The organism is Dyella sp. 2RAB6 (genome assembly GCF_052115385.1).
Lineage (GTDB): Bacteria > Pseudomonadota > Gammaproteobacteria > Xanthomonadales > Rhodanobacteraceae > Dyella_D.
This window is the reverse complement of record NZ_JBFRGP010000015.1, coordinates 56,662-111,314: the sequence shown is the minus strand read 5'-3', so window position 1 is coordinate 111,314 and position 54,653 is coordinate 56,662. Positions and strand designations below refer to the sequence as shown.

The window sequence follows — 54,653 nt, the reverse complement described above, 5'->3', positions numbered from 1 at the left end:
CCGGCCCCGGGACCGAACCGTTGCACCACGCGGCGATCCAGGCGCTCACCGCAATGCTCCAGGGCCTTCTTCAGTTCCTTGCCTACCATGCGCACCGAAATGCGGAAACGGTCGGCGATCTCCTGCTGCGGCAGGTCGTCCACCCGCGCGGCGAGCAGGATCTCGCGCTGGCGCACGGTGAGCTCGCCCAGGGCGTGTTCCAGCGCAGCGATCTCGATGCGGGCATGGGCGATGCGCGCCGGGTCCAGCGCCTCGTCGGCGATATGCAGCAGGTCCTGCACTTCCTCGCCGGTGAGATAGCGCGAATCGGCCTGGCGCTGGTCGGCGGCCACATTCAGCGCCATGCGGAACAGATAGCCGGCCGGGTTGTGCGACACCGGCGAGCTGTCGCCCAGGCGCTCGACCCGCAGATAGGTTTCCTGCAACACGTCGTTGACCAGGTCGTCCGAGCCCAGCCGCCGGCGCAGCCGCTTGCGCAGCTCCGGTTGCCATTCCAGGAACAGGCCCATCAGCGACAGCGAGGACGACATCGCCGACTCAGCAGTGCGCCGGACGCGAGGCGTCGGCGGGCAGCAAGAGCAAGGTCAGCGGCTGGGCCAGCCCCGGCGGCGGCGGATCCACGCGCAGGCCGCCGAGCACCGATTCGACCGCCTTGTCGCGCTCGGCGCTGCCGGTGCTGCCGAGCAGGCGCAGGCGATGCAGTTCGCCCGAGCCATCGATCCACACCTGCAAGGCCAGGCGATATTCCCCGGGATGCGTCAGCGGCGTGCGGCACAGCGCGGCTTCCACTGCGCTCTGCAAGGCGGCGCCGTAACTCGCGACCACGGTGTCACCCGTATCGGCGGACGACGCGGCCGGCACCATGCTGGCCACGCCGATGTCGGTGTCCACCGAAGGCATCAGCGTGAACGCCTTGTCCGAGGTGTAGCGCTCGCGCAGCCCCGTTCCCGCCAGCAAGCGACGCAAGGCGTCCTCCGGCGTAAATTCACCACGCGCGCCGGGGGACACACGCCCCACCAGCAGGCGCTCATCAACCAGCAAGGCCTGTCCCGTCACGTCGCTGAATGCCCTCACCGCGGTACTCAAAGGCTGCGGCTCGATGTCGAAAGACAAGCGCCCGCGTGCATCGTCGGCCGGACCCACCTGTGCCACTTGCTGCTCCATGGCATGGCCCGCCCCCCCACAAAACCCACACGCTGCCATCAGCGCCCACCTGGCGTACTTCATAGACCGATCTCCGGATCGCCGGTCGGCCCGACCACGCGCCGGGTGACGCTTTATACATCGGCTACACGTTTGGGAGGCTAGCAGTGGGTTGTGTCAGTTCTGTAACTGTCGCGTAAGGTAAGACCCGGGTGGGGGCTCACGGCGGCGGTGTGCGCTTCAGCGCAGCTTCGATCGAAGTAGGGAAACCGCCGCTGCCGGACAGCAGCGCCGCTATGGCGGCCAACATGCACAGCCTGTTCGTCCTGCGCATCGCCTCGCCTCCCTTGCGAACGGACCGCTCACAGCGCGTGGCGCGGAATGCCTTCGCGCTTAGTGCTTGCCCCCGGCAAGGCTATCCGCATCCAGCAGCCTCAGCACTTCATACGCAAACTCCACCCGCGCCTCAGTCGGATGGCTGCGATTGGCAAGAATCACCAGGCCCAATTTCTTCGCCGGCACGAAGGCGATATAGGCGCCGAAGCCATTGGTGGAGCCGGTCTTGTTGACGAGTACGGCATCGGTGGGCGGATGCGGCGGTTGCAGCGCGGTAACCGGCTGGTCCTGGCGGATCATCTGGCTGGCGTTGCCGCGCAGCAGGTCGTCGTGGCTGACCGGCCAAGGGTATTGCTCCCAGGCTAGGTCCTGGGTCATGGGGCCGCTCTGGTAATACGCGATGCGCGTATCGGCGATGGCACGCCGGGTGAGCGCATCCACCGGCGCTTCGCCGAGTTGCACGTGGAGGTAATGCAGCAGGTCTTTCGCGCTGGAGATCACGCCGTAGGCTTCGTCACCCAGCACGCCGGGGTTGACGCGCACGGGCTCGTCGTCGCTGTTGTAACCCTGCGCGTAATCGGCCTTCCTCGCATCCGGCACGCGGATATAAGTGCTGGCGAGTCCAAGCTTGGGCAATAGGGCGTGTTCCACCGCATCGGCGTAGTGCTCGCCCATCCGGTCCGCGGCGATCAGGCCGAGCATGCCGATGCTGGGGTTGGAATAACTGCGCTGGGTGCCTTCCGGATAGCGCGGCTGCCATGCCTTCAACCAGGCAATGAGCTGCTCGTGGTTGCCCACTTCGTCAGGCACCTGCAGCGGGAAGCCACCTGCGGTGTGCGTGCCCAGATCGAACAGCGCCACCTTGCCGAACGGCTTGCCCTGGAATTCGGGCAGGTATTCCTCGACGTGGCGATCGAGCGACAGCTTGCCTTCGGCCTGCGCATACGTAGCGAGTGTCGCGATAAAGGTCTTGCTGATCGAACCCAGCTCGAACAACGTGTCGCTGCCGACCTTGCGCTTGCTCTGCTTCGATACCACGCCGAAGTTGTAGAAGCGTTCCTTGCCGTCGACGGTGATGGCGATGGCCATGCCGGGGATCTGGTGGTCGTGCATGAAGGTATCGGCGGCGCGGCGCAGTTCGCTATCGAAGTCCGCCTTGGGTGCGGCATGGGCGGCGCCTGCGATAAGCAGCAGGCTGGCGGTGCAGAGTTTCCCGAATGAAGGCGGCAAGGTGGTTGCTCCTGGTTGGCCTGAGTGCGGGATGGTAAATGCACTGCTTCCTTGCCGCCGGGCGAAATCCTGGCAATCCGCGGGCGGCGCACGTTGGGGTTTGCGTTTGCCCACCCCAACCCACACGCCACTCTTCGATGTCAGATCAACATGCCACCGGACACCTCAATGCGCTGCGCATTCACCCAACGATTGTCCTCCATCAGCAGCGACGCGATCATCGGCCCGATATCGTCCGGCACGCCCGGGCGGCCGAGCGCCGTCAGCTCGGCCACGCGCCGATTGACCTCCGGGTTGTCGCGCACCATGCCGCCGCTGAAATCGGTTTCCACTGCGCCCGGCGCCACCGTGTTGACGGCGATGCCGCGCGGGCCCAGCTCCTTGGCCAGATAACGCGTCAGCACTTCGACCGCGCCTTTCATCGAGGCATACGGTGCGCTGCCCGGGAACGCGACGCGGGTAAGACCGCTGGAGACGTTGACGATGCGCCCGCCATCGTTGATGAGCGGCAACAGTTTCTGGGTGAGGAAGAACACGCCCTTGAAGTGCACACGGTACAAGCTGTCCATCTCTTCTTCGGTGGTATCCGCGATGGGTGCGTGGTGCGAAGTGCCCGCGTTGTTGACCAGATAATCGAAATGCTCGGCACCCGATGCCGTCAGCGCCTGGCGCACCTCGCCGACAAAGGCGTCGAATTGGGCGGTGTTGCCAGTATCCAACTGCAAGGCGACCGCCTTGCGCCCCGCCTGGGCGGCGAGCTTCGTCACCTCCGCGGCCTCCGCCTGATTGGCGCGATAAGTAAAGATGCTATCGACGCCTCGGCGCGCAAGGCTAAGCACGGTGTTGCGCCCGAGGCCACGGCTTCCGCCGGTGACGATGGCGATCTTCTTTGCAGCGACGATGGTGTTCATGGCAGGCCTTCAATGTGGAGAGAACCGGCGGAAAGCTTAGGCGCCGCTCGCGCCGCACCGAATGCCGGAACCGGCCCTGTTCTTGCCCGATCCTGCTCCACCAGCGACGCGGGCCGCGGGAATGGCGCTAGCATCCGTGGCTTGCATATCGAGGCCCCCGCCATGGCTGAAACACTGGTCGACATCGTCAAACGCCATACCGATGCACAGGGCGGCGAAGGCTTTCATGCGACGCCGATCAAGGGCTTCGCCTTGCTCCGCGCCAATCGCCGGCAACAGCACCCGACGCACCTGGTTTCCCAGCCCGTGCTGTGCGTGGTCGTGCAGGGCGCCAAGTGCAGCGTCTTCGGTAGTAGGCGTTACGACTACCGCGCCGGCCAGGCGCTGGTGGTAAGCGTGGACAAGATGCCGGGGTTGAGCCGCGTGACGCGGGCCAGTCCGTCCGAGCCTTACCTGTGCATCGTGCTGGAATTCGATCCGGCCGGGATGCGCGAGATGCTGGAAAGCATGCCGACGCCGCCAGCGCTGGCCGGCGGCGCGCAGCGCGGCATCTTCGTCACGGATTTCGCGGGCCCCGCCACCGAATGCGTATGGCGCATGGCACGGCTGCTCGATACACCGGAGGCGATCCCCGTACTCGCGCCGATGCTGCGGCGCGAGCTCTATTACTGGTTGCTGGCCGGACCGCATGGCGGCGAGATCGCCCATGTGGTGCTGGGCACCGGACACACGCAGCGGATGATGAAGGCGTTGCACGCGCTGTGCGACCAGTTCCGCGAACCCATGCGCATCGACGACCTGGCCGCCATCGCCCAGCTCAGTCCCTCGGCCTTCCATCGCCAGTTCAAGGCGCTCACCGCGATGACGCCGCTGCAATACCAGAAGCAGTTGCGCTTGCTGGAAGCGCGCCACCTGATGATGGCGGGCGTGGCGAACGCGGAATCGGCGGCGTATCGGGTCGGCTACGAAAGCCCCTCCCAATTCAGTCGCGAATACGCGCGGATGTTCGGTGCGCCGCCGCGGCGGGATGTGGTGGCCTTGAGTGCGGCGGTGGCCTGAGCGCAGGCACGCAAGCGCGCCGCTTTCATGGCTGCCCGGGCTTGGGCATTGCGTTAATTACCCCTTGTGAAAATACAGTGAAATGCCGACCTGCATTCGCTTCTCCCCGGAAGTAGGTGTACCGTCAATCCTTACCGCCCGCGGAGACTGCGATGAACCAGCCCCCCAAAGACATTTCGCTAGCCGAAATCCACTCGGCCTATGCAAGCAAGCCGCTCGACAAGAAAAAGACGCCGACCGGCGAGAAAACCAAGACCTACGCCAAATCGAGCCACTACGACCGCGACCCGAGCCATACCGGCGAGGCGCCGGCCAAGCCGGACGTCAAGCGCCCGGGCTCACGCAAGTAATTCGCTTAACCCTCCGGGACGGTCGAGCTCCCGGAGCTCCCTCCCCCCCCAAGGCGCCGCGGTCCGCTCCCAGGTCCGCCCCAGTCGCCGCATCATCCCCGGGGCCGCCCGATCGCCATAGCGCGCCGCGGCCCCATCGAACGGGGGAAAACCGAACATGCAACCAGGGCCAGGTGCGCAGCGCACCGGCCGGGATGCGTGCGTGCGCGCCGCCACGGGACTTCCGGCACGGGCGGCCCGGTGGCGGAGCCTGGGTAGACTCGCCCACCTTCTCCTGGCGGCCGCGGCGCATGTCGGATACTTCGGTCTTTCTGGCGCATGCGGGTATCGCCGCACTGCTCGCCCTGGGTGTCCTGCTGTTGCCGATCCGCGCGCACGGGCGGCGCGCCTTGATGGCCATCGTCGCGGGTGCCGGCCTGCTGCTCGGCGTGGCCTGGCTGGCCGGCGTGGCGCTGCTGCCGCTGGTTCCCGCCGCGGCCAAAGGGCTGCCGCGCCAGTTGATCGGCGGCACGGTGATGCTGGGTCCATGGCTGGTGGGCGCCGCCGTGGTGGCGACGATCGATGCGATAAGGCAGCGCACCGACGCAAGGCGTACGGCTACCCGGCTTGGCCTGGCTTTGTCGATCTATGTCGCGCTCAACTTCTTCGGCTTCGAGATCGGCAAGGCGCTGCACGATGCGCAGATGCGCCAGTTCTTCCAGGCGTCCGGTTATCCGGTGTGGTCGATGTATGCGGTGATGGCCGTCGAAACGCTGGCCGCGATCGCGCTGCTGATTCCACGCCTGCGCACGATGGCGGCGTGCGTGCTTGGCTTGATGATGCTCGGCGCCATCGCCACGCATGCGCGCAATGGTGATCCGTTTGGCGACTCGCTGGATGCGCTGCGGATGCTGCTGGTCAGTGCGTGCATCCTGTTGCTTGCACGGCGGCTCACAGCACGCGGGCAAAGGCTGGGATAAGCCGCAGTATCGCGGTCGTCAGCCAGCTCAACAGCAGCGTCCCGACAAAGACCAGCAAGGCCTTCTCGATCGCCGGCAGCGGCCGCTCGAGCAGTTTCCACTGCAGCCATGCCACGAACACGTAGTGCACGAGATAGATGCCATACGCGTTGCGCGACAGACTGTTGCCGATCCATCCGCCGCGCCGGAAGAAACGCAGGAATAGCGCCAGGAAGGCCAGGCACGACACGGCGCAGGACGCGACGAAACCCAGGTCCGCGGCGATGCGCCAGATGTCCGTGGCTTCCCCCGCAGCCCGAGCCGTGGCCAGGCCTCTCTGCATCGCCACCAGCACCACGTACACCAGCGGCGCCGCGATCAGCCACTCCCGCCAGCGCTGCGCAAGCGCGCCATCCGGGGTGAGCACGCCCTGCTCGAACGCTTTCGCGCCCATGCCGATGCCCATCACGAAGTACAGCGCATACAGCGGCACCCGCGTGATCTGCACGAAGAACGGCCCGAAACTGAGCCAGGCCATCGGATCCACCGTATGCGTCACCGGCAGATAGACCAGCGCCGAGAGGCCCGCCAGCAAACCGAACAACACGATCGGCCGCTGCCATGCCAGCAGGCGCCCCAGCGCCTGGCCAGCTTTGGGCGCGACCGCATACACCACAGCCGCCAGCACGCCGAACACCAGCAGCACCCATAGAAACCAGGCCGGCCCCGCCGGCCACACCGTCAGCTGCATCCAATCGCGCAGGAACCCGATCACCCCGCCAGCGCCTCCGCTGGTGCGCCAGGCCGGGTAGTACGCCAGCGGCGCTAGCAAGGCGGTGACGTACATAAACGGCACACCGAGGCGCAGCAGGCGCTCTCCCACGAAATCAACGACGCCGCGGCGTGCCAGGGCCGGCCACACGAACAGGCCGGAGACCAGGAACATCAAGGCCATGAAGAACACGTCGTTGAAGCCGACCACCCACTCGGCGCCGGACAGGCGCGCGCTATCCACCACCGGGAAGGCCGTCCACAGCAGCGCGGGCGAGAAGAAGGGAGCGGCCGGCGGTGCGTAGGGGTGATAGGCGAGCAAGCTGTGGTGCAACAGCACCAGCAGCGTGACGAAGGAACGCAGTCGATCCATGGCGACGTTGCGCGGCGTGGCGGTCATGGGGCTCGTGGTGGAGGGCGGTGAAGCGGCAGATTATCGTGTCCCGGCTCCGGCCGTGCGCCGCAACTTGGTAGCCACACCGCCCGTTTCCATCGACGTCGTCCCGGCGCAGGCCGGACGAGCGCGCCTACGGGCCCCACTTCTGCGCTACGCGCCATTCGCTGCGCAGCACGGCGGCATAGATCTCACCGTCCTTCGCCTTGCCACCCGTCGCCTCGAGGATCGCCTGCGTGCGCGCCGCCTGTGCCGCGAGGCCCGGCTTGCGCTGCACTTCGCCCAGCAGTCGCCAATGTCCGGTGGCGGTCTGCTGCAGCACGACGAAACCCGCTGACGCGGGCTGCTGGGGACGTTCGGCCATGGGGCGCTCCTCGGGTTTTCGCGGCATCTGCATGCCGCGTGCTCGGCGGATGGTTCATCATGCCCCTCTACGTTGACAACCCACTCGAGGAACGCAGCATGAAACTCGGCATGATCGGCCTGGGCAGGATGGGCGCCAATATGGCGCAGCGCCTGATGCGCGGTGGACACGCGATCGTCGGCTTCGATCCGCAGCCGGCGGCGCGCAAAGCGCTCGAAGACAAGGGCGCCGCATCGGCGCCATCACTCGCAGCGCTGGTCGGCGCCCTGCCCGCGCCGCGCACGCTGTGGCTGATGGTGCCGGCGGGCGAGCCCACCGACGCCAGCCTCGACATCCTGCTGCCGCTGCTTGGCGCGGGCGACACGGTGATCGACGGCGGCAACTCCTACTACAAGGACACGCTACGCCGCGCGAAACGTTTTACCGAACACGGCATCGCCTACGTCGATTGCGGCACCAGCGGCGGCATCTGGGGACTGGACGAAGGCTACAGCCTGATGATCGGCGGCGACGAAGCGGCGATCGAACGCCTGCGTCCGCTGTTCGAAACGCTGGCGCCGGCGCAGGACCGCGGCTGGGCGCGGGTGGGCCCGGTCGGTTCCGGCCACTTCACCAAGATGGTCCACAACGGCATCGAGTACGGCCTGATGCAGGCCTATGCGGAAGGCTTCGCCATCCTCAAGCACAAGACCGAGTTCGATCTGGACCTGCACCAGATCGCCGAGATCTGGCGCCACGGCAGCGTGGTGCGTTCCTGGCTGCTCGACCTCACGCCGACGCGTTGCAGAAGAACCCGCAGATGGCCGGCATCGCGCCGTACGTGCCCGATTCCGGCGAGGGCCGCTGGACGGTGGATGAGGCGATCGAGCTCAATGTGCCAACGCCGGTGATCGCGCAATCGTTGATCGAACGCCTGCGTTCGCGCGACAAGGATTCGTTCGCCGACAAGCTGCTGGCGTCGATGCGCAACGAGTTTGGCGGGCACGCCATCACCAGGGAATAGCCGTCACCGGGCGAGCGGCGCGCACGGAAGGTGGCGGCACGCATGCATGATGGTCGCTCAAGCGGGCGACGACCATGCGGCCGGGTCACGAAGACGTAGCACATCCGATACATGCTTCATGACTTGAACACAGCGCCCGCCGTGCGAATCAGCGAACACGGTGTCTCCCGCAAAGCGCTTCAGCAACCCTGCTCGTTGGCGATATCCTCGCGGTCTTCGCAGCGCAGGAACCATGCCGGCGACTGCGAAGACCTCAGCATCCATCCACGGAGTCCAAAGCCATGACCAACAAGATCGTTACCAAAGATGGCGTCGAAATCTTCTACAAGGACTGGGGCAAGGGCCAGCCCGTCGTCTTCAGCCATGGCTGGCCGCTGTCCTCGGACGACTGGGACGCGCAGATGCTGTTCTTCCTGGATCACGGCTATCGGGTGATCGCGCATGACCGCCGCGGCCACGGTCGTTCCACCCAGACCGATAGCGGCAACGACATGGAGCATTACGCCGCCGATCTCGCGGCGCTCACCGAAGCGCTGGACCTGCGCGACGCCATCCATATCGGCCATTCCACCGGCGGCGGCGAAGTGGCGGCCTATGTGGCGCGCCATGGCCAGCAGCGCACTGCCAAGATCGTGCTGATCGGCGCGGTGCCGCCGATCATGGTCAAGAACGCCAGCAACCCCGGCGGCACGCCGCTCGAAGTGTTCGATGACTTCCGCAAGCAGCTCGTCGCCAACCGCGCGCAGTTCTTCCTGGATATCCCGGCCGGTCCGTTCTACGGCTTCAACCGTCCTGGCGCCCAGGTCTCCGAGGGCGTCATCCGCAACTGGTGGCGGCAGGGCATGATGGGCGGCACCAAGGCCCATTACGACTGCATCAAGGCGTTCTCGGAAACCGATTTCACCGAGGACCTGAAGAAGATCGAGCAGCCCGCGCTGGTGCTGCACGGCGACGACGACCAGGTGGTGCCGTACCAGGATGCCGGCGTGCTGTCGGCGAAGATCCTGAAGAATGCCACCTTGAAGATTTATCCCGGCTTTCCGCACGGGATGGCGACGACGCACGCGGATGTCATCAACAACGACATCCTGGCGTTCATCAAGAGCTGATGCAGTGAAGGCGGCCTCGCGAGCAGCGGGGCCGCCTGTTGCGTTGATAGGGCCTTATCGGCAGACGGCTGCCCGCCAGCCTGCTCAGACCAAGGCCCTGCCGGCAGCCTTCTAAACGATCGCTTTCCGACCCAGCCCGAACACGTAGTACAGCACCGTCAACGACACCAGCCACAACGGCCCCACGATCAAGGCCACCCGCGTGTCGGGAAAATAAGCCATCAAGCCGATCACCAGCACCAGGAAGGCCAGCGCCAGATACGAGGCGTACGGAAAGAACGGCATGCGGAACACCAGTTGCTCACACTGGGCCGCGCTCAGGCTGCGGCGGTATTTCATCTGCGTGATCAGCACGATGGCCCAGGTCCAGATCGCGCCGAAGGTCGCCGCCGAGGTTACCCACACGAACACCTGCGCCGGCACCAGGTAGTTGAGCAGCACGCCGAGGAGCAAGGCGGCCAGCGAAACCAGGATCGCCCAGTACGGAATGCCGCTGCGCGAGGTCACTGCAAAGGCGCGCGGCGCCTGCCCCTGCTGGGCCAGGTTGAACAGCATGCGGCCGGTGCTGTAGATGCCGCCGTTGCAGGACGACAGCGCCGCGGTCAGCACCACGAAGTTGATGATGCCGGCGGCCGACTTGATGCCCAGCCGCTCGAAGGTCATCACGAACGGACTGCCGTGCGTGCCCAGCTCGTTCCACGGATAGATCGACAGGATTACGAACAGCGCGCCGACATAGAAGATCAGGATGCGCCAGAACACCGAGTTGATCGCGTCGGGAATCGACTTCTTCGGGTTATCCGCCTCGCCGGCGGTGAGGCCGATCATTTCCACGCCCAGGTAGGCGAACATCACCATCTGCAACGCCATCAGCATGCCCTTGACGCCGTTGGGCATGAAGCCGCCATGCGCCCAAAGATTGCTGATGCCGGTGGGCGTACCATGGTTGCCGAGGCCGAACACGATCATGGCGCCGCCGCCGATGATCATCAGCACGATTGTTACCACCTTGATCATGGCGAACCAGAATTCGAACTCGCCATAGGCCTTGACCGCGGCCAGGTTCACCGCGCCCATGGTCACCAGCGCCGCCAATGCCCAGATCCATTGCGGCACATCCGGAAACCACACGCCCATGTAGACGCCTACCGCGGTGATTTCCGCGATGCAGGTCATTATCCACATGAACCAGTAATTCCAGCCGGTGAGATAACCCGGCAATGGCCCGAGATAATCCTGTGCATAACGGCTGAAGGAGCCGGCCACCGGGTTCTGCACGGCCATCTCGCCGAGCGCGCGCATGATGATGAAGATCGCCAGGCCGCCCAGCACATAGGACAGCAGGATGGCCGGGCCGGCGAGCCTGATCGCATTGGCCGAGCCCAGGAACAGGCCGACGCCGATGGCCGAGCCCAGGGCCATCAGGCGGATATGGCGTTCCTGCAGGCCGCGGTGAAGCGATTCGTTGGTTTGCATGGAGTTTCCCGTGCTGGGGACAGCTTGGATTGTTCGGCAAACCGGGCCCCTGCCCCGGTCCACCGATCGCTTGGACGTTCGATCTTGGCTCGAACCGGCCGATTGAAGCCATTGACCTGGGCAACTGCAAGTGCCCGCGGCTTCAGTGTTCCAGGTTATTGAACAGGTCAGGGCCGATATTCTTGTAGCTTGGGTCGTCGTGATTCACGACGCCATGCAACGCCTCGCGGCCCTCGATACCTGCATCCCGTGCAATGAGCGCGGGGTCGCGGCACATGCGAGGCGCCTGTCGATCACCGTTATTTGTGATCCCGGCGGAACAGCGCCCACTCCTCGATACGTTCGCCACCGGGCAGCGTGCAATAGCCCGATTCGCCGCCGTCCTTGCCCTTGACGATCTCCAACTTGCCACCGAGCTGCTGGCAGTAGACCGAGGCCGGGTTAGCCAACTGGGCTGCGCCGGTGGGGGCAGCGCGCTCGGCAGGCGAGGTGCACGCGGCCAGCAGCGTGATCAGGAGCGCGAGGACGAAAGTCTTCATGGCGCGATAATCCCTGGAAAGTAAGGCTGGGGGAGTCTACGGCGTAAGCCGGGGCAGCGCGCCTATGACTGCGCGAAATAGAGAAGCAGGACAGCCCGTGGAAGGGTGCCGGCGAAAAGCACCCGGTCGATATACGGGCCGATACGTATGAACTTGCCGAATTCCCGGCCCGGCAGATCGCTGGAGCCAAGTCATGGGTAATCGCCCTCCTCCATAACGTGTGGAGGTCCCGACAATGCTTATTGCGCTTCGCCCCTGCGCCTGCCGAGATCGAACAGGAAATAAGCCGCCGGAACGAAATAAAACACCATCCAATGACCCGAGAACCCGCGCACTTCTTCGGCCTTGAATCCCGCGTATTCCGTCGCGCTGATTTCGCGAATCAGCTGGCCGTGATTCATGAGGAGATACTTCCCATCTCTGTGGGCTCATATTCCTGACCTGATGTCCGTATCCCGCACCCAGCCCGCCAAATGGCGGGCACAGAGCAATAGCCTGCGAATCTCAAACCTGCCGCATCAACCCAAGGTCCGCACCCGAAAGTTACGCCCCTTGATCTTGCCCGCCCGCAAGCGCTCCAGCGCCTTGCTCGCCAAGGCCCGGCTGACCGCCACGTAGGCGCGGGTGGCAAACACATCGATCTTGCCGACGTCGTCCGCCTTGAGGCCGGCGTCGCCGGTGAGTGCACCGAGGATGTCGCCGGGGCGGAGCTTGTCCTGCCGGCCGGCGTCGATCACCAGTGTTTTCATCGGCGCCAGGTTCAAGGTCTTGCCGCGCGGCGGTGACAGCTTGAGCGGTTGCCATGCCAGCGGCTGGCCGAGCACCTGTTCGATATTGTCGGCCTTCGGCTTCTCGCGGGGAGTGCACAGGGTGATCGCCAGGCCGGTCTGTCCGGCGCGGCCGGTGCGGCCGATGCGGTGGGTATGGGTGTCGGGATCGTGGGCGATGTCGTAGCTGAGCACCAGCGGCAAGGCGGTGATGTCGAGTCCACGGGCGGCCACGTCGGTGGCCACCAGTACGGCGCAGCTGCGGTTGGCGAATCGCACCAGCACTTCGTCGCGGTCGCGCTGCTCCATATCGCCGTGCAGGGCCAGTGCGGAAAAGCCGCGCTGATCCAGATCCTGCGCCACGGCGTCCACGTCGCGGCGCATATTGCAGAACACCAGGGCGTGCTGGCCGCGTTCGCCGGTCAGCAACTGCGCCAGCGCATCGAGCTTGCGCGCCGGGTCGACCTCGACGAAACGCTGTTCGATGGCGGGCCGCGTTTCGGCCGGTGCCTCCACGGTGATTTCCACCGGATCGCGCTGCAGGCGCCGGCTTACTTCGCGGATGTCGTCCGGATACGTGGCCGAAAACAGCAGCGTCTGATGATGCTTGGCAATGCGTCCGACGATGTCGTCGATCGCCTCGCTGAAGCCCATGTCCAGCATGCGGTCGGCCTCGTCCAGCACCAGCACCTGGATGCCGCCGCCATGCAGGCTGCCGCGCTTGAGGTGTTCCTGCACGCGGCCCGGCGTGCCGACCACGATGTGCGGGTCGTGCGTCAGCGAGGCCAGCTGCGGCCCCAGCGGCATGCCACCGCACAGGGTCAGCAGCTTGACGTTGGGGATGTTCGCGGCGAGCTTGCGGATGGATTTGCTCACCTGGTCGGCCAGCTCGCGCGTCGGGCACAGCACCAGCGCCTGCAAGCGGATCGTCTCCACGTTCAGCGACTGCAGCAGGCTCAGGCCGAACGCCGCGGTCTTGCCGCTGCCCGTCTGCGCCTGCGCGATCACGTCACGCCCTTCCAGCATGGGCGGGAGGCTCTGCGCCTGGATCGGGGTCATCTCGTCGTAGCCCAGCGCCTGGACGCTGGCGAGCAAGGCGGGCTTGAGGGGGAGCGTGGTGAAGGCGGTCATGCGACATCATCGCATGAGCGGTGGCGCATCGTGCCTTTTCGGCCAGCGGCGGCTTGATCAGAACGATTGAAGAGAGGTGCCTACCGCTCCGGCCAATACCACGCCGGCTCCTCCAACTCCTTCAACCCCACCACTCGCGTCTGGCTCAAGTTCTTTTCCAGCGCCACCTCGTTGCATCCCGCTGCCTCCTTCAGCGCCGCAATCAAGCGCCCCGCGTGCGACACCACCCAGACCTGGCTGCGCGTTGAAGCCTGCACGATTAAGCGCGCCAGCGCCGGCAGCAGGTCGGGATGCAGGCTGGTCTCCGGTTCGTTCAACACCATCAGCGGCGGCGGCCTCGGTGTATGCAGGGCGGCGATCCACAGCAGATAGCGCAGCGTGCCGTCGGAGAGCTCGGCGGCGGAAAGCGGGCGCAGCAGCCCGTGCTGGGTGAACCGGAGATTGAAACGCCCGCCATCCGTGTCGACGCGGACGAACGCGCCGGGAAAGGCGTCCTCGACCGCCGCGTTCAGCGCCTGCGTGTCGCCGATCTCGACAATGGTCTGCCACGCAGCCGCCAGATCGCCACCTTCGTGACTGAGCACCGGAGTGCGCGTGCCCAGCGGCGCCATGCGCGCAGGCGCGTCGCGGTCGGTGCGGAAATGGTCGTAGAAGCGCCACTGGCGGATCGATTCGCGCATCACCATCGCTTCCGGCGCACGTTCCGGATCGGCGAGCTGGGTGAACAGGCTCTCGAAGGCGTTCAGATGTTCGGCGACTACACGCCATTGGCGGCCATCCCTTGCGCGCGCCATGGCACCGCGACGATCCACCAGCAGGTTGGCCTGACGTAGGAACGGGCCAGCCCAGATCGCTTCGCGCTTGATCTGCGGATCGAACTCGAAAGCCGTTGGAGCATCGGAGGGCGGCGGCAAACCCAGGTCGATCGCATAACCGAAATCGTCACCGGCAAAGCCCAGTTTGAGCGCTACCGGTTCCTGCCGCGGCAGGCCCTGGATGGGTATTTCGCCGGTGAGCATGCGGCGCGTGATCTTTTCCGGCCCCGCCCACAAGGTGGACGACAATCCTCCCTCGCGCGCCAGCGCACTCACCACGCCGCCGTGCGCGGTTTCCGCCAGCAGACGCAGGGCGCGATAGAGGTTGGACTTGCCGCTGCCATTGGCGCCGGTGATCAGGTTGAGCCGGCCCAGTGGAATGGTGAGGGAGAGCAGGGAGCGGTAGTTGGCGATGGCCAGGGTGTTGATCATGGGTTGCGTCCGAGCAGGAGCCCACGTGGGTGGGATGTCGGGGATGGTCCATGGCGGGCGGCTCATCCGGTGAGACGGGAAGAATCAATGACTGGAGCACCACCTGCGCAAAAACATGAATCGCAAGCTGCGCCGCTACGGCCCCTCCTCTTCAAAACGCCGATAAGCAGCCAATCCAAATAACCAGGCGGTGACGATTGCCAGCAAATTGATCCTGACCACTAGATCCGGATCATCGAAGACCCGATATTTCACCGTCAGGCCCAATTGGAATGCATAAAGGCCATCGGGGAGCCTCACCTCTACGACCTGGAACAGATAGAACACGGCGGCCAGGCCAAGCGTTATCCAGGTGGGCTTGAGCAGGCGCCATATAAGGAGACCTGCCGAGATCAGCCCGATGGGGAGGAGCGTCCAAACCCTCCATCCTGATCCATAGATGACTACCCCACCGCCAATCACGTGGATTCCGATGGCGACGTTGAGACAGAGCCATCCGTACAACGCCCACTCGAATGCCGTCGGTTTCTTTTCTTCCACGGTTTTCCCCTGAGCTGCCGACAGCGCTTTCGAACCAGCTAGCGCTCGATCGTCTCCGCAATGTAGCGCAGCAAAGGAGCTGCGTGCATCAGCATCAGGGACGGCCCGTCCTCTTTGATGTCGCTGTCGAGAAGACTCAGCAGAAATTCCCAGCTGTCGCCGAGGCTGCCAACTTCCCGGACCTCCGTGATGGGAGTCTGGACGTCGTAAACCGCCTCGCTGCCGATTTGCCAGAAGTAATCGCGGTCCAGTGCAAGCTCCGGTCCATGGACACGTTCGGCGTGCTCGAGAAGGCCATTGATGACGCGACGGAGGTCGCCAAGCTGGATGACGGGGTGCTTGAGCATGGGTCAGGTGCCATGTGCGCGATGGATGTGGACGGGGTTGAACACGATCAGTTCCGGCGAATCGACAAAGCAAGGCTGTTTATCGGCCAGATGCTCGTGATTGTACGAAGCGCCCATGCTCTCCATGCTTTCTGCAGAAGCGAGCAGAAAGGAAGCCATTTTCCTCAGCTCTTCAGGACTGGCGACGAGGGTGACTTCCGCCAGCACTTTCGGCCCCTTCTCTTCGACCGACATCTCTTCGTCGATATACCCATAAATCTTCATAGGGCACCAAGCCCCTTAAGGTAAGCACAAAACATATCGGCCATGGCATCCGCATAAGCCTTGATCTCCCCATCCGTGCGCGGACTCTCCGAAAACTCCTTCCCCACCGCACTCATCGTCGCCTTCACCAACTCCCCCGCCATCATCCGCTTCGCTTTCGGCGCCTTGGGCAATACCTCCCGCATGAAGGCCTGCATCGCGCGCTCACCCGAGGCCTTCACCTGCTTCGCCTCCGGCGCATCGCGATAGAGAGGGGCGGCATCGCTCAGCGCCACACGCATGGCGGCCTCTTCGCACTCGGAGCGGAGGAAGGCGTGGATCAGCGCGCGCAGGCGGTCCAGCGGCGGTTTGCGCTGGTCCTGCAGGATTTCATGCAGCAGGCCGGTGGTCTGTTGCCATTCGTCGCTCTGCAGGCGGAACAGGATCGCCGCCTTGTTCGGGAAGTACTGGTACAGCGAGCCGATGCTGACGCCGGCCTTCTCGGCCACGCGCGCCGTGGTGAAACGATGGGCGCCCTCCTTCGCCAAAACCTGAGCAGCCGCTTCCAGAATGGCGGCGACGAGCTCGTTCGAGCGCGCCTGTTTAGGCTGTTTTCGCGAGGAAATCCTGGGGTTTTGACGTTCGGCCATGACGGCTCCGGCAATGCGAATAGGAAACCTGACGAATTAGTCGCATTCTAATCCGGCCCCGCAACGAACATGCAAGTCCCGGAGAAAACCAAATGACTACCCTTACCACCGCCCCGCTCGCCCCGCTGCTGGATGACCTGTTCGCGCAGTCCAAGGCAAACAGCCCGAACTGGTCCGATTTCCCGCGCGAGGAACTGTCGCGGCTGATGCACAGCAAGACCGAATATCTCGATCTGTATGGACGCCTGAAGGATCTGTGGCTTCCCGTGTCGCGCGAAACAGCACAATTGCTCTACATGCTGGCGCGTGGCTGCCGCGCAAGGAACATCGTTGAGTTCGGCACCTCGTTCGGCATTTCCACCCTGCATCTGGCGGCCGCCTTGCGCGACAACGGTGGCGGCCGCCTGATCACCACGGAATTCGAACCATCCAAGGTGGCGCAGGCACGCGAGCATTTGAAAGCTGGCGGCGTGATCGACCTGGTCGAGATTCGCGAAGGCGACGCACTGAAGACACTGAGCGCGGATCTGCCGGAGTCGATCGATCTGGTCTTGCTCGACGGCGCGAAAGCGCTTTACCCGGAGGTGCTTAGCCTGCTCGAAAGCCGCCTGCGTCCTGGCGCGCTGGTGGTGGCGGATAACGCCGATTACAGCCCGGAATACCTGGAGCGCGTGCGTTCCCCGGCGAGCGGTTATCTGTCGGTGCCGTTCGCGGACGATGTCGAGCTGTCGATGCGGCTCGGCTGATGGCGATCTGATCGGCCTTAAGACGGGCCGCGGAGGACAACGATGAGCAATAGTCTCCTGCTCCACATCCTTGCGCTGGCGGAACGGATCGAGCCGGACCGGGAGGCGATCTGGGAGTGGTTCTTTCGAACGCCCATCACGCCTTTTGGGAAGACGGCTTATGAGCTGGGCATCGATGACCAGGGGGATGCGGTGCTCGCCTTCCTCGAGCGTGCGGTTGACGATGCAGTTCGCCTCATCGACGGACCCGCCCAGCCCGCCACGCAGTAACCCGCGGGCTTATCGCGCCGACTGCCGTGCAGGCGGCGCGAACTGCGGAAGCTTGAACGCCGGCACCGGCAAGGTCACCTCCGTCGGCAGGTCGTTCAGTTCACCCGTCCGCAGGAAGGCATACACGGCGCTCTTGGCCGCCGGTTCGTTGCGCAGCTGATAGAACACGCCATCGTGGCCGCCCCGATGCACCACGATGCCGCGGCCATGCGGAAAGTAGGCCAGCTGCGTCAGCATGTTCTCCAGCGGCGTCGAGGTATCCCAATCGCCATGCACCAGCAGCACGGGAATGTCGCTGCGCGCGAATGCGCGGAACGCATCGCCCATGTCGGGCGTGGGCCAGTCCTTGGCGGAAGCGATATAGCTGGCGAAACCGCCGGTGCCCAGCATGGCGACCGCCGGATCGTTGCGCAGCAGGAATTCGCGCTGGGGCGTTTCGCCCAGGCTGGTGTCGATCAAGGGGCCGATCAATTTGTAAGGCTTGGCGCGACGGTCTTCGATCGCCTCCTGCGCCCACGCCTCGTGATGGCCGTAGTACTGCGACAGGACGAACGCGGGCCAGCTTTCCGCATCGCCGGCCTGCTCCAGCAGCGCCGACTGGAAATCCACCTGCCCGAGCACGATGGCCTGCTCTTTCCCGTCGCTGCCCCTCACCTTCACGCGCACCGGCGCCTTGGCGAAGCGCGTTTCCAGCGTGCGCACCGCCGCCATCAAGCCGCCTTCGGGGAGGTAAGGCGCCAACCCTGCGTCCTTGTCGGCGTCGAACGCGATCCGCTGCATCGCGGCGAAGACCTGCGAAGGCATGTCGTAGCCATAGTCCAGCGGCTCGACGCTCGACAGCACCGCGCGCGCCACGGTTTCCGGATGCAGGCGCATCACCGCCAGGCTCCACTGCGAACCGAAGCTGCCGCCGAACAGACTGAGGTGGTCGTAGCCGAGCGCGCGCCGCAGATCGTTCACGTCTTCCGCGCAGGCCGCGATGGTGTAGCCGGACAGGTCCTTGTCCGGATGTGCGGCCACGGCGGCCTTGGCCAGCGCGATGGTGCCGGCGATATCCGCCGCGATGGTGGCGGGGCGATCCAGCGGTTCGGCTGGCGCGGTGATCTCCAATCGCTCGCCGCGCACCGTATAGCCACGCTGCTCGATCACCACCAGGTCGCCGACGCTGGCATAGGTCAGCCACGATGCAAGCCGTGCACGGACTGCGGGGCTGCTGCTGTCCAGCGCATCCAACACGCTGAGGCCAGGGCCACCCGGCAACCAGAACACCGGCGGCGCGCCGGTGGGCGTCTTCGCCTTCAAGCGTGCGAATCCGACGCCGATGATCCGGCTGCCGGGCGCCTGGCGATTCTCCGGCACGTAAAGCGTGCCGACTTCGTAGGGAACGGACGAGCCGTCCGCGGCCTGCACCACGCCGCTCTGGACGACGATGTCGCCGGCTTTCGGCGAGGCGGCAGAAGCGCTTGAAGAGAAAACCATGCATGCCAGCCATAACGGCAACATGGCGACGATCGACCTCGGCGGATAGCTGCGCGGCATACGTCAGACTCCGGTGGCGATAGCGCGGAGCTTCAGCGGACGAATGTCTTCGTGTCAACGTACTTTCGTCACCCCTGCACAGGGGCGGCGCCACTCAAGCCACGGGAAGATCGATCCCCTCGATAAACTTCCGCCGCGGAAACCACTTCTTTCCCGCATCGCGCAGCTTCACCGCCACTTTGGGCATCGCCTCCAGCGTGGCGGGAATGGCCTGGTAGACATTGGTCGCCGCGGTCTCCCAGCGCGCGAAATGCATCTCCCCCAGGGCCTGCTTGAACTGCTCCATGGTGATCGGCTTGCCCATGATGCCGGCGCGCGCGGCCATCGGGTGCACGATCTCGAACAACAGGTCGTTGCGGATATTGAGGTGCAGAATGCAATCGTCGTAACGGCGCTGCGAGGCTTCCACTTCCACGATCAGGTGGGCATCGCCCCGCTCCACCAGGAAGGTCAGGTCTTCCGCGCGCTGGCGCGCATGGCTGCTGGGTGGGCTGGGGAAAGCGCGGAGATTGGAAATCTGGTGCCAGCTGTCCTTGCCCTTGGACAACTCGGCCTGCACCGTGGTCAGGTAATGGGCCTGCGATACCAGCACCAGGATCGCGCGATTGATCGCGCCGGCACGCAGCTCTTCGCGCCGCATGGCTTCATTGATGCCCTGGTATTTGAAGGCGAGGATCGCGCCCAGCAGCGTGCCCAGGAACGGGAACGTCCAGGTCGCCAGCTCCTTCGGCGATACGGCTTCCGTATAGAACGCCACCGCAACCAGCAGCCCTACGAACAGCAAGGCGAGCAGCGCGAGCAGCCCTCCACCTACGCCAGACAGTCTCATGGGATCACCCTTCGGCCACCAGTCCGGTCCCCCTGGTCGATCGACGATGCTCGCACAGCATAGTGTGAAGGCGCCGCCGGGCCGGGCCTGGACAGCGGGCGAAGGGGGTTGCCGTTCAGGCAACCCGGATCGCGCTTACTTCCCGCCGTTCTCGATGCTGTGGTGGTCGTAGCTGACCACCCGCGTCAATTGCCATTGGCCGTTCTGGTAACGCCAGATATGGAGGAACTTGCCCTCGCCCTGGCAGGTCTTGGTGGCGATCTCGCAGAAACGGTGCGTGCCGGTTTCGATCGCGCCGTAATCCTTGATCGGATACACCTCCAGCGTGCCGACCAGCTCGCGCCGCACCTTGTGGCAGATATTGCGGCGGGTAGCCTCGACCACCGGCTCGCGGCCGGCCATCAGGCCCGCCTTGTCGTGATAGAACTCCACGTCGGCGCTGAAGTAATCGCCGAAGGTTTTCAGGTCGCAATGGTTATATGCGTCGAAGACTTTCTTATCGAGTTCGTTGACGGTGCGCACCAGCGCATCGCCTTCCGGGATGGCCGAAGGCGTGGCGGCCTGGGCCACGCCGCACACGAACAGCGGGAACAGCAACAGGGCAAGACGCGAACGGCGTGAGTCGGACATGGAAGGCTCCTGGTCGGTTGCATAGCCTGACGGTTGATCACCGCCCTGCCCGTCGGCCCTGGAAGCCTAAGCCTTCAGGGCCACCCGCACAGCATGCCTGATGGCATCCCGGCTCAGCCTTGCAACTGCGCCAGTTGCTGGCGCAGGTCCTGGTTCTCCGCGGTCAGCTCGGCCACCCGCTGGCGCAGCTGCAGCAGTTCTTCGCGCTCGCTCATCTCCACCGGTTCCGCAACGCCCTCGGCTTCTTCGCGCTCCTTTTGACGCGGCTTGCGCTTGGCCTCGCGCACGCGCTTGGCCGCTTCCTTCAATTGCTTCCCGCCCGCCTCGGCGGCCGCGCGCTGCTCCTCGGCCGGCAGGCTGGCCACGGCGGCAGCGGCATTGATCGACAGGACACCGGACTTCACCGCGGCAACCACTTCCTCGGTGGCCTGCTTCTGGATCTTCTCGATCAGGCCGACCTGGCTATGGCTGAGGCGCGCTTCGCGAGCCAGGTCTTCGCGGCTGGGCACGGTTGCGGGAGCTTCCACGGCGACGACGTCGGCCCGCGCTTCCGCGACAGCATCCACCTCGAAAGGCGGCGCCTCTTCCTCGACCTCCCTGCTCCGCCCCCGCCGCGCCGCCAGGATCTCCCGCTTGCGTAGCGCCAGCACGCCGCGCTGGAACGGCGAAACGCTGCGCCGCCCCAGGTGTTGCTCGATCATCCACAGATGCACGTCTTCCATCGACTGGAAGCGCGCGTGCTGGATGGTCTGGAACGGCAGGTCGTGCTTGCGGCAGACGCTGTAGCGGTGATGGCCGTCGACCAGGGTGTCGCCCCACAGCACCAGCGCGTCGCGGCAACCCTCGGCGAGGATGCTGCGCTCCAGCGCCTCGTACTCGTCGGGCGTCATGGGGTCGATATAGGCCTTGAGTTCCTCGTTGACGACCAGGTCCGTCATTGCGTGTCTTCCGGAATGGCAAAGGGGGCGCATTGTAGAGAGGGCGAGGCGCGCGCGCTGCCTTGACGCGGAGCGTCATTTGCCCTCTCGCCGGCCTTGCCAACCGGGCGCATGTGACGGCGGTTGGCTTCCACGCAGCCGCCACGGCGCGCTATCTTGCGTGGCGGAGTAACCTCGATCTCTCCCTCTCAAGCTCATCCGGGAAGCCAGCCCATGGCCAGCAATCACCCGCACCTCGCCGCGCCCACCCGCGAGCAGGCCCTGCATGCCCTGTACGAGGCGGCGGAGCTCGAACACTGCCTGATGTGCACCTATCTGTACGCCGCCTTCTCGCTGAAGACTTCAGTCGACGAAGGGTTGACGCCGACGCAGCTGGAAGCCGTATCGCGCTGGCGCCGCGCCATCCTGCAGGTGGCGACCGAGGAAATGGGCCATCTGGTGGCGGTGTGGAATATCACCGTGGCACTGGGTGGCGCGCCGCGCATCGGCCGCTTCAATTTCCCGCTCGACCCGGGCCTGCTGCCGGCCGGCGTGATCGTGAAGCTGACGCCGTTCAACGTGGCCACGCTGCAGCACTTCATCTATCTGGAACGCCCGGCCGGCTCCGACGAACCGGATGGCGAGGGCTTCACTTCCGACCGCAGCTTCGTGCGCGGCGCCGACGGCCCGCGCCTTACGCCGATGGGCGTGGACTACGACACCGTGGGCCAGTTCTACGAGAAGCTCGGCGAAGGCCTGCGCCGCATGGTCGACACCTATGGCGAAGCCGGCGCGCTGTGCGGCACGCCGGAATTGCAGTTGACCGATGCCGACGCCAACCTGCCGGGTTGCAAACGCGTGATCTGCCTGAAGACGGCGCTGGCCGCGTTCGACGCCATCGTCACCCAGGGCGAAGGTGCGCTGGAGAATGTCGAAGACTCGCATTACAGGAAGTTCGCCGCGATCCGCACCGAATACCAGGCGCTGCTGGCTGAGGATCCTGATTTCACGCCGGCCTTCCCCGCCGCCACCAATCCGGTGATGCGCCGTCCGCCGCGCCCGGAGGGCCGCGTGTGGATCGAGGATGCGCGCGCCATCGCCACGGTCGACCTGGCCAACGCCGCGTACGGCTTGATGCTGCGCTTGCTCAGCTATGCCTATGCGGTGGCGTCGCCCGATCCGGACAAGGCGCTGGCAGTGGACCTGGCCGTGGGCCTGATGCGCGCGATCGCGCCGCTGGCCGAACGCGCCGCGCGCCTGCCCGCGGGGCCGTCCAATCCGCAGTGTCATGCGGGCCTGTCGTTCATTGCCTTGCGCGATGCGTCGCCGTTTCCGCCGGGGCCGGGCGCGCGGCGCTATTTTATCGAGCGCCTGCAGCAGCTGACGGATGCCGCGGTGCACTTGAACGAGCAAGGCGACGCGCGTACCGAGGCGGCTGCGACCTGGCTGGGGCGACTGACGCAGAATGCGACGCGTGGTTTCGATCTGCATCGCGCGCCGAACAGCGCCAGCGTGCCGACACCGGCGATCACCGCAGCACCGGCACCGCCCGCGCCTTCGACCACCGTGGAAGCAGGCATCGAACGCGTCGACGGCGAGAAACTTACGCTGCTGTTCGAAACCAAGCGCTGCATCCACGCCCGCTTCTGCGTCACCGGCGCGCCCACCGTCTTTCTCGCCAATGTGCAGGGGCCATGGATCCATCCGGACACCATGGACGTGGAACGCCTGGCCGATATCGCCCACGCCTGCCCTTCCGGTGCCATCCAATACCAGCGCCGCGATGGCCGCCCCGACGAAACCGCGCCGCCGGTGAACCTGGCCGGCACCCGCGAAGCCGGGCCTTATGCGTTCCGCGGCGAGTTGTATTTGAACGGCGTGCCGGCCGGATTCCGCGCCACGCTATGCCGTTGCGGCGCGTCGAAGAACAAGCCGTTCTGCGATGGCTCGCATCACGAGGTGGGTTTCAACGCCAGCGGCGAACCGCCGACCGGCAAGGCCACCGACATGCTGGCCGTGCGCAATGGGCCCTTGCACGTGGAGCCACAGCCGAACGGCCCGTTGAAGGTGCGCGGCAACCTGGAGATCGTCAGCGGCACCGGGCGGATGGTGGCGCGGGTGAGCAGCGCGTTCTTGTGCCGGTGCGGCGGGAGCAAGAACAAGCCGTTCTGCGATGGGACGCATGCGACGATCGGGTTTGTGGCGGATTAAATCCGTGACGGCAACCGGCCGTTTCGCCAAACGGCAGCTATATCGGATATAGCGCAGCTCATTGGCCGCCTGCCGAACTTACAGTAACTAATGCGTCACCGTGGTTCGCTCAAAACAGGGGAAAATATGAAGGCCAGAAACACGCTATGGCTTTGCGTGGTGCTTCTTTCGGGATGCGTTTCCGACTACGCAAAATTCTACCGCCCTGAAAACGGCGTAACGCCGGAAACCATCGCCAAGGTCCGCGCCAATCCGCCGACAGCGACGCCCCTGGTCGATCATTTCGGCGGCACCGCGGAGGCCCTTTATACGCGGTATGACCGCGCCGGTTATATGTCGATCGGCTATTCCTCTTTCAACGGCTCCAATATGCCGACCGATGCACAGGCGCAGGAGCAGGCCGTAAAGCTTCAGGCCGACCTGGTGGTGGTGGTCGACCCCAAGTACACAGGCATTCAATCGATGGTGGTGCCGGTACTGGTCCCGACGGCAACGACGTCCTATACGAGCGGCATGGCCAAAGTGGTGGGTTCCGACGGCTCCGCCACCGCCTATGGACACGCAACGACGACCACCTACGGATCCCAGACCATCGCCGTACCGGTGACTACCGCCAGATTCGATTACGCGGCGGTCTTCCTCATCAAAAGAAAGTACGCCTTCGGCGCCTTGTTCCGGCAGATCACCGATGAAGAGCGCAAGGCTGTCCAGACCAATGGCGCGCTAGAGGTAAAGCTGGTGGTCGATGGAACGCCTGCATTCAAGGCGGACATCTTTCCCGGGGACATTATCGTTTCGGTCGATGGGCAGCCTCTTTCCAGCAGCGAAACCGAGCATCTTTTCGCGCCCGGCAAACTGGTCAAGCTGAAGATCTACCGGGATGGAACGATGCTGGAGAAAACGGTTCAGTTGGCTAACTGAACATGCCCCACGAAAAGGGCGCCCTTAGGCGCCCTTTTTTGCGTCAATCCAAGATCCGTCATCTTGAGTAAAAGCAGGTTATGTCCTTGACGATTCCAGCGTCGTCGTAATAAAGCGACAGCTCGGGAAAGCCTCCGCCAAAAGCGAGCGGCACGGGGCTTCCGATGAAGTACATCCAATACGGGCCTGGACGGGAACCGATCTGGCTTTTCCCTTCGTCGATGAAATCCGGCTCTCCCCAGATCGATCGAATGCGATCCAGCGTCAGGCCGATCAAGCTGCGGGTGTCCGATGGGCAGGAAAATCGCGTGCGGACGCCTGCTGGCAGCGATCTCACGTACTTGAGCTTTGCGCATACATCGATCAACGGGTCGATGTGGTCGTGGCCGTCGAAGACCAGACACTCCGAGGACAGGCTCGGCTTTGGACGATCGGCGATGGCTTCTTTCTCGGCCTGATCGAAAAGCGCCTGGACTTTCGCTTGCTGGCAAACGCGATCGCAAGGCTTATCGGCACCGATCCCGGTCTCCGATTGGGCTCTCGCTTTTGAGACCGGCACCCCGGCAAGCACGGCCACCAGAAACACGAGCGCAAATCGCCGCATCGCGCCCTTCGACACAAAGCATGTATCAGTCACTGAGATAATCCAGCATCACCCGATTGAACTCCTCCGGCCACTGCAACAGCGCGAAGTGCGTCGCTCCCGGCAGAAAGATCAGCTGCGCGTCCGGGATGACCCTGGCCAGATGTTCCGTATGCTCCCGCGCGATGAACTCATCGCGCTCGCCGGACACCACCGCTACCGGTACACGGATGGCGGCAAGTTCCGCATCGTCATAAGTGGGCTGCGACTGCGTCATGAGATCCACGGCCTGCGCAACCTCATCGAATCGCTCCGCCTCCGGCGAGAAGCGCGCGTGATCGTGCTTCACGCGCTTGAACATCCGCGCCAGCACCGGGTCGTCCATGTCCAGCGGGGTCAAGCCATCCAGATGCATCACGGTGCCGAACGCAAATACGCGTCGCACACGTTGCGGATGCTTCATCGCCATGGTCAGGCCGATGATGGCGCCATCGCTCCAGCCAACGATCGACGCCACCGGCACGGCCAGCGCGTCCATCACCGCAAATACTTCGTCCGCTTCCAGCGCGTAACTCAGCGGCTCCGTGCCGAGCGTGCTGCGCCCGCGGCCGCGGTTGTCGATGGCGATCGCGCAATAGCCGGCGTCCATCAGCGCAGCGATCTGCCGGCTCCAATCGGCGGCCTGGTTGAACGCGCCATGCAACAGCAGCACCGGTGCGCCTTCGCCATACACGCCACACCAGATCGAAGCGCCGGCATGGGCCACGCGCAGCTCGCGCACGGCGATCGGCAACGGCGGCGTGCCGTGGTCCGCGTAGTGGCTCAAGTCATCGTCGCGAAAGTCCATCAGGCCGCCACCACGTCGCGGCCGGCCAGCCACAGCGCCACATTGCGCACGTAGCGGTGCGTAGCATCGAGTGCGTGCGGGTGGTGCCGGATCGCATCGCCCGGCGCTTCGCTGACGAAGCTGGGGCTGCCCAGGCGCGGGTCCCAGTTGTAGTCGGCGAAGTGGTGGAAGGTGGACTGCGCGATGGCCCGGCCGCTGTGCTCGGTGGCCTCGAACGCCACCGCCAGGTTGAAGCCCTGCCCCGTCGCCTTGCTGCGCCCCTGCGCGATCACGCGCGCGCTGGCGTCGTCCGGCGGCGCGGCCACCGCGCCCTCATGCGGATGCGCCGGCAGATAAGCCAGCACGCCGCCCGCTTCGTCGGGATCGTGCAGCACGGGATGCGGCTCGCCCACGGCCACGATGTGCTGCCAATCGCCATTGGCGCCGGAATGGAAGTTCGGCCACAGGATATGGGTGGTCGCGCGATCGTCGATATGCCGGTGCGCGGGGTCCGGATCCACGTTGTGGGTGTGGAAATGATTGGCGGCGCCGACGCCGGCCAGCGAACAGATCGAACAGCCGAGATCCATATGGTCGCGCGCCACCAGCATGCCGCCGCCACGGCGGCGGAAGCGCCCGATGGCTTCGCAGTCCGCCTCGTGCAAACCGTCGCCGACGTCGACGGCGAATAGCCACAACTGATCCACCTCGGACCGGTCCAGCACGGACAGCACGGGATCGGGCTGCCCCACCGGACCGCGATCGCGCGCGGTGACTTCGAACAGCGGCGCACCGTCCGCGCCGCGCGCCGCCGCCAGCGTCTGCGCAAGCAGGGAGAACCGCCCGATATGCCAGTCGTCGGTGGCGGTTGGGATGGTGGTCTGCAGGAGCACCCGGATCGGCTGGCTCATGAAAGCGTCCCTTTGCTACGGCACAGAAGGCAAAGCTAACAGCTTGAAGCCCAGGCCGGAGCATGGGAAGAACAGCATCCAGATCATCACCGTGTTGCGCTTTGCGCAACCACGCCGACGGCGCTTGCCGCGAGCACCTAAAGCAATAGCTGCCCCTCGACGCGCGTGACGCAAGCACCGCCGATCCATACCTCGGTTCCATCGCTATGCACATGGATGCGGCCAGCCCGCCCGATCGCCGTGCCCTGCGCGATCACAAAGGAGGGCGGCGCCATGCCCTCCGCCAACAGCCAGCGCGCGAGGCCGGCATTGAGGCTGCCGGTGGCCGGATCTTCCGGCACCGCATCGCCGCCGATAAAGGCGCGCACTTCAAACGACGCATCGCCACCCGGCCAGGGCGCGCAAAGGCCGATGGGAACCCCATGAAGGCCGGAAAGGTCAGGCGCCAGCCCGAGCAGGCGGGCGCGATCGTCCAGCATCAGGGCCAGCCAGCCGGCGCCGTTGTCGACCCAGCGGGCATGCCGTACCTCGTCGCGATGCAGGCCGAATGCGGTGAGGATGCTCGCCAGCAGCGGCTCCTCCACCGGCCCGGCGCGCAGCAAGGGCGGTGCGCGAAAGGCCAGCCGCGATTGCCCGGCGCGTACCTGGACCAGGCCTACGCTGCACGACTGCACCACGACCTCGCCGCGCGGTGCGCCACCGGCCGCCAGCCACGCATGGCAGGCACCCAGCGTGGGATGGCCGGCGAACGGCATTTCGCGCAGCGTGGAGAAGATGCGCAAACGGTAGTCGGCGGCCGGATCGTCCGCCGGCAGCAGGAAGCAGGTTTCGCTGAGGTTGGTCCAGCGCGCGAGCCCGAGCATGTCCTGGTCCGACATGCCGCCGGCGTCGTGCACGACGGCCACGGGGTTGCCGCGAAACGCTTCGGTGGAAAAGACATCGACCAGGGTGAAACGCTTCGCACGCATCGGTATCCAGCCTTGTTCGGACCGCACCGCGCGGCACGGGAAAGCCCGGACTTTAGCTCAGCCGCGTGCGGGCACTCCCGGGTAGCAGGCGTCTATCCCAGCTTCGGCCCATGCTGCGCGGCCTGCCCTTCCTGCTGCCGCTGATCCAGCGCGGCCGAGCGCTGCAGGCTGTCCTGCAGCGGCGGCGCGGGCTTGCCGAGGTCGACCTGGCCGAGCATGCCGGGAATGCGGCCGGCGACGTAGACCGTGTCGTTCTCCACCAGCACGGCGCGGACTTGCCCGGCCTTGATGCCGCCTTCTTTCGCGGCGAGCGTGATCTGCGCGAGGCGCTCTTCCGGCAACGTAGCCGGCAGCTGCGGTTTCAGTTCGTCGTACAGCGCCGGCGCGATGTCGCGTGCGGCGAGCTTCGCGCTGGTGCCCGGCTCGTGCACCGCCGGCGCCGCCGGTTCGCGCCCGGCGAGCGCGAACGGGCTGCTGGCGAGATCGCGAAAGCGGTCGGCCGGGTGGATCTCATGCGCCTTCTGTTCGCGCTCCAGGCGCACCTGGCGGGCGGCGTCCAGTTCGGCGCGCTCCTTGGGGTCGCTGACCGGGCCAGCAACCTCGTGCAGCCACTCCTTGCTGTGCGGGTCGAAGGCATAACGGTCGGCGCCGCGGTGGATGCGGTTCGGATCGACCTGCGGCGCGGCGCTGATGGCGCCGGCGTAGGCCACGCCCATGTCCTTGACGTATTCGGCACGGCGCATCTCGTCGTCGCCGTAGGCGGACACCACCGCGGTGAACGTGTCGTAGCCGCGCCAGGCGCCGAGGCGGCCTTGATCGAGCATGCTGCGCCAGGCGCCTTCGGTGGCGGCCTCGCCGCCGTGGCGGCGGGCGGCGTCGAGCAAGCGGTTGGGAGTCCAGGCGTCGGCATCGATGCGCTTGCGCGCGAACGCTTCGGTATAGGTTTCCTGCACGTCTTTCACCGGCAGGTTGAGCGCGAGTTCCGGCGAGCCGCCGTTGAAATGGGCGGCGCGGCGTGCGTAATCCACCCGCACCAGGTCCTGGCCGAATTCCTCCCAGCCGCGTTCGCTGAGGATGGTGTGGTTGCGGCTGTAGGCGTAGTTCTGCGCGTAAAGGTTGGCGACGGCGCCCGGCGTGTTGTCGTTGCGCACCGCGCCCAGTGCGAGCAGGCCGTAGCCGTCGGCGCCCTGATGCTGGGCCAGGTAGTTCCAGTAGCGCTCGCGGTTGCCCTGGCGGGCGTAGTGGCCGAGCACGTCCATGTCCCTGGGGGTCAGGCCTTCCATCGCTGCGTCTCCGTGCATGCCGATGACGCGCTCCGTGCCGACGGCAACGCGACCACACCTCGCTGCCCACCTTGGGCCGAGGCCAATCGCAAGATCATAACGGCTAGCCGGCGGGTGGACTATGCAAGCCGGGCTTTTACCCGGGCTTCTGGCTGGAAATGCTGGTGCGCTCACACTCCGGGCGATCCACGGCCGTGGCTCGCCCGGCGAAAAAGGGGCCGGCCGCGGCGGAGGGGAGATCGATCCCGCCGTGGCCGGCCCGGCGCCTAAAGGCTTGGCTTTACAGCTTAAAGTTGACGCCAACCGCGAAGGTGCGGCCGTTCTTGTATTGGCCGATGGGCGCGTACTTCACGCCGTTGTACCAGTAGTAAGTGGAGTCCAGCAGGTTGGTGGCGCTCATGGTCACGCCCATCCACTGGTTGACCTGGTAGCCGACGGTGAGGTCCAGCTCCTTGTACTGATCGGAGAACACGTCGGAGTTGAGGCGGCCGACCTGGGTGAAGTACGGCGAACGCCAGCTGTAGACCACGCGCGCCGACCACGGGCCGTGCTCGTAGTACGGGATGATGTTGCTGGTGTTCTTGGACAGGTACGGCATGTTCAGGCCGTTGGAGGTGCTGGCATGCGCCCAGGTGTAGTTGGCCTGCAGGCCGAAGCCGTAGCCGAACTCCTGCTGGTACATCAGCGACACGCCGGTGACCTTGGCGTTGGAGGCATTGATCGGCGAACTCACCGAGTACGTATGCACCAGGCCATCCGAGCCGAGCAGCTGCTGGTCGTTGGTGGTGGTGACCGCGTACGAATCGATCTTGCGGTAGAACACCTCGGTGCCAAGCATGCTGCCGGGCTTGAAATACCACTCGCCGGCCAGGTCGAAGTTGGTGGACTCATACGGCTTGAGCTTCGGATTGCCGCCGCTGGCAGTGAAGCGCACGTCGTCGCGGCTGAAGGCGCCGGCCAGATCCGCGTAGCGCGGACGCGCGATCACCTTGGCCATCGAATAGCGCAGCACCTTGTCGTCGTCCACGTCGTAGATCAGGTTGAAGCTGGGCAGCGGCTTCTTGTAATCCTGCTTGGCGGTGACCAGCTGCTGCGGGCCGCCGTTGACGCTCTGCCAGTAGGTGGACTTGTCGGTGGTGTCGGCATAACGCAGGCCGAAGTTGCCGCGCAGGCCGTAGTCGGTGTGGTAGTTGAACTGGAAGTAGGCGTCCTTGGTGATTTCCTTCACGCCGAAGGACTGGCCGTAATCGATGTTGTACGCACCCTGCGGCAGGCCGCGCAGATAGCTGAGCACCGCGCCCTTGCTGGCCGAGGTCCAGTGCGTGAGGTCGCCGCTGGCGCCCAGCCCGTCCCACAGGCCGGCCGGCGTGTTGACGGTGTCGAAGCCGGACAGCAGCACCGCATCGGTGGTGTTGATGCGGTTGCCCAACGAGTTCTGGCCGTTGAAGTGGTTGATGTACTTGCCGCCCATCTGCACCTGGTAGATCGGGCCCCAGTCGAGATCGCGGCTGGCGTCGAACTGCGCGTAGCGCTCGCGGTCCTTGCTGACCGAGTAATAGACGCCGCCGGCCTGCATGGCGCTGGAATCGGTCGAACCTGCCGGCAGGCCGGCGGGCGTGGCCTTCAGGCCCCAGTTGTTCGGGTTGTTGTTGTCGTAGGTGACATTGGTGCTCTTGCCGTCGTACGAGAAGCCGTAGCCGCCGGAGTTCAGCAGGTACTTCATCAGGTACTCGGGGTTCTTGCCGCCGCTGGCGCTGGTGTAGCCGACCTGGCTGGTGAGCACCCATTTGTCGCCGCTGTAGTCGTGGCGCAGGTTGATGCTGCGGGTCTTGACCGTGCTCTGGCGGTAGTTGGTATCCAGCTCCGCATAGGGCTGGCCATTGCCGGTGGCGGCCGAGACGGTGCCCTTGGTGATGTAGCCGTTGGCCATGGTCACGTTGGTGATCTTGTTCAGATCGCCGCAGCCCGGGCACACGTATTCGGACTGGCTGAAGTTGTTGTACTGGCCCTTGACGTAGATGCCGGTGAGGTTGAATTCGTTCTTGTCGTCCGGACGCCACTGCAGCGCGCTCTGGATGCCGTCGCGCTTGCGCGTCTGCTGGAAGTAGGCGCTGTTGATGCCCACCGGCAGCTTGGCGGTGGCGAGGTCGCCGCTGCCGTTCACGGTCGGGTTGCCGGTGATGCCGGCACCGGTGGTGTAGCCGAAGAATTCGATGCCGGCGCGCGACAGGTCTTCCTTGTCATGCGTGAGCGAGGTGAGGAAGCCGAAGGTGCTGTCGGCGTTCTTCCAGCTCCACAGCACCGAGCCGCGCGGATTGCCTTCCTTCGAGCGGTCGTTGTAGCTGTAGCCGAGCGAGCCGCGCAGCGTGTTGGCCGGCAGGTCCAGCGGCTTGCGCGTGTTGACGATCACGGTGCCGCCGATGCTGCCCTCGTCGATATGCGCCTCGGACGACTTGTACACCTGCATATTGCTGATGATTTCCGGCGACAGCAGGGTGTAGTTGAAGGTGCGTCCGCTGGTGTCGGTGGGATTGCCGCCCCAGTCGCCGGAGGCGATGGTCTGGCCGTTGAGCAGCACGCGGTTGAGCGCGGGGTCGGTGCCGTTGATGCTGACCTTTTCGCCTTCGCCGAACTGGCGGTCCACCGAGATACCCGGCAGGTGCGACAGCGATTCGGCGGCGTTGGTATCCGGGAACTTGCCGATGTCCTCGGCATTGATCACGTCGACGATGGCATTGGCGTTGCGCTTGATCTCGATCGCCTTGGCCAGGCTCTCGCGATAGCCGGTCACGGTCACCTGCTGCAGGTTCTGCGCCTGTTTTTCCTGTGCGCGCTGCTGCGGGGTCTTGCTCTTGTCGCCGCTGGCGGCGGCATTGGCGTCCTGCTGCGGCGCCGCCGCGGCGGTGTCGTTCTGCGCCTGCGCGGCGCCGGCGAGGCCAAGGCCGCACAGGATGCTGGCGCAGAGGAGTTTCTTGCCGTGCTTGATCATCAGGTCCCACCCCTTTCGTTGGATGTGCCGTGGACCACCCTCCCAGGAGATCCGCCGGCTAGGCTGTGCTGTGGATTCCGCCCGCTCGGACGGTGTCGGCCCTTATCCCGGCGCCTGTTTTGCGGTGCGCGTATGCAGATGCCAGCTGGCGGCACCGACGACGCCGAGCTGACCGTGGTCCACCACGCGAATGGGGACCTTGTGCAGGAACGGGCGCATCACGCCCTTGTCGAGGAAGCGTTCGACCAGCGGGCCGCGGCGCAGCAGGTCGACGATGCGCGAGAGGAAACCGCCGGCCAGGTACACGCCGCCGGTGGTGCCGTAGAGCATGGCCAGGTCGCCCGCGAAGGAGCCCATCCAGCCGCCGAACATCTGCACGGCCTCGTACGCCACTTCGTCGCCGGCTTCGGCGGCGGCGACCACGTCGGCCGGTTCCGCACAGGCGGGATAGCGGTCGTACACCGCGCACAGCGCGGCATACAGGCGATGCAGGCCGGGGCCGGACAACACCGCTTCGTAGGGCGTGTGGCAATCCGGCGGCGCGATACGGTCGAGCACCTCGCGTTCCAGCCCGCCGCGCGCGGCGAGCTGGATCTGCCCGGCCTCGGTGGCGATCACCCGCGGCGGCTCGCCCGGGAACCACACCGCGGCGCCCAGGCCGGTGCCGGGACCGATCACCGCGATCGGGCCCTCGCTGCTGCCGGATGCGAAGGCGGTCTTCAGCGCCACCGAGCTGTGTTCGTCGACGTAGGCGATGGCGTGCGCCAGCGCTTCGAAATCGTTGAGGAAGCGCACGCGCTCCAGGCGCAGTTCGTGCGCGAGCGTGGCCGGCACCAGCGGCCAGGCGAGGTTGCGGTTCACCACCACGCCGGCATGCAGGTAGCCGGCGCTGGCCAGCACCAGTTCGCGCGGCCGTGCGTCCAGCTCGGTGCAGAACTGCCGCACGATGTCGTCCAGGTGCGGATGGTCGGCGCAGCGGTAGCTGCGATAGCTCAGCACGCGCGGCGCGCCCTCCGCCTGCGGCGCGACCAGGCCGAGCCGCGCATGGGTGCCGCCGATGTCCGCGGCCAGGAACGGACGCTGCGCATCCGCATCGCGCGCCGGGAGCTGCGCGAACTCCCCGCCGGTTTCGATGTTTCGCACGCTCGCCACCACTGGATATGTCATCGCTGCCTGGCCCTCCCGACCGCCTCCCCGGCGGCCATGTTTACTGGCGAAACAGAATTTCATATGTAATTTGGATCGTGGCAAGTCGCGACGCAACAAAGACTTAGCTGCGCCTGCAATCGCAAGAAATGGGAAGAAATGGAAAGAAATAAGCAGCCCCAGGGGCCATGCGATCATCCCGGTTTCCCACCCGGACAAGGCCGTGCCCATGCAGAACAGCGCCTCCACCCGCCGTCTCGCCGATGCGCTGGCCGCGATCGCACGCGGTGAAACCGCACCGGCGCACGACGCGTTGCAAGCGGCCGTCGCCGATGGCGCGCTGCTCGCGCAGGCGCTGCTCGACCTGCTCGATGAAGATGGACTCGACGAAGACGAAGCGCGCGCGGTCTACGACAAGCCGGCCGCGTTCGAGGCGTTCATCCGCGGCGGCGACAACGTGCCGCTATACGAAGCGACCAGCGATGCACTGGCGCGCCTCTACGACACGCTGCCGGTGAACTCGTTGCTGGATATCGGCTGCGGCGACGGCATGGCCTTGATCCCCGCGCTGCAGCGCGCACGGCGTGCGCCGACGCAGCTGGATCTGCTCGAACCTTCACCGGTCCTGCTCGGCCATGCGAGCGAAGCGCTGCGCACGATCAACCTCACACTGGATCATCTGCTGGCCTGGCCGATCAGCGCACAGGACTTCGCTGCCTCGCTGCGACCGGAGCAGCAATGGGACCTGGCGCAATCGACCTTCGCCTTGCAAACGCTGCCGCCGGCGCAGCGCAAGGACACCCTGCAGCGGCTGCGCCCGCATGTGCGCCAGCTCGCCGTGGTGGAATTCGACGTGCCCGTGCTGGAAGCCGGCAGCGCCGAATACTTCGATTCACTCGCCGAGCGCTACGAGCGCGCGCGCGCCGGCTATGACGAGAACGCGCCGCTGGTGGCCGGCGGCTTCCTCGCGCCGATGCTGCTGGGCCAGCTGCGCCAGGCCTCGCAGCCGTCCAACTGGGAGCAACCGATCCAGGCGTGGCTGGAGGAATTGCGCGAGGCCGGCTATGCCACCGTGCGCACCGAGGCGCTGTACGACTACAGCTGGTCGCCAGCGGTACTGATGCTGTTCGAGTAGGTTGGGGTGAGCCGCAGGCGAACCCCAACGTGCGCAGCTGCATGCGTACCGCCATGTTGGGGTTCGCCTGCGGCTCACCCCAACCTACGCGCTGCCCGCTAGTGCAGCCACTGCCGGAACCACGCACCCGCCAGCGCGGCGACGTGTTCCAGCGCGCCGGGTTCGTCGAACAGATGGGTGGCGCCGGGCACCAGCACCAATTCGACCGTATGCGTCATCGAGGCCAGCGCGGATTTGTTGAGCGCGACCACGTCGCTGTCCGCGGCGCCGACGATCAGCAAGGTCGGCGCCACCACGTCGCCCAGCGCCGTATGGCCGGCCAGGTCCGGCCGCCCGCCGCGCGACACCACCGCTTTCACCGCGCGCGGCAGGCGCGAGGCCACGGCCAGCGCGGCGGCGGCGCCGGTGCTGGCGCCGAACAGGCCCAAGGGCAGGCGCGCCAGCGACGGCAAGCGCATCGCCCAGGTCACCACTGCTTCCAGGCGGCCGGCCAGGCGCTCGATATCGAAGCGCGAAGTGAGGGCGATGTCTTCCTCCGCGCCGAGCAGATCGAACAACAGCGTCGCCATGCCGTGCTGGGCCAGCGCTTCGGCCACCTGCCGGTTGCGCGGACTGAAACGGCTGCTGCCGCTGCCGTGTGCGAACACCACCAGCCCCTTCGCGTCATCGGGAACGTGCAGGTCGCCTTCCAGGCGCACCCCATCGGCGGGGATGCGCACGGCCTGCATCGCACTGGCCAGGGCCGGCTGCCGGGTAAGCAGGCGCATGACTTCTTCGTCCGTCACGGCGGGGAAATCGCGGTAGTAGCGACTGACTGCGGTGAAGTCGCGCGGCGAGGCCGGGCATACCACGTCGTCGCATAGCGGTCGCAGTTCCGCCAGGCTGCGCGACGAGGCGACAGGCACGGCGCAGACCAGCGTCTGCGGCCCCATCGCACGCACCGCGGCGAGCGCCGCGCGCATGGTGGCGCCGGTGGCCAGGCCGTCGTCGACCACGATGGCGATGCGGCCGGCCGGATCGAGCGCTTCGCGATGCGGGCTGTACAGCTCACGGCGGCGGGCGATGACGTCGAGCTGATGGGTCGCCTCGTCGCGCAGATACGCTTCGTCGGCGCCAGCGCGTGCCGCATGCTCGGCGACCAGTACCTGGCCGTCCTCGCCCACCGCGCCCACGGCGAATTCCTCCTGGCCGGGCGCGCCGAGCTTGTGCACCAGCACCACATCGAGATCGCCATCCAGCCGGTCGGCCAGCAGCCGGCCGAGCGGCACGCCGCCGCGCGGAATCGCCAGCACCAGCGGATGCCTGCCGCGATACGCGAGCAGCGCTTCGGCGAGCTGCTCGGCGGCATGCTCGCGATCGTCGAAATAACCCTGGCGAGGAAGCGTCACTCGTGTCGTCCTCCGCGTCGGCCCTTGCCTGCCGGGTGCTTACGCATGCCGGCCAGGCTCCCCGTACGTTGCCGAACCCTTCACAACATGGTGAATCCGCCGGCGTTAATGCCACGCGATGGCGCGTGCATGGCCACCCTCCTGCGGCCCGCTTACGGCCTCTCGCCCGCCTGCGGGCGACGCGCTATCGTTCGCTGCTCCTCCCTCAGCAGCGCGAGCGATACACCGTGATCGATTGGGTCGGTTTCGACGGCGACGATACCCTCTGGCATAGCGAGGGCTATTACCAGGAGGCGCACACTCAGTTCGAGCAGATCGTCGGCGGCTATGTCGACCTGGCCAACCTGCGCCTGCACGAGCGTCTGCTGGCGGTGGAGCGGCGCAATATCAAGCTGTTCGGCTACGGCGCCAAGGGCATGACCCTGTCGCTGCTGGAAGCGGCGATCGAAGTGACCGGCTCGCGCATCAGCGCGACGGACCTGCATCGGATCATCGGCATCGGCAAGCAGGTGCTCGCGCATCCGGTGACGCTCCTGCCGGGCATCCGCGAGGCAGTGGCAGCGGTGGCGGCGACGCATCGCGTGGTGCTGATCACCAAGGGCGACCTGTTCCATCAGGAGCAGAAAGTGGCGGCCTGCGGATTGGCCGATCTGTTCCATCGCATCGAGATCGTGTCCGAGAAGGACGAGCGCTCCTACCGCCGCCTGCTCGACGAATTCGGCGTGGGCGCCGAGCGCTTCGCCATGGTCGGCAATTCGCTGCGCTCGGATATCGCGCCGGTGGTGGAGCTGGGCGGCTGGGGCGTGTACATGCCCTATCACGTGACCTGGGCGCACGAGGCGGATACCGATTTCGCCGCCGCCTCGCCGCGCGTGGCGCAGGTGAACGATGCCAGTGGCATTGCCGCCGCGCTGGCCGAGCTGGGGCTGCGGGCCGCGGCATGAATGCGGACGTGCAGCCGGAGCGCTCGATGGAAGACGACCTGGCGCGCCTGCGCGACTTCGTCGCGGCGCATCCGCGGCTGTTCGTGCTGACCGGCGCTGGTGTCAGCACCGATTCGGGCATTCCGGACTATCGCGACAACCAGGGCGACTGGAAACGGCCGCAGCCGGTGACGTACCAGGCTTTCATGGGCGAGGAGCGCACACGGCAGCGTTACTGGGCGCGCAGCCTGGTCGGCTGGCGGCGCTTCTCGCGGGCGCATCCGAATGCGGCGCATCTGGCGCTGTCGCGGCTGGAAGCGGCCGGGCGGGTGGAAGTGCTGCTGACCCAGAATGTCGATGGACTGCACCAGGCCGCGGGCAGCCACCACGTGATCGATCTGCATGGCCGGCTGGACCGGGTGCGCTGCATGGCGCATGGGCATCTGGTGCAGCGCACGGCGTTCCAGGCGGTGCTGGAGGAGCGCAATCCGGCGTGGGCCATGCTCGATGCCGGCGACGCCCCGGATGGCGATGCCGACCTGGAAGGCCACGATTTCTCCCGCTTCGAGGTGCCCGCGTGCCCCCTGTGCGGCGGCCTGATGAAGCCGGACGTGGTGTTCTTCGGCGAAGGCGTGCCGCGCGAGCGGGTGCTGGCCGCCATCCACGGCCTGGACCAGGCGGATGCCGTGCTGGTGGCGGGTTCGTCGCTGATGGTGTTTTCCGGCTTCCGCTTCGTGAACGCGGCCGCCAAGGCCGGCAAGCCGATCGCCGCGGTGAATATGGGGCGGACCCGGGCCGATGGCTTGTTCAGCCTGAAGATCGAGCGTCCGGTAGCCCCGACCCTGGCGGCTATCGCTTGAGGCTGTCTCGCCAGTTGGCGAATTTTGTAGCAGAGTAGACAGCCCGGCACGGCCCTCGGTCGCGACCGGCTCGTTCATGTTGACCTGCATCAAGAGGCGCGGGCAGCGCTTCGGCTAGAAACGGCGGGTGCACCCCCGTCCTTATCCGCAGCGGTCGAGTCGAGCCATGAGTGCGATACCTCATCAGCCAAGCCAGTCGATCCCCCGCCCTCGTCCACCTAAGGCCGCGAAGCCGCCTTCCGCCATCGCCGACCTCTGCGCCACCTACGACGGCTATCTGGCCAAGGCTAGCAAGGCCCGCTCGGCGTTGTTGCGCAAGTACGAACCGAAGGCGCTGCATGCCTGGCGGGTGAGCCTGCGGCGCATGACCGCCACCCTCGACCACGTCGCCGCGGCCCTGCCCGGCGAGCAGCCGGACGGAGTGCTGGCGCAGCTCAAGGACTTTCGCAACGCCACGGGCGGGGCACGCGATCTGGACATCCTGCTGGACGAGACCCTGCCCGCCTTCCTTGCCCATGGCGGGCATGGCGACCGCCTGGAGGGCGAACTGCTGCATGCGCTGAATGCGCGGCGTGTACAGGGACATCAGGAAGCGGTCGAGGGATTGAAGAAGGCCCGGCTGACCACCGCGATCCATCATTTCCACGCCTGGGCTGAAACGCAGCGCAAGGTCTCCGATGACGAGCTGCGTGCCGCGGCGGCCAGCGTGATCGATACCCGCTTCCGCCAGCTGCGCAAGCGCGCCGCGCGGATGCATGAGGGCCGCACCCGGCTCCATCGCGCGCGCACTGCCACCAAGAAGCTGCGCTACACGATCGAGTTGTTCCAGCCGCTGTTCCCGCGCGAGGCCACCCAGGCCTGGCTGGAGCGGCTGGCGGACGTGCAGACCCACCTGGGCGAGGCGCATGACCGGCTTACCGCCCGTGCCCTATGCAGGGAGTTGCTGCCGCAGGCCAGGGAACATGCCCAGCTGAAAGCGCTGCGGCGGTGGGCGAAGGAGACCGCGGCGGAAGCGGCCGGCAAGGCCGGGCATTCGCTGGAGCGGCTGCACAAGCTGGGTCATTACTGGCGGCACTAAAGCGTTTCTTGCCAGATAGTTAGCGCCTTGACCTGAAGAACTCTCTCAGCATTGTCGACGACTCCTCGGCCAGCAATCCGGCGTCGACCTGGATCCGGTGGTTGTGCCGCTCGGAGATCAGCGTGTCGAACACGCTGCCGGCGGCGCCGGTCTTCGGATCGGTCGCGCCATAGACCACCCGCGCCACGCGGGCATGCACCATCGCCATCGAGCACATCGCGCAGGGTTCCAGCGTCACGTACAGCGTGGCGCCGGTGAGGCGGTAGTTGCCGACCTTTTCGCCAGCCGCGCGCAGGGCCTGGATCTCGGCGTGCGCGGTGGGGTCGTTGAGGGTGATGTTGCGGTTCCAGCCAAGGCCGATGATGTCGCCGTTGAGCACGAGCAAGGCGCCGACCGGGACTTCGTTTTCCGCATCGCGGGCATGGCCGGCTAGCTGCAGTGCGCGGCGCATGAAGCGCTCGTCTTCATCGCTGAAGGTTGGCAGGGATGAATCTGGGAGATCGGTGCTCATCAGGACAGCGGAGGCCAGCAAATAGTCTGAATTGTAGGGTCCCGCCGGCTGTTTAGGTACGTACAGCTGGTACTTGGCACGCCTGCCCTTCCTCAAGGCCATGGCGATGTCCAAAGACCGTCTCGCGTCGTACCAGGCATTCTGCAACGACTGCCGCAGCAGCTTGCGCCGGATTGCCCGCAAGGCGGGGGATTGCGATGCCGACGACGTTGCCTGCGAGGCATGGCTGATGGCGGTGGCGTTCGAGGCGGATGGGTACGACGTGGATTTCGCGGATGCCGGTTTTCGCGATCGGCTGCTGGCCCATCTCTATCAGCATTTCGTGCGCTACAACGACCGCAAGATCGCCGCGGCGCAGCGCTTCGAACGCGAAGACGATGCGACCCTGCCGCTGCTGGAGAGACTCGCCGCGCCGACGCCGGATCCTCTGTCCGCCGCCATGCAGGCAGAGGATCATTTGGATATTTCCATGCCGTCGTATCGCCATTCGCAGGCCGCCGCCTGGGCGAACTTCATCTCCCTGCGCCGCGGCCATATGCCGACGGTCGCGCGGCACCTGATGATTTCGCTGTCCTGGTGCTATCGCCGCTACACCCGCGCCTTGCGGCTGGCCCAAACCCAGTGGCCGTTGCCGGACCACCTGCCCGTTCCGCCCGGCGAACAGCCGAAAGCGTGGCGCAGCTGCAGGGCCGTGCGCGCCGCACACCAGTTCAGTTTCGACTTCGATCCGGTCCTGGCGCTGGGCGTGCCTCCGCAAGCTGAAGCGACATTATCGAACTAGCGGTTCCAGTTCCTCGAACGCGGAGAGCGGCAGACGCAGCCCCTCTTTCGCCGCGTTGACCTGCAAGGCCACCTGCGCCACCTCGAGCATGGTCTGCGCCATCGAATAGCTGCCCTTCGCCTTCAGCCAGGCCAGTACGTCGGCCAGATGCCAGATCGAGGCACTGCCCTCATGCACCGGTGCCGGGAAGCTGCCTGGATTGGCCAGCATCAGCTTGCGCATGTTCTGCCGCGATACGCCCACGATCTCGGCCACATCGGTCAGGCCCACCAGGTCCGGCGCCACCTCGATCAGGCGGGCGGAAGGCACGGCACGGCGCACGTCGGCCAGCGCGCTGCGCACGGCCGCTGCGGCGTCGTGGGCCTCGCGGGTGAATTCCAATGCCAGCCGCCCCGGCTGGCCGATGCCGACCAGGGCGTCGTCGCAGCCGGCTTCGCCCAGGCGCTCGACCAGGGCGTCCGGGTCGCGGTCGTCGTCCGCGAGCTGGTACTTCAGGGTGAAGAGGTATTCCATGGCGCTACTCCTTGGGGGCATCGCCAGTCGCGCTAGCGGTGCGTCGTACAGTTGTCCACCACGCGCAGCAAGGCGCGTGCATGGTTGCCCGGGCTCTTCGGCGTGCTCCACACACTGGTGATGCAGAACTCGCCGCAACGACACTCCTGGTCGTTGTAGGGGCAATACATCCGTCCCCAGGCGTGGCTACCGCCGACCGCGATGCGCCAGCCCTGCCTTTCGGCGTACCGGAGAGCTGCTTCGACTTCTTTCTTCGGATGAGAGGGACGGGCCATCCATGTCTCCAGTCTGAGGGGGGACTGGATGGGTTGTCAACTGACAACTTATCCGAACCTTGGATCACGATGCTGCGTTTCCGCCACGGCATCGGTATCGAAGCGATCCAGCCAGCCAGCGACCATGGTGGTTCACCCCGACAGTGGACAGTGCCGCTGACAGGCCAAATTAGGCCTTGTTCTAGATTTCCGGGCGAGGAGCATCCCTGCTCGTGCGCCAGTCTTGAAAATCAAAGGTTTACGGAATATTCCTAAGAACCGGCCAGGATGACCGGGCGCCGGATCTCATTCCCACTCGATGGTCGCCGGCGGCTTGCCGCTGATGTCATAGACCACGCGAGAAACACCGCGTAATTCATTGATAATACGATTGGAAACCTTGCCGAGAAACTCATACGGCAAGTGCGCCCAATGCGCCGTCATGAAGTCGATCGTCTCCACCGCGCGCAGGGCGATCACCCACTCGTAGGCGCGGGCATCCCCCACTACTCCGACGGACTTCACCGGCAGGAACACGGCAAACGCCTGGCTGGTCTTGTCGTACAGATCCCAGCGGCGCAGCTCCTCGATGAAGATCGCATCGGCGCGCGCCAGCAGCTCGGCGTACTCCGGCTTCACTTCGCCGAGGATGCGCACGCCCAGGCCGGGACCCGGGAACGGATGGCGGTAGACCATCTCGCGCGGCAGGCCGAGTTCGACGCCGATGCGGCGCACCTCGTCCTTGAACAGCTCGCGCAGCGGCTCGACCAGCTTGAGCTTCATATGCTCCGGCAGGCCGCCGACGTTGTGATGGCTCTTGATGACGTGGGCCTTGCCGGTCTTGCTGCCGGCCGACTCGATCACGTCCGGATAGATGGTGCCCTGGGCCAGCCACTTCACCTGCCCGTGGCCCGACGCGGTGACCTTGGCCGACTCCTCGTCGAAGATCTCCACGAACAGCCGGCCGATGATCTTGCGCTTGGCCTCGGGATCGGCCTCCCCTTCCAGCGCCTTGAAATAGCGCGCGGCGGCGTCGACGCGGATCACCTTCACGCCCATGTGCTGGGCCATGGTCGCCATCACCTGGTCGCCTTCCTGCCAGCGCAGCAGGCCGGTGTCGACGAACACGCAGGTCAGGCGGTCGCCGATCGCACGGTGCAGCAGCGCGGCGACGACGGAGGAATCCACCCCGCCGGACAGGCCCAGCAGCACGTGGTCGTCGCCGACCTGGGTGCGCACGCGCTCGATCTGGTCTTCGATGATGTGGGCGGCCGTCCACAGCGTGCGGCAGCCGCAGATCTCGGTGACGAAGCGCTTGAGCAGCGCGGTGCCCTGCCGGGTATGCGTCACTTCCGGATGGAACTGCACGCCGTACCAGCGCTTGTCTTCGTTCTCCATCACGGCGACCGGGATGCGGTCGGTGGTGCCGGTGACGGCGAAGCCCGGCGGCGCCGTGGCGACGTGGTCGCCGTGGCTCATCCACACGTCCAGGCGATGCGCGTCGCCGTGGTCGGTCAGCCCGGCGAACAGCCGGCTCGACGCCTTGATGTCGACTTCGGCATGGCCGAATTCGCGCGCATCCGCCGCCTCGGTGGAACCGCCGAGCTGTGCGGCCAGGGTCTGCATGCCGTAGCAGATGCCGAGGATCGGCAGGCCCGCGTCGAACACTTGCTGCGGTGCCTTGGGTGCGCCTTCCAGTGTGGTGGACTCGGGGCCGCCGGACAGGATGATGCCCTTCGCGCCGAACGCGGCGATTTCCGCCGGGTCGTGATCCCACGCCCAGATCTCGCAATACACGCCGATCTCGCGCACGCGGCGGGCGATCAGCTGGGTGTACTGCGCGCCGAAATCGAGGATGAGGATTTTGTCGCTATGGATGTCGGTCACGGTCCGGCTCCGATGCGCGGCAGGCGGCCCTGCCCGCGCCTGTCTTCTGAAAAGCGCCGCCGGCCTCGGATACCCGGCGCCGGCGGCTGGAAACGAAGCGCCGGCCACGGGGCCGGCGCTGTGCGATCGCTTAGGAATTGAGCCGGTAGTTCGGCGCTTCCTTGGTGATCTGGATGTCGTGCGGATGCGCTTCGGTCACGCCGGCCGAGGTCACCTTGACGAACTGCGCGTTGTGGCGCACGTCCTCGATGTTGGCCGCGCCCAGGTAACCCATGGACGCGCGCAGGCCGCCGATCAGCTGGTGAATGATGTTGCGCAGCGGTCCGCGGTACGGCACGCGGCCTTCGATGCCTTCCGGCACCAGCTTGTCGGCGTCGGCTTCGTCCTGGAAGTAGCGGTCCTTCGAACCGAGCGCCATCGCGCCGAGCGAACCCATGCCGCGGTAGCTCTTGTACGAGCGGCCCTGGAACAGCTCCACCTCGCCGGGGGATTCCTCGGTGCCGGCGAACATCGAGCCGAGCATCACGCTGGACGCGCCGGCGGCGAGCGCCTTGGGGATGTCGCCGGAGTAGCGGATGCCGCCATCGGCGATCAGCGGAATCTCGTCCTTCAGCGCATTGGCGACCAGGTCGATCGCGGTGATCTGCGGCACGCCCACGCCGGCCACCACGCGGGTGGTGCAGATCGAGCCCGGGCCCACGCCGACCTTGACCGCGTCGACACCCGCGTCCAGCAGCGCGCGCGCTGCTTCGCCGGTGACGATGTTGCCGGCGATCACCTGCACCTGCGGATAGTGCTTCTTCACCCATCCGGCGCGTTCGATCACGCCCTGCGAATGGCCATGCGCGGTGTCGACCACCAGCACGTCGACGCCGGCGTCGACCAGCGCGGCGATGCGCTGTTCGGTGTCGCCGCCCACGCCGACCGCGGCGCCGACCAGCAGGCGCTCGAGGCGGTCCTTGGCGGCGTGCGGGTTGTCGCGGGCTTTCTGGATGTCCTTGACGGTGATCAGGCCGCGCAGCTGGAAGTCGTCGTTGACCACCAGCACTTTCTCGATGCGGTTGTGGTGCAGCAGCTGCAGCACGTCGTCCTGGCTGGCGCCTTCGCGCACGGTGACCAGCTTCTCCTGGCGCGTCATGATGTTGCGCACCGGGTCGTCGTGCTTGCGCTCGAAGCGCAGGTCGCGGCTGGTGACGATGCCGACCAGCTTCTCGCCTTCCACCACCGGCACGCCGGAGATGTTGTGCGCGCGGGTGAGCTGCAGCACTTCGCGGATGGAGGTGCTCGGGGCGACGGTAATCGGGCTGCGGATGACGCCGGCCTCGAACTTCTTCACCAGGCGCACTTCGGCGGCCTGCTGCTCGGCGGTCATGTTCTTGTGGATGATGCCGATGCCGCCCTGCTGGGCCATGGTGATGGCGAGGCGGGCTTCGGTGACCGTGTCCATGGCGGCGGACACGATGGGGATATTCAGCCGCAGGTTGCGGGTCAGCCGCGTGGAGGTATCGACGTCGCGTGGGAGAACGGCCGAGTGGGCCGGAACGAGGTACACGTCGTCGTAGGTGAGGGCCTCGGCGAGGATGCGCATGCGATTTTGTCCCGCTGCAAAGATGGAATTATACGCGCCCACCCGGGGCGCCGCCAGAGCGCCAAGGGCGTACGCAAGGTCGCAGGCGGGGCCTGGAGCGCTTTCCTTCAATGCGCCTTGTGCGTGGCGCCGCGGGTTTCGGCGGCTTCCAGCGTGTTCTCCAGCAGCGTGGCGACGGTCATCGGACCGACGCCGCCGGGCACCGGCGTGATCCAGCTGGCGCGCTCGGCGGCAGGCGCGAATTCCACGTCGCCGACCAGGCGGCCGTCGTCCAGCCGATTGATGCCGACGTCGATCACCACCGCACCCGGCTTGATCCATTCGCCCTTGATCAGGCCCGGACGGCCCACCGCGACGATCACGATATCGGCCTGGCGGATATGGCTTTCCAGATCGCGCGTGAACTTGTGGCAGGCCGTGGTGGTGCAGCCGGCGATCAGCAGTTCCAGCAGCAGCGGACGGCCGACATGGTTGGACACGCCCACCACCACCGCATGCTGGCCGCGCACGGGACGGTCGGTGTGGCCCAGCAGGGTCAGCACGCCGCGCGGCGTGCACGGGCGCAGGCCGAAGCGGCGCAGCGCGAGGCGGCCGATATTGATGGCCTGGAAGCCATCGACGTCCTTGGCCGGGTCGATGCGGTCGACCAGGGCGTCCTCGTCGATATGTTCCGGCAGCGGCGACTGCACCAGGATGCCGTGCACGGCGGGGTCGGCATTGAGCTGGTCGATCAGCGCGAACAGTTCTTCCTGCGTGGTGCTGGTCGGCAGGTCGTAGCCGAAGGAGTTGAAACCCACCTGCTTGCAGGCGGCGCGCTTGTTGCGCACGTATACGGCCGAAGCCGCATCGTCGCCGACCAGCACCACCGCCAGGCCCGGCTCGGCCAGCCCCTGCGCCTTGCGCTCGGCCACGCGGCGGCCGATGCGGTCGAGCAGTTCCTTGGCGATGCGTTTGCCGTCGATGATCCGTGCGCTCATGGTGTCTGCCCGCCTGCAAAGATGCCTATTATCCGGGCTCGCCCGGACACGTACAAACTGCCATGTCTCAGGATCAAGCTCCCTGGCCTTCCTTCCCGCTGCCACCCGGCTCGCTGCGGGTGCGCCCGTGGCAGCCGGAGGACGCCGACGCGCTGTTCGCGGCGGCCAGCGAGTCGATCGACAGCGTGGGGCGCTGGCTGCCTTGGTGTCGCCAAGGCTATGCGCGCGACGACAGCGTGGCGTGGATCGCGCATGCCCAGGGCTGCTGGCAACTGGAGGAACTGTTCGCCTTCGCCATCATCGACGAGGCCGACGGCAGCGTGGCCGGCGGCGTCGGGCTGAACCAGTTCAACCGGCAGCATCGCAGTGCCAACCTCGGTTACTGGGTGCGGCAATCGCGCCAGGGCCAGGGCATCGCGCCGCGCGCGGTGCCGGCGGTGGCGCGGTTTGGTTTCGACACGCTGAAGCTGGTGCGCGTGGAGATCGTCGCCGCCGCGGATAACGCGCCCAGTCGCCGTTGCGCGGAGAAAGCCGGCGCGCGCTTCGAAGGCATCGGGCGGCAGCGGCTGGTGATCGATGACAGCGCCGTGGATGCGGCGGTGTATGCCCTGATTCCGTCCGACCTGGCGTAGCGCTCAGGCCGACGCGCACAGCTGCGCGATGTCCTCGTAGCCGTGGAAGACGGCGTCGCGTCCGCAACCCGGGCACGAAGGATCGCGCCGCAGCCGCGTTTCGCGGAAACGCATGCCCAGCGCATCGACATGCAGCAGGCGGCCGGACAGCGTTTCGCCCAGGTCGAGGATCAGCTTCAGCGCCTCGGTGGCCTGCAGCAGGCCGATCAGCCCGGGCAGCACGCCGAGCACACCGGCCTCGCTGCAATTGGGCGCTTCCGCCGCGGACGGCGGCTCGGGGAACAGGCAGCGGTAGCACGGCGCATCGTCACGGCGCGGATCGAACACGCTGACCTGGCCGGTGAAGCGCTCCACCGCGCCGTAGACCATCGGCAGGCTGAGCCGGCGCGAAGCCGCGGCGATCAGATAACGCGCGGCGAAGTTGTCGGCACCGTCGATGACCAGGTCGTGGCCGGCCAGCAGGCGCTCGACGTTATCGGCGCGCAGGCGTTCTTCGCGGGTCTCGATGCGCACGCGCGGATTGAGCGCGTTGAGCGCAAGCCGCGCGGATTCGGTCTTGGCCATGCCGACGCGCGCGTCGGCATGGATCACCTGGCGATGCAGGTTGGAGCGCTCGACGCGATCGTCGTCGATCAAGGTGAGCTGCCCCACGCCCGCCGCGGCGAGATACAGCGCCGCCGGCGCGCCCAGGCCGCCTGCGCCGAGCAGCACGATCTTCGCCGCGCCCAACCTGGCCTGCCCCGCCTCGCCCACCTGCGGCAGGCGCAGCTGGCGCGAGTAGCGTTCGGCGGCGTCGGCATCGAGCGCACCGGTGACGATGGGCAGGCCCTCGGCTTTCCAGCGGTTGAAGCCGCCGGCCACCGACGACACCTGGCGGTAACCCATGCGCTGCAGCGCCTCGGCCGCGAGCAGCGAGCGCTGGCCGCTGCCGCACAAAGCAACGATGGGGCGCTCGCGGTTAGCTTCGGTCTGTTCGATGCGCAGTTCGAGGAAGCCGCGGGACAGGCCCAGCGCGCCGGCGGGGGTGCCGTCGGCGCGTTCGTGGTCTTCGCGGACGTCGATCAGGAGGGCTCCGCCGGCTTGCCGGGTGAGCGCTTCGGCCGGGGAGATCTCCGGCACCTGCTGGCGCAGCTGCGCGAGCCAGCTCTCGCGATTGAATGACTCGGTCATGCCGTGGAGTTTAAGACGATCGGGGAAGGGGCGCGCGTGATGGAGCGGCGCGGCTCCACCACAGCGACACCTCACACCCTCGTCATTCCGGCGCAGGCCGGAATCCAGTAACGGAAGAGCCAGGTCTGGCGACGATGCTCAGGACTTAATGCATTAAGAGCATTCAGACGGTAAGGCTCGTATCAGACGCTGTCGCCACTGGATTCCGGCCTGCGCCGGAATGACGAGGGTGTGGGGTGTCGCCAGGGACGAGGATGCGGGGTGTCGCCAGTATCGACTCAGCGCTTGCGCTTCTTCATCTCGCGCACCATGCGCTGGCGCTTGCGCTGCTGCGCTTCGGTCAGCACGTTCTTCTTGCCGGCGTACGGATTCTCGCCATCGCGGAATTCGATGCGCACCGGCGTGCCTTCCAGGCGGAAGCGCTTGCGGAAGAAGTTCTCGAGATAACGGCGGTAGGCCGGCGCGATGTGCTTGGTGCGGCTGCCGTGGATCACGATGGTCGGCGGATTGCTGCCGCCCGGATGGGCGAAGCGCAGCTTCGGCGCGTGGCCGCGCACCAGCGGGGGCTGGTAGCCCTCGTAGGCGCGTTCCAGCGTGCGGGTCAGCTCGGAGGAGCCCAGCTCGCGGTTGGCGGCGTCGTGGGCGCGCACGACCGCGCGCATCAGCTCGCGCAGGCCGGAGCCGTGCAGCGCGGAGATGAATACGTTCTTGGCCCAGTCGACGAACTGCAGGCGGCGCTCCAAAGCGCGCTCGCACTGCTCGCGCTGGTACGCATCCATGCCGTCCCACTTGTTGACGGCGATCACCAGCGCCCTGCCCTCGTCCATGGCGTGGCCGATCAGGGTGAGATCCTGGTCGGCCAGGTTCTCGCGCGCGTCGATCATCACCACCACCACCTGGGCGGCAGCCATCGACTGCAGCGTCTTGATGACGCTGAACTTCTCCAATGCTTCCTCGACGCGCGCCTTGCGCCGCACGCCGGCGGTGTCGATCAGCACGTAGCGGCGGCCGTCGCGTTCCAGCGGCACGCGGATCGGATCGCGCGTGGTGCCGGCGACGCTGGAGACGATCAGGCGCTCTTCGCCGAGCAGGCGGTTGATCAGGGTCGACTTGCCGGCATTGGGGCGGCCGACGATGGCCACGCGGATGGCGCCGACGTCTTCCGGCGCCAGTTCCTCGTGCACGTCTTCCGGCAGCAGCGGCAGTACGTGCTGCACCAGGTCGTCGGTGCCGCGGTTGTGCGCGGCCGACAACGGCAAGGTGGAGGCCAGGCCGAACACGGCGAACTCGGCCAGCGCGTTCTGCAGGTCCAGGCCGTCGGTCTTGTTGACCGCGGCGATGATGGGTTTGCCGCTGCGGCGCAGGTCGTCGAGGATCGCGCGGTCCTGCGGCAGCAGGCCGTCGCGCGCGTCGAGCACGAACACCAGCACCTGGGCCTCCTCGATGGCGAGACGGACCTGTTGCGCGGTGAGCACATCCAGGCCTTCCTCGACGCCGGAAAGGCCGCCGGTGTCGACCACCACGAACGGGCGGTCGCCGATGCGGCAGACGCCGTAGTGGCGATCGCGGGTGACGCCCGGCATGTCGGCCACCAGGGCGTCGCGGCTGCGCGTCATGGCATTGAAAAGGGTCGACTTACCGACGTTGGGGCGGCCGACCAGGGCGACGACAGGCAGCATCTGGGACTACAACCTTGCGGGATCAGTGCCCGCCGAGGCGGTAGGCGCCGATACGGCCCTTCACGTCCTCGACGTACACGGTATCGCCCACCACCAGTGGCTGGGCGCGAATGGGCTTCTTCGACAGGCGCTCGCGTGCGGCCAGCGCACCGTCGCTGGTCTGCAGCCAGTGCACGTAGCCTTCGCTGTCGGCGACCACCACGTAGTTGTTCTGCACCGTGGGCGAAGTGAGCCAGCGGTACTTCAGCTTGTCGTTCTTCCACATGTCGGCGCCGGCGCTCTTGTCGAACGACCACACCTGGGAATCGTCATTCACGCCGAACAGGGCGTTGCCGCTGACGTCGACCGAAGTGAAGGTGGAGAACGGGCGCGCCCACAGCGGGCGGCCGCTGGGACCGTCCACCGCGACGAGGTTGCCGTGGTAGGCGGCGCCGTAGAGGGTGCTGCCGTCGAGCACGATGGCGCCGTCGGTGTCATTCAGGCGGTCGATCTCGGTGCGGCCTTCGCCGCTGGCCATGTTCTGTTCCCACAGCTTCTCGCCGTTGTCCAGGCGCAGGGCGACCAGCTTGCCGTTGTCGCTGCCGAAGAAGATCACGCCGTTGGCGACCAGCAGCGGGCCGTTGCCGCGCAGGCTGAGCAGCGGGACATTGCTCTGGTCGTAGGCCCAGCGGCGCTCGCCGGACGTGCTGTCCAGGCCGTACAGGCGGCCGTCGCCGGCGCGCACCACCACCAGGTTGCCGACCACGGCCGGCGCCGCCAGCACTTCGGAGCTGACGGTGGCCTCCCAGCGCGGCGAACCGTCCTTGGCGTTGATGCCGTAGACGTGGCCGTCGAGCGTGCCGATCGCCAGCAGGTCGCCGGACGCGGCCGGGCCGCCGGCGTAGAAGGCGTCTTTACGCTTCTTGTCGCCCCAGCCGAACCAGCCCTTGGTGCTGGAGCTCTTGGACCACAGCGTCTTGCCGCTGCTGGCGTCCAGCGCTTCGATCTTGCCGTCGGTGCTGGCTACATAGAGCACGCCATCGGCGAAGGCCGGGCGCAGGCGCAGGCCGGATTCACCGGCGCCCTTGCCGACGCTGCTGGTCCACAGGCGCGTGACCTGCGCCGTCGGCTTGAAATCCTTGTCGAGCGGCGTGGGCGGCTGGACGTTTTCCTTCTTGAAGGAATGACAGCCGGCCAGGCTCACCACCGACACCAGACCGACCAGCAAAGCTCGTTTCATCACACCAGCTTTCATGCACCCTGCTTCCCGGCCACGGCCAGATTGTCTAGTTTCAACTGCAAGGCGCCGCTCTGCGGCGCACCCACGCCCAGCGCTGCCTTGGCGGCCTCGTAGGCCTTGCGCGCGTCGTCCGGGCGACCAAGCTTGACCAGGGCATCGCCACGTAGTTCCTGACTCAGGCCTTCGTAGTTTTTCGCGCCCATGCGGTCGAGCGTGGCCACGGCGTCGGCCGCCTTGTCCTGCGCCAGCTGCAACTGCGCGGTGCGCAGCTGCATCAGCGCCTTCAGGTTCGGATCGACGGCGTGGGTCTCGGCCCAGTTCAGCGAGACCAGCGCCTTGTCCAGCTGCTTGGCGTTGGCCTGGCGCACCGCGCGGTCGCCCGCGGCGAACACCGCGTACGGCGACTCGGCGTAATCCTTGAACAGCTGCTCGGTGAGCGTGTCCGCCTGGTCGGTCTTGCCGCCGGCGACAGCGGTCTGCAACTGCTGGTAGAGCTGCGACGCCTCGCTCTCGCGGCCGGCCTTGTGGTTGCTCCACTGCTGCCAGCCGAAGATGCCGACCAGGCCGATCGCGACGCCGACCACGATCGAAAGACCGTTCTGGCGCAACCACTTCTGTACGCGTTCGCCCTGCTCGTAGTCGTCGTAGACTTCAAATGCCATGCAATCACCCTTGATAGGGAACAGATGCCGCCGGAAGGTGCGGCGACCTTCCTGGCGCGATAGAGAATGGAACGGACCCGGCTCGACGCTGCCGTCGAGCGGGCAAAGGACAAGCATAACCGATCGCACTGCCCCGCGTGGATCGCTCCACCCAGCGGAAGCCTGCCCGCAGGCGCTGTCGCGCGATCAGGCGCGACCCGCGAAACGCCGCTTAAACGCCGGCCGGGGTGGCCTTGCCGTCGCGCACGTCCACCTTGAAGTGGGCCACGTTGGCGCGACGGAAGCTGTCCAGCACCACCGGCTGGCCGTCGAGCGAGACCTGTGCACCGCTGGCGTTGCCGATGCGCACCGTCAGCGGCTTGTCGCTGCGGTAGGTCTTGCTGCTGCCGGCCGGCAGCAGGCCATATTCCAGGCGCGAACCGTCCTGCGCCACCACTTCGACCCAGCTGGCGTTAGGCAGCTGCAGCGACAGGCTGTGCGCACCGTCGCCGACCGGCTCGGCCCTGGCCGTGTCCTTGGGTTGCGCGGTGTCGCCGCTGCCCAGGCTGGGGAACGGCGCCATCGAGGCGAGCAGCGGCTGCTCTTGCTGCTGGTCGACCGGCTGCTGGTTCAGGGGCTGCTGCTCGACGGCCTGCCCGGCGGGCTTGGGCGCGGCGGACAGCGGTGCATTGGCGGCCAGCGCGCCCGCATTCGCCACGCTGCTGGCAGCGGGCAGATCGGCCTGTGCGACCGGCTTGGAATCCAGCGGTGCGAGGTGGCTGACGTCGCGGTCGAGCGTGCCGCGCACGCCCAGCCAGATCGTCGGCACCACGATCGCCGCGGTCAGCACCACGTAGGTGGCCGCGCGCGCATAGCGTTCGAGCAGATAGCGCGAATGCGAGATGCCGCCGGTGGCCACCAGCGTCGGCTGCGCCGGCGTCAGGCGGCTGAGTTCGGCCTGCAGGGCCGCCTCGTCCACGCCCACATGGTGGCCGTACTTGGTGAGATAGCCCGCGAGGTAGACCTGGTAGTCGATCCCGGCATAGTCGCCGCTCTCAAGCTGGCGCAGGACGCGTACGGGCAGGCGCAAGACCTGGCCGCAGCTCTCCACGTCCAGGCCCCTGGCCTCGCGTGCGGCGCGCAGGCGCGCGCCGAAATTTTCCGTTGTGGCGGTGTCCATCATGGCGGTCGCCCCCTGCGCGCTCGCGTCGAACAGACCTTTGTCCCCGGCCTCCGGACCGGTTGGCTGTGACTGCATGGATGTCATTGGCTTGCGGTTGAGTCGACGGCGCGGGCCTGTTCCGAATCCGGGAACTGGCTCTGCAATCGCCTGCTGTAATTATGGGCAGCGTCCTTGTTGCCCAGTCGGAGTTCGATGTCGTGGCCCAGCTTGAGCCCGGCCGGCGAAAGCTGGCCCAGGGCGTCGTAGCGCTGCAGGAAGGCCCGCGCGCGGAAAGCGTCGTTCTGCTGGAACAGCAGCGAGGCGACCTGCAGCAGCGCGTCGGCGTTCTGCGGATCGAGCGCGATCGCCTTGCGGTAGTCGTCCTCGGCGCCGGCAACGTCGCCGGTGGTCTCCAGGCAGCGGCCGGCATTGGTCCAGGCCGTGGCTGGCGTCTGGTAGAACGGATCGGCCACCGCCTTCTGGAAGTACTGCGCCGCCTCGGCCCCGCGGCCGGTCTTGCACAGGAAGGCGCCGAGGTTGTTGTTGGGGTCGCCCTTGTCGGGCGCCAGCGCGGCCGCGCGGCGATAGTGCTTTTCCGCCTCGGCCTGGTTGCCGATGCGCTCGTACAGCACCGCCATCACGGTGTGCGCGGGCATGTAGTTCGGGTCGAAGGACAGCGCCTTGTTGAGCTTGGTCAGCGCGCCCTGCAGATCGCCGTTCTGCATGTACGACTGCGCCAGCTCGGTATGCACGCGCGCGCCTTCCAGCGCGTTGTCGCTCTTGGCGACGCGCGGGTTCGGCCCCGGGTCGGTGCCGGTGGTCGTACAGGCGGCCAGCGATGCGGCCAGACAGGCGGCCAGCAGGATCCGATCAAGCCGCATGGCTCGCGTCCTCGTCGAGTCGTTTACGGAATTCGGCCTGGCGGCGCGTGCGGTCCAGCACCTGTCCCTTGAGCTGGCCGCATGCCGCATCGATGTCGTCGCCGCGGGTGCGGCGCAACATGGTGAGGATGCCGGCGTTGAGCAGCTGGGTCTGGAAGGCGCGGATCGTGTCGGCGTCGGAGCGCTCGAAGCGCGTGCCGGGAAAGGGGTTGAAGGGAATCAGGTTGACCTTGCAGTTGGGCATCTTGCGCATCAGCTTGATCAGCTGCCGCGCGTGCTCGGGCTGGTCGTTGACGCCCTTCATCAGCGTGTATTCGAAGGTGATCGAGGTGCGCGCCCGGCGCTCCAGCCAACGGCGGCAGGCGCCCATCAGCTCCTCGATCGGATAACGCTTGTTGAGCGGCACCAGCTCGGTGCGCAGCTCGTCGTTGGCGGCGTGCAGCGATACCGCCAGCGAGACGTCGATGGCGTCCGACAGCTTGTCGATCATCGGCACCAGGCCGGCGGTCGACAGCGTCACGCGCTTGGCGGCCAGGCCGAAGCCCAGGTCGTCGCGCATCAGGCTCATCGCCTTCACCACGTTGTCGAAGTTCAGCAGCGGCTCGCCCATGCCCATCATCACCACGTTGGTGATGCGGCGGCTCTGGTGCGTGACGTTGCCGAGATATTTGGCCGCCACCCACATCTGCCCGATGATCTCGGACGTGGCCAGGTTGCGGTTGAAGCCTTGCGTGGCGGTGGAGCAGAACTGGCAGTTCAGCCCGCAGCCCACCTGCGAGGACACGCACAGCGTGCCGCGGGTGGGCTCGGGGATGTACACGGCTTCGACGGCGTTGCCGCCGTCCATGCCCAGCAGCCACTTGTGCGTGCCGTCGACGGCGCCCTTGTCGAACATGGTCTTGGGCGCGCCGATGTAGCAGGCCGCTTCGAGCTTGGTGCGCAGCGCCTTGCCCACGTCGGTCATGTTCTCGAAGTTGTCTTCCAGGCGGTGATAGATCCACTTCATCACTTGCTCGGCGCGATACGGCTTCTCGCCGAGCTGGGCGAAGAAATCGCGCAGCCCCTGGCGATCGAAATCGAGCAGGTTGACCTTGTCGGTGGATGGAGTGGAAACGGCCTGGTTCATCGTCTTCGAAAAGCGCGGCCGCGGTGGCCGCATGACAGACGGCGCCCATGACGGGCGCCGTGGTGGATTACCTGGAGTGCACTTCGGTCGCGGCGAAGAAATACGCGATCTCGACCTGTGCGGTTTCAGCTGCGTCCGAACCATGCACGGCGTTCGCGTCGATCGAGTCGGCGAAATCGGCGCGGATGGTGCCCGGCGCGGCGTCCTTCGGATTGGTGGCGCCCATCAGGTCGCGGTGCTTGAGCACAGCGTTGTCGCCTTCCAGCACCTGGATCATCACCGGGCCGGAGATCATGAACTCGACCAGCGCCTTGAAGAACGGACGCTCCTTGTGCACGGCGTAGAAGCCTTCGGCTTCCTGGCGCGACAGCTGTTTCTGCTTGGCGGCCACGATCTTGAGACCGGACTTCTCGAAGCGGGCATAGATTTCGCCGATGACGTTCTTGGCGACGGCGTCGGGCTTGATGATCGAAAGGGTGCGCTCCAGCGCCATGAGTAGTCTGCTCCGGAAAAACTGGTATCTGAGTGGGCGGTCTGGCCAGCTAGCCAGCAAAGTAGGCTAAATCCTACGGCGTGTAGAGGATTTAGCTCACGAAAGTCTGACAGATTCTAACTGATTCGCAAGCCGGGCGTCGGGCGTTGTAAACGATCGTTTGACGGGGAGGATTCCTCCCCCGTATGCTCAAACGATCGTTTGATTCCTGCCGTAGCCACCCGGGGGACCGCCCGCTTGCAAGCCGTGCCGCATTCGACCAAGGAACGCATCCTGACCGCCGCCGAGGAATTATTCGCCCGGCACGGTTTCGACGGCGCCTCGCTACGCCAGCTCACCGCTGCCGCGGGCGTCAACCTGGCCGCCGTGAACTACCACTTCGGCAGCAAGGACCGCCTGATCGAAGAGGTCTTCCGCCGCCGCCTGGACCAGCTCAAC

General features: G+C 66.3%; 57 protein-coding genes and 1 pseudogene (2 of these 58 only partly in view). 16 read left to right on the top strand and 42 right to left on the bottom strand.

Features of this window, described 5'->3' with window-relative positions; genetic code table 11:
• The 4 genes from AB4083_RS18335 to AB4083_RS18320 form a co-directional block, all read right to left on the bottom strand.
• A protein-coding gene (locus AB4083_RS18335; RefSeq protein ID WP_441609760.1) for an RNA polymerase sigma factor crosses the window boundary here: on the bottom strand, window positions 1–530 show its 5' portion. 13 nt of this gene lie to the left of the window's left edge; only the first 530 of its 543 coding nucleotides appear in the window; it begins with the start codon at window positions 528–530; its stop codon lies off the left edge, out of view.
• A gap of 7 nt (window positions 531–537) precedes the next feature.
• On the bottom strand, window positions 538–1,164 hold the full coding sequence (locus AB4083_RS18330; RefSeq protein ID WP_441609758.1) for an STN domain-containing protein: 627 nt from the start codon (window positions 1,162–1,164) through the stop codon (window positions 538–540).
• A gap of 372 nt (window positions 1,165–1,536) precedes the next feature.
• The gene (ampC, locus tag AB4083_RS18325; protein WP_441609756.1) at window positions 1,537–2,709 is read right to left on the bottom strand and encodes a class C beta-lactamase; all 1,173 of its coding nucleotides are present in this window, start codon (window positions 2,707–2,709) and stop codon (window positions 1,537–1,539) included.
• Between the two features lie 140 nt (window positions 2,710–2,849).
• Window positions 2,850–3,620, bottom strand: coding sequence for an SDR family NAD(P)-dependent oxidoreductase (locus tag AB4083_RS18320; RefSeq protein WP_441609754.1), 771 nt, complete (start codon window positions 3,618–3,620; stop codon window positions 2,850–2,852).
• A 162-nt stretch (window positions 3,621–3,782) separates the two neighbouring features.
• On the opposite strand from AB4083_RS18320, the gene AB4083_RS18315 reads away from it, so the two are divergent.
• The 3 genes from AB4083_RS18315 (at window position 3,783) to AB4083_RS18305 (ending at window position 5,988) form a co-directional block, all read left to right on the top strand.
• Window positions 3,783–4,679 carry an AraC family transcriptional regulator gene (locus AB4083_RS18315; RefSeq protein WP_441609752.1) on the top strand — a complete coding sequence of 299 codons (897 nt, stop codon included), beginning with the start codon at window positions 3,783–3,785 and terminating at the stop codon, window positions 4,677–4,679.
• Window positions 4,680–4,831: 152 nt separating this feature from the next.
• Complete coding sequence (locus AB4083_RS18310; protein ID WP_441609750.1) at window positions 4,832–5,029, top strand: hypothetical protein; 198 nt, start codon at window positions 4,832–4,834, stop codon at window positions 5,027–5,029.
• A 290-nt stretch (window positions 5,030–5,319) separates the two neighbouring features.
• Window positions 5,320–5,988 (top strand): DoxX family protein, encoded by a 669-nt coding sequence (locus AB4083_RS18305; protein WP_441609749.1) that lies wholly within the window; start codon window positions 5,320–5,322, stop codon window positions 5,986–5,988.
• Here AB4083_RS18305 and AB4083_RS18300 read toward each other — a convergent pair.
• Both AB4083_RS18300 and AB4083_RS18295 read right to left on the bottom strand, forming a co-directional pair.
• Window positions 5,960–7,138, bottom strand: a complete 1,179-nt coding sequence (locus AB4083_RS18300; protein ID WP_441609747.1) for an acyltransferase family protein — start codon at window positions 7,136–7,138, stop codon at window positions 5,960–5,962. The genes AB4083_RS18305 and AB4083_RS18300 overlap by 29 nt on opposite strands.
• 127 nt (window positions 7,139–7,265) lie before the next feature.
• Entirely contained in the window at window positions 7,266–7,496 is a 231-nt protein-coding gene (locus AB4083_RS18295) for a hypothetical protein (RefSeq protein ID WP_441609745.1), read from the bottom strand.
• Between the two features lie 98 nt (window positions 7,497–7,594).
• Here AB4083_RS18295 and gnd point away from each other — a divergent pair.
• A pseudogene (gene gnd / locus AB4083_RS18290) lies at window positions 7,595–8,499 on the top strand (phosphogluconate dehydrogenase (NAD(+)-dependent, decarboxylating)).
• A gap of 281 nt (window positions 8,500–8,780) precedes the next feature.
• A complete protein-coding gene (locus AB4083_RS18285) occupies window positions 8,781–9,608 on the top strand; it encodes an alpha/beta fold hydrolase (protein ID WP_441609743.1) in 828 nt (275 codons plus the stop codon).
• Window positions 9,609–9,719: 111 nt separating this feature from the next.
• On the opposite strand, the gene AB4083_RS18280 is transcribed toward AB4083_RS18285, so the two are convergent.
• The 10 genes from AB4083_RS18280 to AB4083_RS18235 form a co-directional block, all read right to left on the bottom strand.
• Complete coding sequence (locus AB4083_RS18280) at window positions 9,720–11,084, bottom strand: amino acid permease (RefSeq protein ID WP_441609741.1); 1,365 nt, start codon at window positions 11,082–11,084, stop codon at window positions 9,720–9,722.
• Window positions 11,085–11,226: 142 nt separating this feature from the next.
• Window positions 11,227–11,361, bottom strand: coding sequence for a hypothetical protein (locus tag AB4083_RS18275; protein WP_441609739.1), 135 nt, complete (start codon window positions 11,359–11,361; stop codon window positions 11,227–11,229).
• Window positions 11,362–11,383: 22 nt separating this feature from the next.
• Window positions 11,384–11,623: a putative hemolysin gene (locus tag AB4083_RS18270; RefSeq protein WP_441609737.1), complete on the bottom strand. Its 240-nt coding sequence runs from the start codon at window positions 11,621–11,623 to the stop codon at window positions 11,384–11,386.
• Window positions 11,624–11,862: 239 nt separating this feature from the next.
• Window positions 11,863–12,024: a hypothetical protein gene (locus AB4083_RS18265; protein ID WP_441609735.1), complete on the bottom strand. Its 162-nt coding sequence runs from the start codon at window positions 12,022–12,024 to the stop codon at window positions 11,863–11,865.
• A 117-nt stretch (window positions 12,025–12,141) separates the two neighbouring features.
• Window positions 12,142–13,521 (bottom strand): ATP-dependent RNA helicase DbpA, encoded by a 1,380-nt coding sequence (gene dbpA, locus AB4083_RS18260; RefSeq protein WP_441609733.1) that lies wholly within the window; start codon window positions 13,519–13,521, stop codon window positions 12,142–12,144.
• Window positions 13,522–13,601: 80 nt separating this feature from the next.
• Window positions 13,602–14,768, bottom strand: a complete 1,167-nt coding sequence (locus tag AB4083_RS18255) for an AAA family ATPase (protein ID WP_441609732.1) — start codon at window positions 14,766–14,768, stop codon at window positions 13,602–13,604.
• A gap of 135 nt (window positions 14,769–14,903) precedes the next feature.
• A complete protein-coding gene (locus AB4083_RS18250; protein WP_441609730.1) occupies window positions 14,904–15,308 on the bottom strand; it encodes a hypothetical protein in 405 nt (134 codons plus the stop codon).
• A gap of 38 nt (window positions 15,309–15,346) precedes the next feature.
• Complete coding sequence (locus tag AB4083_RS18245; RefSeq protein WP_441609729.1) at window positions 15,347–15,655, bottom strand: hypothetical protein; 309 nt, start codon at window positions 15,653–15,655, stop codon at window positions 15,347–15,349.
• A gap of 3 nt (window positions 15,656–15,658) precedes the next feature.
• A complete protein-coding gene (locus AB4083_RS18240) occupies window positions 15,659–15,919 on the bottom strand; it encodes an Imm32 family immunity protein (protein ID WP_441609727.1) in 261 nt (86 codons plus the stop codon).
• The gene (locus AB4083_RS18235; RefSeq protein ID WP_441609726.1) at window positions 15,916–16,548 is read right to left on the bottom strand and encodes a TetR family transcriptional regulator; all 633 of its coding nucleotides are present in this window, start codon (window positions 16,546–16,548) and stop codon (window positions 15,916–15,918) included. The genes AB4083_RS18240 and AB4083_RS18235 overlap by 4 nt, the downstream gene beginning before the upstream one ends.
• A 92-nt stretch (window positions 16,549–16,640) precedes the next feature.
• On the opposite strand from AB4083_RS18235, the gene AB4083_RS18230 reads away from it, so the two are divergent.
• Both AB4083_RS18230 and AB4083_RS18225 read left to right on the top strand, forming a co-directional pair.
• Window positions 16,641–17,294: an O-methyltransferase gene (locus tag AB4083_RS18230; RefSeq protein WP_441609724.1), complete on the top strand. Its 654-nt coding sequence runs from the start codon at window positions 16,641–16,643 to the stop codon at window positions 17,292–17,294.
• 42 nt (window positions 17,295–17,336) lie between these two features.
• On the top strand, window positions 17,337–17,564 hold the full coding sequence (locus AB4083_RS18225; protein ID WP_441609722.1) for a hypothetical protein: 228 nt from the start codon (window positions 17,337–17,339) through the stop codon (window positions 17,562–17,564).
• Window positions 17,565–17,573: 9 nt separating this feature from the next.
• Here the strand turns inward: AB4083_RS18225 and AB4083_RS18220 are convergent, their stop codons facing one another.
• From AB4083_RS18220 to AB4083_RS18205, 4 genes are all read right to left on the bottom strand, one after another.
• Window positions 17,574–19,043, bottom strand: a complete 1,470-nt coding sequence (locus AB4083_RS18220; protein ID WP_441609720.1) for an alpha/beta hydrolase — start codon at window positions 19,041–19,043, stop codon at window positions 17,574–17,576.
• A gap of 154 nt (window positions 19,044–19,197) precedes the next feature.
• Window positions 19,198–19,932: a hypothetical protein gene (locus AB4083_RS18215; protein ID WP_441609718.1), complete on the bottom strand. Its 735-nt coding sequence runs from the start codon at window positions 19,930–19,932 to the stop codon at window positions 19,198–19,200.
• Window positions 19,933–20,067: 135 nt separating this feature from the next.
• Window positions 20,068–20,562, bottom strand: a complete 495-nt coding sequence (locus AB4083_RS18210; RefSeq protein ID WP_441609716.1) for a nuclear transport factor 2 family protein — start codon at window positions 20,560–20,562, stop codon at window positions 20,068–20,070.
• 113 nt (window positions 20,563–20,675) lie between these two features.
• The gene (locus AB4083_RS18205) at window positions 20,676–21,500 is read right to left on the bottom strand and encodes a plasmid replication/partition related protein (protein WP_441609714.1); all 825 of its coding nucleotides are present in this window, start codon (window positions 21,498–21,500) and stop codon (window positions 20,676–20,678) included.
• A 213-nt stretch (window positions 21,501–21,713) separates the two neighbouring features.
• Here AB4083_RS18205 and AB4083_RS18200 point away from each other — a divergent pair, with 213 nt between their 5' ends.
• Together AB4083_RS18200 and AB4083_RS18195 are read left to right on the top strand one after the other, a co-directional pair.
• Window positions 21,714–23,690, top strand: coding sequence for a ferritin-like domain-containing protein (locus AB4083_RS18200; RefSeq protein ID WP_441609712.1), 1,977 nt, complete (start codon window positions 21,714–21,716; stop codon window positions 23,688–23,690).
• A gap of 126 nt (window positions 23,691–23,816) precedes the next feature.
• The gene (locus AB4083_RS18195) at window positions 23,817–24,611 is read left to right on the top strand and encodes a PDZ domain-containing protein (protein WP_441609710.1); all 795 of its coding nucleotides are present in this window, start codon (window positions 23,817–23,819) and stop codon (window positions 24,609–24,611) included.
• A 58-nt stretch (window positions 24,612–24,669) separates the two neighbouring features.
• On the opposite strand, the gene AB4083_RS18190 is transcribed toward AB4083_RS18195, so the two are convergent.
• From AB4083_RS18190 to AB4083_RS18160, 7 genes are all read right to left on the bottom strand, one after another.
• Window positions 24,670–25,230 carry a hypothetical protein gene (locus tag AB4083_RS18190; protein ID WP_441609709.1) on the bottom strand — a complete coding sequence of 187 codons (561 nt, stop codon included), beginning with the start codon at window positions 25,228–25,230 and terminating at the stop codon, window positions 24,670–24,672.
• Window positions 25,231–25,240: 10 nt separating this feature from the next.
• Window positions 25,241–26,041: an alpha/beta fold hydrolase gene (locus AB4083_RS18185; protein ID WP_441609707.1), complete on the bottom strand. Its 801-nt coding sequence runs from the start codon at window positions 26,039–26,041 to the stop codon at window positions 25,241–25,243.
• Window positions 26,041–26,931 (bottom strand): hypothetical protein, encoded by an 891-nt coding sequence (locus AB4083_RS18180; protein ID WP_441609705.1) that lies wholly within the window; start codon window positions 26,929–26,931, stop codon window positions 26,041–26,043. The genes AB4083_RS18185 and AB4083_RS18180 overlap by 1 nt, the downstream gene beginning before the upstream one ends.
• Window positions 26,932–27,068: 137 nt before the next feature.
• Window positions 27,069–27,899 (bottom strand): PhzF family phenazine biosynthesis protein, encoded by an 831-nt coding sequence (locus AB4083_RS18175; RefSeq protein WP_441609703.1) that lies wholly within the window; start codon window positions 27,897–27,899, stop codon window positions 27,069–27,071.
• 92 nt (window positions 27,900–27,991) lie between these two features.
• Entirely contained in the window at window positions 27,992–29,182 is a 1,191-nt protein-coding gene (locus AB4083_RS18170; RefSeq protein ID WP_441609701.1) for a hypothetical protein, read from the bottom strand.
• A 280-nt stretch (window positions 29,183–29,462) separates the two neighbouring features.
• Window positions 29,463–32,171 carry a TonB-dependent receptor gene (locus tag AB4083_RS18165; protein WP_441609699.1) on the bottom strand — a complete coding sequence of 903 codons (2,709 nt, stop codon included), beginning with the start codon at window positions 32,169–32,171 and terminating at the stop codon, window positions 29,463–29,465.
• Between the two features lie 102 nt (window positions 32,172–32,273).
• Window positions 32,274–33,314, bottom strand: coding sequence for a glucokinase (locus AB4083_RS18160; RefSeq protein WP_441609697.1), 1,041 nt, complete (start codon window positions 33,312–33,314; stop codon window positions 32,274–32,276).
• A gap of 232 nt (window positions 33,315–33,546) precedes the next feature.
• Here AB4083_RS18160 and AB4083_RS18155 point away from each other — a divergent pair, with 232 nt between their 5' ends.
• Complete coding sequence (locus AB4083_RS18155; RefSeq protein ID WP_441609695.1) at window positions 33,547–34,452, top strand: class I SAM-dependent methyltransferase; 906 nt, start codon at window positions 33,547–33,549, stop codon at window positions 34,450–34,452.
• Between the two features lie 98 nt (window positions 34,453–34,550).
• Here AB4083_RS18155 and AB4083_RS18150 read toward each other — a convergent pair whose 3' ends face one another.
• On the bottom strand, window positions 34,551–35,840 hold the full coding sequence (locus tag AB4083_RS18150; protein ID WP_441609693.1) for an alpha/beta fold hydrolase: 1,290 nt from the start codon (window positions 35,838–35,840) through the stop codon (window positions 34,551–34,553).
• Window positions 35,841–36,067: 227 nt separating this feature from the next.
• On the opposite strand from AB4083_RS18150, the gene AB4083_RS18145 reads away from it, so the two are divergent.
• From AB4083_RS18145 to AB4083_RS18135, 3 genes are all read left to right on the top strand, one after another.
• Window positions 36,068–36,784 carry an HAD family hydrolase gene (locus AB4083_RS18145; RefSeq protein WP_441609691.1) on the top strand — a complete coding sequence of 239 codons (717 nt, stop codon included), beginning with the start codon at window positions 36,068–36,070 and terminating at the stop codon, window positions 36,782–36,784.
• Complete coding sequence (locus AB4083_RS18140; protein WP_441609689.1) at window positions 36,781–37,623, top strand: NAD-dependent protein deacetylase; 843 nt, start codon at window positions 36,781–36,783, stop codon at window positions 37,621–37,623. The genes AB4083_RS18145 and AB4083_RS18140 overlap by 4 nt, the downstream gene beginning before the upstream one ends.
• Window positions 37,624–37,789: 166 nt before the next feature.
• Window positions 37,790–38,701 (top strand): CHAD domain-containing protein, encoded by a 912-nt coding sequence (locus AB4083_RS18135; RefSeq protein WP_441609687.1) that lies wholly within the window; start codon window positions 37,790–37,792, stop codon window positions 38,699–38,701.
• Window positions 38,702–38,720: 19 nt separating this feature from the next.
• Here AB4083_RS18135 and tadA read toward each other — a convergent pair whose 3' ends face one another.
• Window positions 38,721–39,212, bottom strand: coding sequence for a tRNA adenosine(34) deaminase TadA (tadA, locus tag AB4083_RS18130; RefSeq protein ID WP_441609764.1), 492 nt, complete (start codon window positions 39,210–39,212; stop codon window positions 38,721–38,723).
• A gap of 73 nt (window positions 39,213–39,285) precedes the next feature.
• On the opposite strand from tadA, the gene AB4083_RS18125 reads away from it, so the two are divergent.
• The gene (locus AB4083_RS18125; protein ID WP_441609685.1) at window positions 39,286–39,993 is read left to right on the top strand and encodes a hypothetical protein; all 708 of its coding nucleotides are present in this window, start codon (window positions 39,286–39,288) and stop codon (window positions 39,991–39,993) included.
• On the opposite strand, the gene AB4083_RS18120 is transcribed toward AB4083_RS18125, so the two are convergent.
• From AB4083_RS18120 to folD, 5 genes are all read right to left on the bottom strand, one after another.
• The gene (locus tag AB4083_RS18120) at window positions 39,982–40,506 is read right to left on the bottom strand and encodes a helix-turn-helix transcriptional regulator (RefSeq protein ID WP_441609683.1); all 525 of its coding nucleotides are present in this window, start codon (window positions 40,504–40,506) and stop codon (window positions 39,982–39,984) included. The two genes, AB4083_RS18125 and AB4083_RS18120, sit on opposite strands and share 12 nt — an antisense overlap.
• A 32-nt stretch (window positions 40,507–40,538) precedes the next feature.
• Window positions 40,539–40,781, bottom strand: a complete 243-nt coding sequence (locus AB4083_RS18115) for a hypothetical protein (protein WP_441609681.1) — start codon at window positions 40,779–40,781, stop codon at window positions 40,539–40,541.
• 285 nt (window positions 40,782–41,066) lie between these two features.
• Entirely contained in the window at window positions 41,067–42,647 is a 1,581-nt protein-coding gene (gene guaA, locus AB4083_RS18110; protein WP_441609679.1) for a glutamine-hydrolyzing GMP synthase, read from the bottom strand.
• Between the two features lie 130 nt (window positions 42,648–42,777).
• Complete coding sequence (guaB, locus tag AB4083_RS18105) at window positions 42,778–44,235, bottom strand: IMP dehydrogenase (protein ID WP_441609677.1); 1,458 nt, start codon at window positions 44,233–44,235, stop codon at window positions 42,778–42,780.
• 107 nt (window positions 44,236–44,342) lie between these two features.
• Window positions 44,343–45,212: a bifunctional methylenetetrahydrofolate dehydrogenase/methenyltetrahydrofolate cyclohydrolase FolD gene (gene folD / locus AB4083_RS18100; protein ID WP_441609675.1), complete on the bottom strand. Its 870-nt coding sequence runs from the start codon at window positions 45,210–45,212 to the stop codon at window positions 44,343–44,345.
• Window positions 45,213–45,274: 62 nt separating this feature from the next.
• Between folD and AB4083_RS18095 the strand changes: the two genes are divergently transcribed.
• Window positions 45,275–45,844 (top strand): GNAT family N-acetyltransferase, encoded by a 570-nt coding sequence (locus tag AB4083_RS18095; protein ID WP_441609673.1) that lies wholly within the window; start codon window positions 45,275–45,277, stop codon window positions 45,842–45,844.
• A gap of 3 nt (window positions 45,845–45,847) precedes the next feature.
• On the opposite strand, the gene moeB is transcribed toward AB4083_RS18095, so the two are convergent.
• From moeB to ndk, 8 genes are all read right to left on the bottom strand, one after another.
• Window positions 45,848–47,014, bottom strand: coding sequence for a molybdopterin-synthase adenylyltransferase MoeB (gene moeB, locus AB4083_RS18090; protein ID WP_441609671.1), 1,167 nt, complete (start codon window positions 47,012–47,014; stop codon window positions 45,848–45,850).
• 278 nt (window positions 47,015–47,292) lie between these two features.
• The gene (gene der, locus AB4083_RS18085) at window positions 47,293–48,693 is read right to left on the bottom strand and encodes a ribosome biogenesis GTPase Der (RefSeq protein ID WP_441609669.1); all 1,401 of its coding nucleotides are present in this window, start codon (window positions 48,691–48,693) and stop codon (window positions 47,293–47,295) included.
• Window positions 48,694–48,715: 22 nt separating this feature from the next.
• Window positions 48,716–49,912, bottom strand: coding sequence for an outer membrane protein assembly factor BamB (gene bamB, locus AB4083_RS18080; RefSeq protein ID WP_441609667.1), 1,197 nt, complete (start codon window positions 49,910–49,912; stop codon window positions 48,716–48,718).
• 11 nt (window positions 49,913–49,923) lie between these two features.
• The gene (locus tag AB4083_RS18075) at window positions 49,924–50,574 is read right to left on the bottom strand and encodes a YfgM family protein (protein ID WP_441609665.1); all 651 of its coding nucleotides are present in this window, start codon (window positions 50,572–50,574) and stop codon (window positions 49,924–49,926) included.
• A 211-nt stretch (window positions 50,575–50,785) separates the two neighbouring features.
• Window positions 50,786–51,736: a RodZ domain-containing protein gene (locus AB4083_RS18070; RefSeq protein ID WP_441609663.1), complete on the bottom strand. Its 951-nt coding sequence runs from the start codon at window positions 51,734–51,736 to the stop codon at window positions 50,786–50,788.
• Between the two features lie 80 nt (window positions 51,737–51,816).
• On the bottom strand, window positions 51,817–52,596 hold the full coding sequence (gene pilW, locus AB4083_RS18065; protein ID WP_441609662.1) for a type IV pilus biogenesis/stability protein PilW: 780 nt from the start codon (window positions 52,594–52,596) through the stop codon (window positions 51,817–51,819).
• Window positions 52,586–53,722, bottom strand: coding sequence for a 23S rRNA (adenine(2503)-C(2))-methyltransferase RlmN (gene rlmN / locus AB4083_RS18060; protein WP_441609660.1), 1,137 nt, complete (start codon window positions 53,720–53,722; stop codon window positions 52,586–52,588). The genes pilW and rlmN overlap by 11 nt, the downstream gene beginning before the upstream one ends.
• A 67-nt stretch (window positions 53,723–53,789) precedes the next feature.
• The gene (ndk, locus tag AB4083_RS18055; protein ID WP_441609658.1) at window positions 53,790–54,215 is read right to left on the bottom strand and encodes a nucleoside-diphosphate kinase; all 426 of its coding nucleotides are present in this window, start codon (window positions 54,213–54,215) and stop codon (window positions 53,790–53,792) included.
• A gap of 237 nt (window positions 54,216–54,452) precedes the next feature.
• On the opposite strand from ndk, the gene AB4083_RS18050 reads away from it, so the two are divergent.
• A protein-coding gene (locus AB4083_RS18050) for a TetR/AcrR family transcriptional regulator (protein WP_441609656.1) crosses the window boundary here: on the top strand, window positions 54,453–54,653 show its beginning. It continues 417 nt past the right edge of the window; 201 of the gene's 618 nt are visible here — the first part of the coding sequence; the start codon lies at window positions 54,453–54,455; the stop codon falls past the right edge of the window.

What these genes read in the sequence shown, in the direction of transcription:
- AB4083_RS18095 (WP_441609673.1), top strand. Translation starts at nt 45,275, where the DNA reads ATGTCTCAGGATCAAGCTCCCTGGCCTTCCTTCCCGCTGCCACCCGGC.
- rlmN (WP_441609660.1), bottom strand. Translation starts at nt 53,722, where the DNA reads ATGAACCAGGCCGTTTCCACTCCATCCACCGACAAGGTCAACCTGCTC.
- der (WP_441609669.1), bottom strand. Translation starts at nt 48,693, where the DNA reads ATGCTGCCTGTCGTCGCCCTGGTCGGCCGCCCCAACGTCGGTAAGTCG.
- AB4083_RS18265 (WP_441609735.1), bottom strand. Translation starts at nt 12,024, where the DNA reads ATGAATCACGGCCAGCTGATTCGCGAAATCAGCGCGACGGAATACGCG.
- AB4083_RS18225 (WP_441609722.1), top strand. Translation starts at nt 17,337, where the DNA reads ATGAGCAATAGTCTCCTGCTCCACATCCTTGCGCTGGCGGAACGGATC.
- tadA (WP_441609764.1), bottom strand. Translation starts at nt 39,212, where the DNA reads ATGAGCACCGATCTCCCAGATTCATCCCTGCCAACCTTCAGCGATGAA.
- AB4083_RS18220 (WP_441609720.1), bottom strand. Translation starts at nt 19,043, where the DNA reads ATGGTTTTCTCTTCAAGCGCTTCTGCCGCCTCGCCGAAAGCCGGCGAC.
- AB4083_RS18165 (WP_441609699.1), bottom strand. Translation starts at nt 32,171, where the DNA reads ATGATCAAGCACGGCAAGAAACTCCTCTGCGCCAGCATCCTGTGCGGC.
- AB4083_RS18295 (WP_441609745.1), bottom strand. Translation starts at nt 7,496, where the DNA reads ATGGCCGAACGTCCCCAGCAGCCCGCGTCAGCGGGTTTCGTCGTGCTG.
- AB4083_RS18180 (WP_441609705.1), bottom strand. Translation starts at nt 26,931, where the DNA reads ATGAGCCAGCCGATCCGGGTGCTCCTGCAGACCACCATCCCAACCGCC.
- guaB (WP_441609677.1), bottom strand. Translation starts at nt 44,235, where the DNA reads ATGCGCATCCTCGCCGAGGCCCTCACCTACGACGACGTGTACCTCGTT.
- AB4083_RS18245 (WP_441609729.1), bottom strand. Translation starts at nt 15,655, where the DNA reads ATGCTCAAGCACCCCGTCATCCAGCTTGGCGACCTCCGTCGCGTCATC.
- AB4083_RS18115 (WP_441609681.1), bottom strand. Translation starts at nt 40,781, where the DNA reads ATGGCCCGTCCCTCTCATCCGAAGAAAGAAGTCGAAGCAGCTCTCCGG.
- AB4083_RS18120 (WP_441609683.1), bottom strand. Translation starts at nt 40,506, where the DNA reads ATGGAATACCTCTTCACCCTGAAGTACCAGCTCGCGGACGACGACCGC.
- pilW (WP_441609662.1), bottom strand. Translation starts at nt 52,596, where the DNA reads ATGCGGCTTGATCGGATCCTGCTGGCCGCCTGTCTGGCCGCATCGCTG.
- AB4083_RS18070 (WP_441609663.1), bottom strand. Translation starts at nt 51,736, where the DNA reads ATGATGGACACCGCCACAACGGAAAATTTCGGCGCGCGCCTGCGCGCC.
- AB4083_RS18315 (WP_441609752.1), top strand. Translation starts at nt 3,783, where the DNA reads ATGGCTGAAACACTGGTCGACATCGTCAAACGCCATACCGATGCACAG.
- AB4083_RS18255 (WP_441609732.1), bottom strand. Translation starts at nt 14,768, where the DNA reads ATGATCAACACCCTGGCCATCGCCAACTACCGCTCCCTGCTCTCCCTC.
- AB4083_RS18310 (WP_441609750.1), top strand. Translation starts at nt 4,832, where the DNA reads ATGAACCAGCCCCCCAAAGACATTTCGCTAGCCGAAATCCACTCGGCC.
- AB4083_RS18205 (WP_441609714.1), bottom strand. Translation starts at nt 21,500, where the DNA reads ATGACGGACCTGGTCGTCAACGAGGAACTCAAGGCCTATATCGACCCC.
- AB4083_RS18280 (WP_441609741.1), bottom strand. Translation starts at nt 11,084, where the DNA reads ATGCAAACCAACGAATCGCTTCACCGCGGCCTGCAGGAACGCCATATC.
- AB4083_RS18275 (WP_441609739.1), bottom strand. Translation starts at nt 11,361, where the DNA reads ATGTGCCGCGACCCCGCGCTCATTGCACGGGATGCAGGTATCGAGGGC.
- AB4083_RS18320 (WP_441609754.1), bottom strand. Translation starts at nt 3,620, where the DNA reads ATGAACACCATCGTCGCTGCAAAGAAGATCGCCATCGTCACCGGCGGA.
- dbpA (WP_441609733.1), bottom strand. Translation starts at nt 13,521, where the DNA reads ATGACCGCCTTCACCACGCTCCCCCTCAAGCCCGCCTTGCTCGCCAGC.
- AB4083_RS18170 (WP_441609701.1), bottom strand. Translation starts at nt 29,182, where the DNA reads ATGGAAGGCCTGACCCCCAGGGACATGGACGTGCTCGGCCACTACGCC.
- AB4083_RS18235 (WP_441609726.1), bottom strand. Translation starts at nt 16,548, where the DNA reads ATGGCCGAACGTCAAAACCCCAGGATTTCCTCGCGAAAACAGCCTAAA.
- AB4083_RS18330 (WP_441609758.1), bottom strand. Translation starts at nt 1,164, where the DNA reads ATGGAGCAGCAAGTGGCACAGGTGGGTCCGGCCGACGATGCACGCGGG.
- bamB (WP_441609667.1), bottom strand. Translation starts at nt 49,912, where the DNA reads ATGAAACGAGCTTTGCTGGTCGGTCTGGTGTCGGTGGTGAGCCTGGCC.
- AB4083_RS18210 (WP_441609716.1), bottom strand. Translation starts at nt 20,562, where the DNA reads ATGTCCGACTCACGCCGTTCGCGTCTTGCCCTGTTGCTGTTCCCGCTG.
- AB4083_RS18175 (WP_441609703.1), bottom strand. Translation starts at nt 27,899, where the DNA reads ATGCGTGCGAAGCGTTTCACCCTGGTCGATGTCTTTTCCACCGAAGCG.
- AB4083_RS18230 (WP_441609724.1), top strand. Translation starts at nt 16,641, where the DNA reads ATGACTACCCTTACCACCGCCCCGCTCGCCCCGCTGCTGGATGACCTG.
- AB4083_RS18300 (WP_441609747.1), bottom strand. Translation starts at nt 7,138, where the DNA reads ATGACCGCCACGCCGCGCAACGTCGCCATGGATCGACTGCGTTCCTTC.
- AB4083_RS18270 (WP_441609737.1), bottom strand. Translation starts at nt 11,623, where the DNA reads ATGAAGACTTTCGTCCTCGCGCTCCTGATCACGCTGCTGGCCGCGTGC.
- AB4083_RS18305 (WP_441609749.1), top strand. Translation starts at nt 5,320, where the DNA reads ATGTCGGATACTTCGGTCTTTCTGGCGCATGCGGGTATCGCCGCACTG.
- AB4083_RS18215 (WP_441609718.1), bottom strand. Translation starts at nt 19,932, where the DNA reads ATGAGACTGTCTGGCGTAGGTGGAGGGCTGCTCGCGCTGCTCGCCTTG.
- AB4083_RS18200 (WP_441609712.1), top strand. Translation starts at nt 21,714, where the DNA reads ATGGCCAGCAATCACCCGCACCTCGCCGCGCCCACCCGCGAGCAGGCC.
- AB4083_RS18135 (WP_441609687.1), top strand. Translation starts at nt 37,790, where the DNA reads ATGAGTGCGATACCTCATCAGCCAAGCCAGTCGATCCCCCGCCCTCGT.
- moeB (WP_441609671.1), bottom strand. Translation starts at nt 47,014, where the DNA reads ATGACCGAGTCATTCAATCGCGAGAGCTGGCTCGCGCAGCTGCGCCAG.
- folD (WP_441609675.1), bottom strand. Translation starts at nt 45,212, where the DNA reads ATGAGCGCACGGATCATCGACGGCAAACGCATCGCCAAGGAACTGCTC.
- AB4083_RS18075 (WP_441609665.1), bottom strand. Translation starts at nt 50,574, where the DNA reads ATGGCATTTGAAGTCTACGACGACTACGAGCAGGGCGAACGCGTACAG.
- AB4083_RS18185 (WP_441609707.1), bottom strand. Translation starts at nt 26,041, where the DNA reads ATGGACTTTCGCGACGATGACTTGAGCCACTACGCGGACCACGGCACG.
- AB4083_RS18285 (WP_441609743.1), top strand. Translation starts at nt 8,781, where the DNA reads ATGACCAACAAGATCGTTACCAAAGATGGCGTCGAAATCTTCTACAAG.
- AB4083_RS18155 (WP_441609695.1), top strand. Translation starts at nt 33,547, where the DNA reads ATGCAGAACAGCGCCTCCACCCGCCGTCTCGCCGATGCGCTGGCCGCG.
- AB4083_RS18140 (WP_441609689.1), top strand. Translation starts at nt 36,781, where the DNA reads ATGAATGCGGACGTGCAGCCGGAGCGCTCGATGGAAGACGACCTGGCG.
- ndk (WP_441609658.1), bottom strand. Translation starts at nt 54,215, where the DNA reads ATGGCGCTGGAGCGCACCCTTTCGATCATCAAGCCCGACGCCGTCGCC.
- AB4083_RS18240 (WP_441609727.1), bottom strand. Translation starts at nt 15,919, where the DNA reads ATGAAGATTTATGGGTATATCGACGAAGAGATGTCGGTCGAAGAGAAG.
- AB4083_RS18195 (WP_441609710.1), top strand. Translation starts at nt 23,817, where the DNA reads ATGAAGGCCAGAAACACGCTATGGCTTTGCGTGGTGCTTCTTTCGGGA.